Annotated in this window: 47 protein-coding genes and 4 pseudogenes (2 of these 51 cut by a window edge); 46 read left to right on the top strand and 5 right to left on the bottom strand. The window is 42.6% G+C overall.

What is annotated here, in order from left to right; all coding sequences use genetic code 11:
* From msrB to dgoD, 17 genes are all read left to right on the top strand, one after another.
* Positions 1-954, top strand: partial view of a peptide-methionine (R)-S-oxide reductase MsrB gene (gene msrB, locus BU202_RS05585; RefSeq protein WP_075104808.1) — the 3' portion only. The gene continues 165 nt to the left of window position 1, outside the view; the window shows 954 of its 1,119 coding nt (coding positions 166-1,119); its start codon lies off the left edge, out of view; its stop codon occupies positions 952-954.
* 405 nt (positions 955-1,359) lie between these two features.
* Positions 1,360-2,094, top strand: coding sequence for a response regulator transcription factor (locus BU202_RS05580; protein ID WP_075104807.1), 735 nt, complete (start codon positions 1,360-1,362; stop codon positions 2,092-2,094).
* Positions 2,091-3,785, top strand: a complete 1,695-nt coding sequence (locus BU202_RS05575; RefSeq protein WP_075104806.1) for a cache domain-containing sensor histidine kinase — start codon at positions 2,091-2,093, stop codon at positions 3,783-3,785. The genes BU202_RS05580 and BU202_RS05575 overlap by 4 nt, the downstream gene beginning before the upstream one ends.
* Before the next feature lie 116 nt (positions 3,786-3,901).
* The gene (locus tag BU202_RS05570; RefSeq protein WP_075104805.1) at positions 3,902-4,138 is read left to right on the top strand and encodes a CsbD family protein; all 237 of its coding nucleotides are present in this window, start codon (positions 3,902-3,904) and stop codon (positions 4,136-4,138) included.
* A 170-nt stretch (positions 4,139-4,308) separates the two neighbouring features.
* Positions 4,309-5,679 carry a H2O-forming NADH oxidase gene (gene nox / locus BU202_RS05565; RefSeq protein WP_075104804.1) on the top strand — a complete coding sequence of 457 codons (1,371 nt, stop codon included), beginning with the start codon at positions 4,309-4,311 and terminating at the stop codon, positions 5,677-5,679.
* A gap of 66 nt (positions 5,680-5,745) precedes the next feature.
* Positions 5,746-6,699, top strand: a complete 954-nt coding sequence (locus tag BU202_RS05560) for a hypothetical protein (protein ID WP_075104803.1) — start codon at positions 5,746-5,748, stop codon at positions 6,697-6,699.
* Positions 6,700-6,841: 142 nt separating this feature from the next.
* Positions 6,842-9,112, top strand: a complete 2,271-nt coding sequence (gene pcrA, locus BU202_RS05555) for a DNA helicase PcrA (RefSeq protein ID WP_075104802.1) — start codon at positions 6,842-6,844, stop codon at positions 9,110-9,112.
* 152 nt (positions 9,113-9,264) lie between these two features.
* Positions 9,265-12,510, top strand: coding sequence for an ATP-dependent nuclease subunit B (gene rexB, locus BU202_RS05550; RefSeq protein WP_075104801.1), 3,246 nt, complete (start codon positions 9,265-9,267; stop codon positions 12,508-12,510).
* Positions 12,500-16,102, top strand: coding sequence for a helicase-exonuclease AddAB subunit AddA (addA, locus tag BU202_RS05545; RefSeq protein WP_075104800.1), 3,603 nt, complete (start codon positions 12,500-12,502; stop codon positions 16,100-16,102). The genes rexB and addA overlap by 11 nt, the downstream gene beginning before the upstream one ends.
* Before the next feature lie 89 nt (positions 16,103-16,191).
* Positions 16,192-16,677, top strand: a complete 486-nt coding sequence (locus BU202_RS05540; RefSeq protein WP_075104799.1) for a YkgJ family cysteine cluster protein — start codon at positions 16,192-16,194, stop codon at positions 16,675-16,677.
* A 133-nt stretch (positions 16,678-16,810) separates the two neighbouring features.
* Positions 16,811-18,025, top strand: coding sequence for an amidohydrolase (locus BU202_RS05535; RefSeq protein WP_075104798.1), 1,215 nt, complete (start codon positions 16,811-16,813; stop codon positions 18,023-18,025).
* A gap of 327 nt (positions 18,026-18,352) precedes the next feature.
* The gene (locus BU202_RS05530) at positions 18,353-20,338 is read left to right on the top strand and encodes a PRD domain-containing protein (RefSeq protein WP_075104797.1); all 1,986 of its coding nucleotides are present in this window, start codon (positions 18,353-18,355) and stop codon (positions 20,336-20,338) included.
* A 9-nt stretch (positions 20,339-20,347) separates the two neighbouring features.
* Positions 20,348-20,965: a bifunctional 4-hydroxy-2-oxoglutarate aldolase/2-dehydro-3-deoxy-phosphogluconate aldolase gene (locus BU202_RS05525; RefSeq protein WP_075104796.1), complete on the top strand. Its 618-nt coding sequence runs from the start codon at positions 20,348-20,350 to the stop codon at positions 20,963-20,965.
* 9 nt (positions 20,966-20,974) lie between these two features.
* A complete protein-coding gene (locus BU202_RS05520; protein WP_075104892.1) occupies positions 20,975-21,439 on the top strand; it encodes a PTS sugar transporter subunit IIA in 465 nt (154 codons plus the stop codon).
* Position 21,440: 1 nt separating this feature from the next.
* Positions 21,441-21,719, top strand: coding sequence for a PTS sugar transporter subunit IIB (locus BU202_RS05515; protein ID WP_075104795.1), 279 nt, complete (start codon positions 21,441-21,443; stop codon positions 21,717-21,719).
* A 31-nt stretch (positions 21,720-21,750) separates the two neighbouring features.
* Positions 21,751-23,133, top strand: a complete 1,383-nt coding sequence (locus BU202_RS05510) for a PTS galactitol transporter subunit IIC (protein ID WP_075104794.1) — start codon at positions 21,751-21,753, stop codon at positions 23,131-23,133.
* Between the two features lie 16 nt (positions 23,134-23,149).
* Entirely contained in the window at positions 23,150-24,295 is a 1,146-nt protein-coding gene (dgoD, locus tag BU202_RS05505) for a galactonate dehydratase (protein ID WP_075104793.1), read from the top strand.
* A gap of 167 nt (positions 24,296-24,462) precedes the next feature.
* On the opposite strand, the pseudogene BU202_RS05500 reads toward dgoD, so the two are convergent.
* Positions 24,463-25,421 (bottom strand): annotated as a pseudogene (locus BU202_RS05500) (IS30 family transposase).
* 208 nt (positions 25,422-25,629) lie between these two features.
* On the opposite strand from BU202_RS05500, the gene BU202_RS05495 reads away from it, so the two are divergent.
* The 13 genes from BU202_RS05495 to BU202_RS05435 all read left to right on the top strand — a co-directional run bounded on the left by BU202_RS05495 (position 25,630) and on the right by BU202_RS05435 (position 35,807).
* Complete coding sequence (locus BU202_RS05495; RefSeq protein ID WP_075104792.1) at positions 25,630-27,669, top strand: BglG family transcription antiterminator; 2,040 nt, start codon at positions 25,630-25,632, stop codon at positions 27,667-27,669.
* A gap of 18 nt (positions 27,670-27,687) precedes the next feature.
* Positions 27,688-28,143 (top strand): PTS sugar transporter subunit IIA, encoded by a 456-nt coding sequence (locus BU202_RS05490; RefSeq protein WP_075104791.1) that lies wholly within the window; start codon positions 27,688-27,690, stop codon positions 28,141-28,143.
* Between the two features lie 14 nt (positions 28,144-28,157).
* Positions 28,158-28,457 (top strand): PTS sugar transporter subunit IIB, encoded by a 300-nt coding sequence (locus BU202_RS05485; RefSeq protein WP_075104790.1) that lies wholly within the window; start codon positions 28,158-28,160, stop codon positions 28,455-28,457.
* A 21-nt stretch (positions 28,458-28,478) separates the two neighbouring features.
* Positions 28,479-29,732 carry a PTS transporter subunit IIC gene (locus tag BU202_RS05480; protein ID WP_075104789.1) on the top strand — a complete coding sequence of 418 codons (1,254 nt, stop codon included), beginning with the start codon at positions 28,479-28,481 and terminating at the stop codon, positions 29,730-29,732.
* Positions 29,733-29,747: 15 nt separating this feature from the next.
* A complete protein-coding gene (gene rpe, locus BU202_RS05475) occupies positions 29,748-30,392 on the top strand; it encodes a ribulose-phosphate 3-epimerase (protein ID WP_075104788.1) in 645 nt (214 codons plus the stop codon).
* Between the two features lie 14 nt (positions 30,393-30,406).
* The gene (locus BU202_RS05470) at positions 30,407-31,159 is read left to right on the top strand and encodes an SDR family NAD(P)-dependent oxidoreductase (RefSeq protein ID WP_075104787.1); all 753 of its coding nucleotides are present in this window, start codon (positions 30,407-30,409) and stop codon (positions 31,157-31,159) included.
* 10 nt (positions 31,160-31,169) lie between these two features.
* Positions 31,170-31,724 (top strand): 6-phospho-3-hexuloisomerase, encoded by a 555-nt coding sequence (hxlB, locus tag BU202_RS05465; protein ID WP_075104786.1) that lies wholly within the window; start codon positions 31,170-31,172, stop codon positions 31,722-31,724.
* A 206-nt stretch (positions 31,725-31,930) separates the two neighbouring features.
* Positions 31,931-32,404, top strand: a complete 474-nt coding sequence (gene tnpA, locus BU202_RS05460; RefSeq protein WP_075104785.1) for an IS200/IS605 family transposase — start codon at positions 31,931-31,933, stop codon at positions 32,402-32,404.
* Between the two features lie 396 nt (positions 32,405-32,800).
* On the top strand, positions 32,801-33,811 hold the full coding sequence (locus BU202_RS05455) for a hypothetical protein (RefSeq protein ID WP_083605758.1): 1,011 nt from the start codon (positions 32,801-32,803) through the stop codon (positions 33,809-33,811).
* The gene (locus BU202_RS05450) at positions 33,808-33,999 is read left to right on the top strand and encodes a hypothetical protein (RefSeq protein ID WP_075104784.1); all 192 of its coding nucleotides are present in this window, start codon (positions 33,808-33,810) and stop codon (positions 33,997-33,999) included. The genes BU202_RS05455 and BU202_RS05450 overlap by 4 nt, the downstream gene beginning before the upstream one ends.
* A gap of 53 nt (positions 34,000-34,052) precedes the next feature.
* Positions 34,053-34,772: a pyrimidine 5'-nucleotidase PynA gene (pynA, locus tag BU202_RS05445; RefSeq protein ID WP_075104783.1), complete on the top strand. Its 720-nt coding sequence runs from the start codon at positions 34,053-34,055 to the stop codon at positions 34,770-34,772.
* Positions 34,762-35,148: a PaaI family thioesterase gene (locus BU202_RS05440; protein ID WP_075104782.1), complete on the top strand. Its 387-nt coding sequence runs from the start codon at positions 34,762-34,764 to the stop codon at positions 35,146-35,148. The genes pynA and BU202_RS05440 overlap by 11 nt, the downstream gene beginning before the upstream one ends.
* A gap of 83 nt (positions 35,149-35,231) precedes the next feature.
* Positions 35,232-35,807 (top strand): suppressor of fused domain protein, encoded by a 576-nt coding sequence (locus tag BU202_RS05435; RefSeq protein WP_075104781.1) that lies wholly within the window; start codon positions 35,232-35,234, stop codon positions 35,805-35,807.
* 54 nt (positions 35,808-35,861) lie between these two features.
* On the opposite strand, the pseudogene BU202_RS10775 reads toward BU202_RS05435, so the two are convergent.
* From BU202_RS10775 to BU202_RS05425, 3 genes and pseudogenes are all read right to left on the bottom strand, one after another.
* Positions 35,862-35,981, bottom strand: a pseudogene (locus BU202_RS10775) (hypothetical protein); the annotation flags it as partial.
* A pseudogene (locus BU202_RS10595) lies at positions 35,975-36,299 on the bottom strand (transposase); the annotation flags it as partial. The pseudogenes BU202_RS10775 and BU202_RS10595, both read right to left, overlap by 7 nt.
* Positions 36,300-36,315: 16 nt before the next feature.
* Entirely contained in the window at positions 36,316-37,206 is an 891-nt protein-coding gene (locus BU202_RS05425) for an AraC family transcriptional regulator (protein WP_075104780.1), read from the bottom strand.
* 159 nt (positions 37,207-37,365) lie between these two features.
* On the opposite strand from BU202_RS05425, the gene BU202_RS05420 reads away from it, so the two are divergent.
* From BU202_RS05420 to BU202_RS10375, 13 genes are all read left to right on the top strand, one after another.
* Positions 37,366-38,871 (top strand): family 1 glycosylhydrolase, encoded by a 1,506-nt coding sequence (locus BU202_RS05420; protein ID WP_075104779.1) that lies wholly within the window; start codon positions 37,366-37,368, stop codon positions 38,869-38,871.
* 161 nt (positions 38,872-39,032) lie between these two features.
* Entirely contained in the window at positions 39,033-40,010 is a 978-nt protein-coding gene (locus tag BU202_RS05415) for an aldo/keto reductase (protein WP_075104778.1), read from the top strand.
* Between the two features lie 81 nt (positions 40,011-40,091).
* Entirely contained in the window at positions 40,092-40,682 is a 591-nt protein-coding gene (locus BU202_RS05410; protein WP_075104890.1) for a histidine phosphatase family protein, read from the top strand.
* 1 nt (position 40,683) lies between these two features.
* Positions 40,684-41,523 (top strand): Cof-type HAD-IIB family hydrolase, encoded by an 840-nt coding sequence (locus tag BU202_RS05405; RefSeq protein ID WP_075104777.1) that lies wholly within the window; start codon positions 40,684-40,686, stop codon positions 41,521-41,523.
* Positions 41,524-41,577: 54 nt separating this feature from the next.
* Positions 41,578-43,047: a glycoside hydrolase family 1 protein gene (locus tag BU202_RS05400; RefSeq protein WP_075104776.1), complete on the top strand. Its 1,470-nt coding sequence runs from the start codon at positions 41,578-41,580 to the stop codon at positions 43,045-43,047.
* A gap of 16 nt (positions 43,048-43,063) precedes the next feature.
* A complete protein-coding gene (locus BU202_RS05395; RefSeq protein WP_075104775.1) occupies positions 43,064-44,500 on the top strand; it encodes a 6-phospho-beta-glucosidase in 1,437 nt (478 codons plus the stop codon).
* Positions 44,501-44,643: 143 nt separating this feature from the next.
* The gene (gene ldcB / locus BU202_RS05390; protein ID WP_075104774.1) at positions 44,644-45,381 is read left to right on the top strand and encodes an LD-carboxypeptidase LdcB/DacB; all 738 of its coding nucleotides are present in this window, start codon (positions 44,644-44,646) and stop codon (positions 45,379-45,381) included.
* Between the two features lie 79 nt (positions 45,382-45,460).
* On the top strand, positions 45,461-45,802 hold the full coding sequence (locus tag BU202_RS05385; protein WP_075104773.1) for a DUF6429 family protein: 342 nt from the start codon (positions 45,461-45,463) through the stop codon (positions 45,800-45,802).
* Positions 45,729-46,148, top strand: coding sequence for a hypothetical protein (locus BU202_RS05380; RefSeq protein WP_142354765.1), 420 nt, complete (start codon positions 45,729-45,731; stop codon positions 46,146-46,148). Before BU202_RS05385 ends, BU202_RS05380 begins: the two co-directional genes overlap by 74 nt.
* Positions 46,149-46,181: 33 nt before the next feature.
* On the top strand, positions 46,182-47,966 hold the full coding sequence (uvrC, locus tag BU202_RS05375; RefSeq protein WP_075104771.1) for an excinuclease ABC subunit UvrC: 1,785 nt from the start codon (positions 46,182-46,184) through the stop codon (positions 47,964-47,966).
* Between the two features lie 69 nt (positions 47,967-48,035).
* Complete coding sequence (locus tag BU202_RS05370; RefSeq protein ID WP_075104770.1) at positions 48,036-48,161, top strand: DUF4044 domain-containing protein; 126 nt, start codon at positions 48,036-48,038, stop codon at positions 48,159-48,161.
* A gap of 68 nt (positions 48,162-48,229) precedes the next feature.
* Positions 48,230-49,543 carry a GTPase ObgE gene (gene obgE / locus BU202_RS05365; RefSeq protein ID WP_075104769.1) on the top strand — a complete coding sequence of 438 codons (1,314 nt, stop codon included), beginning with the start codon at positions 48,230-48,232 and terminating at the stop codon, positions 49,541-49,543.
* Positions 49,544-50,087: 544 nt separating this feature from the next.
* Positions 50,088-50,249: a hypothetical protein gene (locus tag BU202_RS10375; protein WP_089503444.1), complete on the top strand. Its 162-nt coding sequence runs from the start codon at positions 50,088-50,090 to the stop codon at positions 50,247-50,249.
* A 357-nt stretch (positions 50,250-50,606) separates the two neighbouring features.
* Here the strand turns inward: BU202_RS10375 and BU202_RS05360 are convergent, their stop codons facing one another.
* Positions 50,607-52,139 carry an ATP-binding cassette domain-containing protein gene (locus BU202_RS05360; RefSeq protein ID WP_075104768.1) on the bottom strand — a complete coding sequence of 511 codons (1,533 nt, stop codon included), beginning with the start codon at positions 52,137-52,139 and terminating at the stop codon, positions 50,607-50,609.
* 1,021 nt (positions 52,140-53,160) lie between these two features.
* On the opposite strand from BU202_RS05360, the gene lepA reads away from it, so the two are divergent.
* From lepA to BU202_RS05345, 3 genes and pseudogenes are all read left to right on the top strand, one after another.
* Positions 53,161-54,984 (top strand): translation elongation factor 4, encoded by a 1,824-nt coding sequence (gene lepA, locus BU202_RS05355; protein ID WP_075104767.1) that lies wholly within the window; start codon positions 53,161-53,163, stop codon positions 54,982-54,984.
* 553 nt (positions 54,985-55,537) lie between these two features.
* A complete protein-coding gene (locus BU202_RS05350; protein ID WP_075104766.1) occupies positions 55,538-56,155 on the top strand; it encodes a hypothetical protein in 618 nt (205 codons plus the stop codon).
* 798 nt (positions 56,156-56,953) lie between these two features.
* A pseudogene (locus BU202_RS05345) lies at positions 56,954-57,671 on the top strand (IS110 family RNA-guided transposase) (it continues 490 nt past the right edge of the window).

The following is a 57,671-nucleotide window of genomic DNA, read 5'->3' as shown; positions in this document are numbered from 1 at the left end:
AAAGACCATATGAAAGAAGATCTTAGAGAAATTTATCTTGCTGGCGGTTGTTTCTGGGGTGTAGAAGAATACTTCTCACGCGTTCCAGGGGTAACAGACGCCGTATCTGGCTATGCTAATGGAAAAGGCAGTACCACCAAGTACGAGTTGATTAGCCAGACAGGACATGCTGAAACAGTCAAAGTGACCTATGATAAGAACCAAGTGTCTCTGCGTGAAGTTTTGTTGCATTACTTCCGTATCATCGACCCAACCAGTGTCAATAAACAAGGAAATGACCGTGGGACTCAGTATCGGACAGGGGTTTATTACACAGATAAAGAAGATTCAACTGTGATCGAAGAAGTCTTTGATGAGCAATCTAAGAAATTAGATAAGCCACTAGCTGTCGAAAAAGGTGCCTTGGAAAACTTTGTCGAAGCAGAAGAATACCACCAAGACTACCTCAAGAAAAATCCGAATGGTTACTGCCATATCAACGTCAACCAAGCCAGCTATCCTGTCATTGACGAAAATTTGTACCAGAAACCAAGCGATGAAGAGATTAAGAAGATGTTGACAGATGAAGAATATGCGGTCACTCAAAAAAATGATACAGAACGTGCCTTCTCCAATCGCTATTGGGATCAGTTTGAAGAAGGGATTTACGTAGATATTGTCACAGGGGAGCCACTCTTTTCTTCCAAAGATAAGTATGATTCAGGTTGCGGTTGGCCAAGTTTCTCCCGTCCTATTAGCCCAGATGTAGCGACTTATAAAGATGATACGAGCTTTAACATGGTGCGGACAGAGGTTAGAAGCCGAGTTGGTGATTCCCACTTGGGACATGTCTTTACAGATGGTCCGAAAGATAAGGGGGGACTTCGCTACTGTATCAATAGCCTCTCCATCAAGTTTATTCCAAAAGCAGAAATGGAAGAAAAAGGGTATGGCTACCTCTTAGATTATGTGTAATAGATTCACTTGAAACTGGAGCATCATCTTTCCTAACTCTAACGATTCTTGCGGTTTTAGCAATCGAATCACAATCAGTTTCATGTGATGATATGAAAGGTAAGGCGGGGAAACTCGCCTTATTTATAGTCAAATGAATTAACTTTCAGACAAGGAACGGAAGACGTGGACAGTGCTTGATACTCTTCGAAAATCAAAAGCAGACGTTGTTGCCTTGAGTTGATGAACTTCAGTTCTATCTGCATCGGCGTCGCCTAGTCTGCTGTTGATTTTCATTGACTATGGGTACGGCAAGTCGAAAGTGACGATGTATCAAAGTTTATTCAAAAGACTATATGATGAACAAGGAGCCATTTCCCCTAGAATTTGCTATACTAGAGATAGGAGAAAGGACAGGAGAAAACTATGTATAAAATGATGATTGTAGAAGATGAGTACCTTGTCCGGCAAGGGATTGCGTCCTTGATTGATTTTGAACACTTGGGCATGGAAGTTTTGGCAGAGGCTGAAAATGGTTTGGAGGCTTGGGAATTGTTCCAGAAGGAACAGGCAGATATTCTCTTGACCGACATTAACATGCCGCAGATGAATGGTATTCGTTTGGCGCAGTTGGTCAGAGAACACTATCCAGCGACCCATATCGTCTTTTTGACGGGTTATGATGACTTTGATTATGCCCTCTCAGCTGTCAAATTAGGAGCAGATGACTATCTCTTGAAGCCCTTTTCCAAGGCGGATGTGGAGGAGATGTTGGTCAAGGTCAAGAGTAAACTGGACAAAGAAGGAAAGCGCCAGCAGATTAGCGATTTGGTGCAGCAGAGCGAGGAATCAAGCCTGGCCCAGCTCATCCAAGAGCGGTTGGCAGATCAAGATTTGTCCCTCAAATCCTTGGCGCAGGACTTGGGCTTTAGCCCCTCGCATCTCAGCGTCATCTTGAAAAAAGAGTTGGGCATGCCCTTTCAAGACTACCTGATTCAAGAGCGGATGAAAAAGGCCAAGTTGCTGCTGTTGACAACGGATTTGAAGATTTATGAAATAGCAGAGCAGGTCGGTTTTGAAGATATGAACTATTTTTCACAACGCTTTAAGCAGGTCGTAGGAGTGACACCTCGCCAATTTAAAAAAGGAGAGCAGGGATGAAGCGCTATTCTCTTTTTGTCCAATTAGTCGTTTATGTTGCCCTCACCATGCTACTGCTTTTGGGCATTGTGGGGGCTAGCTACTACCATACCAGCTCAACGGTTATTCGAGAAACGACCGAACAAAGTACCCAAAATACGATTTCCCAAAGTGGACAGTTTGTCCAATCCTATTTGGAAAAACTAAAAGAAACGACCAAGAGTCTGGCGACCAATGAGCTGGTCAAGGGTTACGCAGAAGATTCCACTGCTGAACATGAGGAGAGTCTCAGAAAACTTTTAGACACGATTTTGTCCACAGACCGAGACTTGGTATCTGCTGTCCTTGTCACCAAATCAGGTCACTTGGTCGCAACGGACGAAGCAATCAGCATGAAAACCTCTAGTGACATGATGAAGGAGGCTTGGTACCAAGCTGCCATTCAGGAGCATGCCATGCCTGTCTTGACCCCAGCTCGCCAGAATCTATCTGAATCAAGTGACAAGTGGGTCGTGTCTATCACCCAAGAGGTGGTCGATAGCAAGGGGGACAATCTCGGCGTTATCCGTCTGGATATTGCCTACGATAGCTTGTCGCGTTACTTGGATAGCCTGCAATTGGGAAAAGATGGCTTTACCTTTATCATCAATAGCAAGCACGAATTTGTCTATCACCCCAAAAAGAGTGTCTATTCTTCCAGTCAGGAAATGAAGGCCCTAGAGCCGTATATTCTGACCCCAAATGGCTATGTGAATGACGATACCTCCTATGTATATCAGTACCAGATTCCGCAGAGCGACTGGCTGATTATAGGAGTGGCTTCTATGGAAAATCTCCACCAGTTGCAGAAGCAAATCTTCATGTCCTTCCTAGGAACAGGTCTAGTTGTTTTAGGGATTTGTCTCTTGGGCATTTGGTTTATCTTGCGCCATTGGATCAAACCCCTGCGGGATTTGCAGGAGACGATTTTGGCGATTGGAAATGGGAATGCGAGCCTTCGTGCCAGCGAGCAGGGAGCGCCTGAATTGGTCGATTTGGCCCATCAATTTAACCGCATGCTTGATCAAATTGACAAGTTGATGCGGACGGTCAAAGAAGAAGAGCAAAATGTCCGCAAATACGAGCTGCAAGCCCTCTCCAGTCAAATCAATCCGCACTTCCTCTATAATACCCTAGATACCATTGTCTGGATGGCGGAGTTTAACAACAGTGCAAAGGTGGTCGAAGTGACCAAGTCGCTCGCCAAGTATTTCCGCCTAGCACTCAATCAGGGCAATGAGCAGATTGTCCTCAAAGATGAGATTGATCATGTGCGCCAGTATCTCTTTATCCAAAAGCAGCGCTATGGCGATAAATTGGCCTATGAAATTGAGGAAGATGCCCGATTTGATAGTTTTCAACTACCCAAGCTGGTCTTACAACCCTTGGTCGAAAATGCCATTTACCATGGTATTAAGGAAATCAAGGGACAGGGCTTGGTGCGCGTGTCGGTAGCGGAACGAAAGGAGTTTCTTGTCGTATCCATCCATGATAATGGGTCTGGTTTTACAGCCCACGATACGACGGAAAATCTCTTGGTCAAATTGGGTGGTGTCGGTCTGAAAAACGTGGATCAGCGCTTGCGTTTGCAGTTTGGATCAGCCTATCACATGGATATTGACTCCAAACAGGGGTCTCATACTATTATTTCGCTTTTCTTTCCCAAAAGATAAACTTTTTAGACACTTTATATCAAAATGTATAAAAACAGCTGATTTTGAGCAGAATACTTGAGTAGCCTTTGATATTATGTTATTATAATAACCATAAAATAAAAGGAGGACATCATATGTCAGAAGAAAAATTGTCAGCAACATTGGATCAAGTCGCAGGTGGCTTGAAAGAAACAGCTGGAAAACTAGTTGGTGATAAAAAAATGGAAGCAGAAGGCTTGGTTGAAAAAACAGCTGGTAAGGCAAAAGAATTAGCAGACGACGCAGCAGATAAAGCAAAAGAACTTGCAGAGGATGCAAAAGGTGCCGTAGAAGGTGCTGTTGAAGGCCTTAAAAACGCTTTTGGTAAATAAGACATCAAAAAGATACCCCATATGGGGTATCTTTTTGCATCAATCATTCGTAGATTCAAACTATTAAAAAAATGTTGTGAAATTTTGAGCATAAATTTTGTAATCGGTAACAATTTCTAGTATAATATAAACTGTAAAAAAATATTTTTTTAGGAAAGTGAGATTTACTTATGTCTAAAATCGTTGTTGTTGGTGCAAACCACGCTGGTACAGCTTGTATCAAAACTATGTTAACAAACTATGGTGCTGATAACGAGATTGTTGTATTTGACCAAAACTCAAATATTTCTTTCCTTGGATGCGGAATGGCACTATGGATTGGTGAGCAAATCTCTGGCCCAGAAGGCTTGTTCTACTCTGACAAGGAACAATTGGAAAGCCTTGGTGCAAAAGTGTACATGAACTCACCAGTTGAGTCTGTAGACTATGATAAAAAAGAAGTCCATGTTCTTTTGGAAGATGGAAGCAAACATGTTGAATCATACGATAAATTGATTTTTGCGACTGGTTCACAACCAATCTTGCCACCAATCAAAGGTGCAGAAATCAAAGAAGGTTCACGTGAATTTGAAGCAACTCTTAAAAATCTTCAATTCGTTAAATTGTACCAAAACTCAGCAGATGTTATCGAAAAATTGAAAGATGAAGACATCAAACGTGTAGCAGTTGTTGGTGCGGGTTACATCGGGGTAGAACTTGCTGAAGCCTTTGAACGTAAAGGCAAAGAAGTTATCCTCATCGATGTTGTAGATACTTGCTTGGCAGGTTACTATGACCGCGATTTGACAGATATGATGAGCAAAAACCTTGAAGACCACGGTATCAAATTGGCATTTGGTCAAACAGTACAAGCGATCGAAGGTGACGGCAAAGTTGAACGTATCGTAACAGATAAAGAAACCTTTGACGTTGATATGGTCATCTTGGCAGTTGGTTTCCGTCCAAATACTGGTCTTGGCGATGGTAAGATTGAACTCTTCCGCAACGGTGCTTTCCTTGTGAACAAAAAACAAGAAACAAGCATGAAAGATGTGTATGCTATCGGTGACTGTGCGACTGTCTATGACAACTCAATCGGCGACACCAACTACATCGCCCTTGCAACAAACGCTGTTCGCTCAGGTATCGTAGCTGCTCACAACGTATGTGGAACAGAACTTGAATCAATCGGTGTGCAAGGTTCAAATGGTATTGCCATCTACGACCTTAAGATGGTTTCAACTGGTTTGACGCTTGAAAAAGCAAAACGCTTTGGCTATAACGCTGTTGTTACTGAATTTACAGATAACCAAAAACCAGAATTCATCGAACACGACAACTTCCCAGTAACCCTTAAAATCGTTTATGATAAGGACACACGTGTCGTTCTTGGAGCACAAATGGCTTCTAAAGAAGATATGTCAATGGGTATCCACATGTTCTCACTCGCAATCCAAGAAAAAGTTACAATCGAACGCTTAGCGCTTCTTGATATCTTCTTCTTACCACACTTCAACAAGCCATACAACTACATCACAATGGCAGCCTTAGGTGCAGAGTAAGAAACGTATCAATCTGGAGGCAGTTGCTTCCAGATTTTTTTTCTGTCTATGATTTAGGGAAAGAAGATGAAAGAGAATAGAAATAAAGGGGTTATTAGATTTATCATAGGAGGTCTGATTTTTCTCCTAATTGGTGGCTTAGTGGGTGGCTTTTATGCCCTTAATTCAGGCGCAGAAAACTTGTATGAACGGGGCAAACGCTTTGATCCGTATGAGAACAGTAGCTCGACTTCTATCAAAATTACGGGGATTCTGACCGAGCCGATTGCAGAAGTAGATACAGGGACCTTTATCTACTTGGTGGAGTATGAGGGAAGTGGTTATGTTGGCCTAGAAGCCTCAGCTGGTGATAAGAAATTGCAAGCCTTGCTCGACCGAGCAGACACTTTGCTAGAACAGCCAATGATTTTAGAGGTGAAAGTCTTTAGTACGAGCTCGCAAGAAGATGGTCAGATTGAAAATTACGAATCCTTGATGAGTGGAATCATTGATCGCAGTAGCGATATTGCGCCTGCCTTTGCTTATGGTTCCTATGTTTCATTATCAGAAGCCAATGCTCTTCGCTGGCTTATGTACGGCACATCCGCTTTTCTGATTGGGATTGGTTTCATACTCTTTGCGCGCGCCTACTCGATTCGTAAAACCAACAATCAGTCTTACGATAACTTGTATCAGGCCTATCCAGAATTACAGGGGAATTTGGACTTACTTCTGGTAGACGCGGCTTACAGAAATGACCGGTTGCAGATATTGGTCTACAAAGAGCATTTGGTGACCTATTACCGCGGGTTTAATGCTGTCGCCTTACCAGATGTGGAACGCTTGTATGGTCAAACGATTCGACATCGCTATAGTTTATTTACCGTTGCAAGAGATGAATACTTGATGGTCCACCGGACAGGAATCAAGCGTCCCCTCACCATGCAGTACAAATCAGCTAAGAAAGAAACAGATATGGAGCTGCAAGGACTATTAGACTACTTGGTTGAACAGTATCCTGAGATGCAGATTGGGTTTTAAGAAATAGAAAAAGGAGTGCCAATTCTAAAAGATTGGCGCTTTTTTTCATACTTTTTGATATAATAAAAGAATTGGAACTCTTGGGAAATCGGCAGTAGGTTCTTGCTTGATTTCAGATGAGAAGAAGGGATAGGGAGAGAAGATGAATCCTTTATTAAATGGAATGAATGAGAAGCAGGCAGAGGCGGTTCAGGCAACGGAAGGGCCTTTGTTGATTATGGCGGGGGCGGGGTCTGGTAAGACCCGCGTCTTGACCCATCGTATCGCTTATTTGATTGATGAAAAGCTGGTCAATCCATGGAATATTTTGGCCATTACTTTTACCAATAAAGCAGCTCGGGAGATGAAGGAGCGGGCCTTTGCGCTGAATCCAGCAACGCAGGATTGCTTGATTGCGACCTTCCACTCCATGTGTGTGCGCATTTTGCGCCGCGATGCCGACCATATTGGCTACAATCGTAATTTTACCATTGTAGACCCGGGTGAACAGCGGACATTGATGAAGCGGATTTTAAAAAACCTCAATCTGGATCCGAAAAAGTGGAGTGAACGCTCTATTCTAAGCACGATTTCCAACGCCAAAAATGACTTGATTGACGAAGTAGCCTATGAAAGTCAGGCAGGGGATCTGTATACCCAGATTGTGGCCAAATGCTACACCGCCTACCAGAAAGAATTGCGCATGAGTGAGGCGGTGGACTTTGATGATTTGATTATGCTGACCCTGCGCTTGTTTGACCAGAATCCAGATGTGCTGACCTATTACCAGCAGAAATTCCAATATATCCACGTTGACGAGTACCAAGATACCAACCATGCCCAGTATCAGCTGGTCAAGCTCCTCGCTTCACGTTTTAAAAATATCTGTGTCGTGGGGGATGCCGACCAGTCCATCTATGGCTGGCGCGGAGCGGACATGCAAAATATCCTTGATTTTGAAAAGGACTATCCAGAAAGCAAGGTCGTGCTTTTGGAAGAAAATTACCGCTCGACCAAGACCGTTTTACAGGCTGCCAACGATGTCATCCAAAACAACCGCAGACGCCGTCCGAAAAATCTCTGGACGCAAAATGATGAGGGTAATCAGATTGTCTACTACCGCGCACGTGATGAGCAGGATGAGGCGATTTATGTGGCGGGGCAGATTGACGACTTGGTGCGGGCAGGTAGTGCCTATCGCGATGTTGCGGTCTTGTATCGAACCAATGCCCAATCTCGGACGATTGAAGAAGCTCTTTTAAAGGCCAATATTCCCTATACCATGGTCGGAGGCACCAAGTTCTACAGCCGTAAGGAAATTCGTGATGTCATTGCCTATCTAAATGTCATTGCAAATCCAGCAGATAACCTCTCTTTTGAGCGGATTGTCAATGAACCCAAACGTGGGGTGGGACCTGGTACGGTGGAGAAAATCCGTGATTTTGCCCAGCTCCAGAACATGTCCTTGCTTGAGGCTAGTCAGAATATCATGCTGTCTGGTATCAAGGGCAAGGCTGCCCAAGCAGTCTTTGACTTGTCCAATTTGCTCTACCAGTTGCGGGATCAATTGGATGAACTATCGATTACAGACTTGGTAGAAGCGGTCTTAGCAAAGACAGGCTATATGGAGTTCTTGACGGTGCAGGCGACCTTGGAAGCCAATGCGCGGATAGAAAACTTACAGGAGTTTCTTTCTGTGACCAAGCATTTTGATGAGGAAAATGAGGTGGAAGGGGAATCAGGTTTGGAAACCTTGAGCCGTTTCCTCAACGATTTGGCCTTGATTGCAGATACGGACGACGGTGATCGAGAGAGTTCAGAAGTGACCTTGATGACCCTGCATGCAGCCAAGGGGCTTGAATTTCCAGTAGTGTTCCTAATCGGAATGGAAGAAAATGTCTTTCCCCTTAGTCGAGCAGCGGAAGATGAGGACGAATTAGAAGAAGAACGCCGCCTTGCTTATGTAGGGATTACCCGTGCGGAAAAGCAGCTCTATCTGACCAATGCCAACTCACGTCTCTTATTTGGGCGTAGCAGCTACAATCAGCCAAGTCGGTTTATCCGAGAAATATCGAGCGATTTATTGGAGTATCAAGGCTTGGCAAGACCTGCCAATACGGCCTTTAAGGCCTCTTATGCTACTGGGCAGACTGCTAAGTTCGGCCAAGGCATGAGTTTACAACAGGCCATTCAGTCCCGCAAGTCTCAGATTCAGCCTCGCAGTCTGGGAGACGATTTACCTTTTGGAAAATCCAGCAAGACTGGTCAAACGGACTGGGCGGTAGGAGACATTGCCGTTCACCGCAAATGGGGACGGGGAACAGTCCTTGAAGTGACAGGTAGCGGCAGCAGTCAAGAGTTGAAAATCAATTTTCCAGAGATGGGGCTCAAAAAAGTCTTAGCCAGCCTTGCTCCGATTGAGAAAGCAGAGTAAACGAAAAAACGCCTAGAAATCAGATTTCTAGGCGTTTTAGTCTAGGTCATATTTTTGAATGTAGAAGACTGATATGAAGCCAGTAAGTTTGGCTGACTTTTGGTATAATAGACATACAGATGCAAAGAGTAGGAGCTAGAGGAGAGTAGGCTATGAAATTATATTACGCAGATATTCGCTATCCTTTGACACGGTTTCTGGCAGAATTAGCAAGGGACTACACGCAGGCAGGAAAACGGGTCTTTTACATTGCGCCCAATTCCCTCTCTTTTGAAAAGGAGCGGGTGGTGCTGTCGAACTTAAAGGAGAAGGGCTCCTTTGATATGATGGTCACGCGTTTTGAGCAGTTGGCGCGCTATTTTACCCTCAATCAGGTGGAAACAAGAAAAACGCTAGATGATACAGGGATGGTCATGCTCTTTTTTAGGCTCTTGTCGCAGATGGAAGAGACAGAATTGCAGGTTTATGGCAAGGTCAAGCAGGACATTCCCTTTATCCAGCAGCTGGTGGACTTATATAAGGAAATGCAGCGCTCCAATTTGACAATCGCGGACTTGGTGGGGCTGGATTCTCCTGATAAAGAGGCAGATTTGGTGAAAATGTTGACAGCTTTTGAACAGGTGATGATAGCAGAAGGCTTTCAATCCTCGACAAAAATCGTCCAATTTCGTCAGGCAGTCGAATCAGGGCAGCTGGATCAGGAATTAGCAGATCTGGTTCTCGTCGTGGACGGTTTTACCCGTTTTTCAGCCGAGGAAGAAGCCCTGCTTGTAGCCTTACATGGGCGGGTGGCAGAACTCGTCATTGCAACTTATGCAAGCCAAAGAGCCTACCAAGCTACCTATATCGAGGGCAATGTCTATCAGGCAGGTGTTGAATTTCTCCGTCATTTAGCCCAGACCTTCGAGACCAAACCAAGCTATCTAGGTGGCCCAGAGCCATTAGATGCCTTGGGAAAAATTTCCCAGAACATCGAGGGACGGTATGATTTTTCTGGTCGTCAGGTGGCTTTAACAGATGAAGAGAAACAGTCTGTTCACCTGTGGGATGTCATCAACCAGAAAGAAGAGGTCCGTCAGGTAGCGCTCAGCATTCGAAAATTGCTCCATCAAGGTGTACGTTATAAGGACATCCTTGTGCTTCTGGGAGATGTGGACAGCTACCGTTTGCAGCTGGGGAATGCCTTTGACCAGTACGATATTCCCTATTATTTGGGACGAGCAGAGGAGATGAGCCACCATCCCTTGGTGCATTTTGTCGAATCCTTGGAGCGTTTGAAGCGCTATCGTTTCCGAACAGAGGACATGCTCAATCTATTGAAATCAGGGCTGTATCAGCAATGGTCTCAGGAAGAATTGGACGTGTTTGAGCAGTATCTCTTATTCGCAGATGTCAAGGGGCAGAGCCAGTTTGAGCGAGCTTTTACTGCTAAAAATGGCAACCGCTATGATATGGCAGCCCTCAATCAAATCCGTCAGCAGGTGATGGAGCCCTTGCAGGTATTCTTTAAGGCGCGGGCCCAATCAGGTAAGAGCTTATTAGCTAAATTCCGCACATTTTGCGAAGCGATTTCCCTGCCAGCCAATATGGAGGCCTTATCAGCATCCTTTGGTGAACTAGAGCAGGAAAAAGATGAGCAGGTCTGGAATCGTTTGGTTCATCTCTTGGAGAACATGCACCAGATTTTTGCGGATGAACAACTGACAGTGGCGGATTTTCTTGCGATTTTACGGGCGGGGATGCTGGCGAGTACCTATCGGACGGTGCCTGCGACGGTTGATGTGGTACAGGTCAAATCCTATGACTTGATTGAACCTCATACGGCCAAGTATGTCTTTGCGATTGGCTTGACCCAGACCAACTTTCCAAAACTAACCAAAAACACGAGTTTGGTGACCGATGCAGAACGAGCACGGATCAATGAAGCGACAGGGCAGTTCGCCCAGTTTGACGTAGTCAGTCGGGAACATGTCAAGAAAAATCATATGGCCATGATGTCCCTCATCAATGCGGCAAGTGAGCAGTTGGTTTTATCAGCTCCACAACTCGCCAACGAGGCAGAAGATGGCATGTCGCCCTATCTACAACTCCTGCAGCAGTTAGGCATTGAAAAAGAAGAAAAAGGGAAAAAATCAGGCTTTCGGCTGGACGATTTGGCGCACTACAAGAGCCTATTAGCCCGCGTGATTGAGGCCAATCGTTTGCCTTTTGACGCAGAGTGGACGAAGGAAGAAGAAACCTTCTGGTTGGTCGCCATTCGCTACTTACGCAAGAAATTGGAAAAAGAGCAGATTGTTATTCCAGAGATTACTGGGGAGGTAGAGACCAGTCCCTTGTCAGCAGATACGCTGGCAGTTCTCTACCCCGCAGACGAGCCGCTTGTCTTATCAGCTTCTAGCTTGACCGACTTTTATCGGAATGAATACTTGTACTTTATCAAGCATGTGCTGCGCTTGCGAGAAAAGGACAGTATCCGTCCTGATGCGCGTAGTCATGGGAATTTCTTGCACCGTATTTTTGAGCGGGTGACAAGTGACCATAGCGAGCGTTCCTTTGATGACAAACTGCAAGAGGCCATGGCAGAAACCCGCAAGGAGCCGTCCTTTGAAGCCCTTTACCAATTCAATGCCGAAAGCCAGTTTTCAGAAAAGGTTTTGCTGGACATTGCGCGTGCGACTTCTCTCGTCTTACGGGATGAACCGATTACGCAGGTGGTGGCAAACGAAGCAGTTTTTGGAAAAGATCAAGCGCCATTTTTGACCTTAGAAAATGGCAGAGCTGTTCAAGTTGTTGGGAAAATCGACCGCTTGGATCAGCTCACATCGGATCAGGCGTTTGGGGTGGTAGACTACAAGTCCAGTAGCAATCAGTTCCACATGGATAAATTTTACAATGGGCTCAGTCCGCAGTTGATAACCTATATTGCAGCTGTTCAGCAATTGCCAGCATTTAGCCAGTCAGAAAAGATTTTTGGGGCCATGTATTTGCACATGCTCGACCCGATTGTCAAATTGACCGATACCAAGTCGAGCGAAGACGTGCTTGCAAATGCCTATAAATCTCTGGTCTACAAGGGCTTGTTCTTGGAGGAAGAAAGCAAACAGCTCAACCAACTATATGTCAAGACCAAGGCATCACTCTTTGCCCAGCAGGACTTGGAGACCATGTTAGCCTACAATCAGACCTTGTATGAGAAAGCAGGAGAGAGGATTGTAGCAGGTCAGTTTGCGGTCAATCCCTACACCGAAGACGGACGATCCGTGGCGGGTGAGCAGCTAAAGGCCATCACAGGATTTGAAGCCGATCGCCATTTTCCATTGGCCCGTAGGCTGATGAAAGGTGGTAAGAAAGAGGAATGGCTAGAGAGAATGAGGAAAGGAGTAGCTGATGAGCTTTGAAGCATTTTTAAGCCCTGCTGAGATTGCAGCGTTACAAGATAAAGAAGCCCTGTCAGATAAGGCACAAAAGCGAACGCCAGAGCAGATTGAAGCCATCTACACCAACGGACAAAATGTGCTGGTGTCTGCTTCGGCTGGTTCAGGTAAGACCTTTGTCATGGTGGAGCGGATTTTGGATAAAATCAAGCGAGGCATTGGCATTGACCAGCTCTTTATCTCGACCTTTACGGTCAAGGCAGCTGGTGAGTTGAAGGAACGGATTGAAAAGAAAATCACTCAAGAAATTCATGACAGTCAAGAGGAAGCGATGAAACGCCATCTGTCTGAACAGTTGACCCATTTGCCCAATGCGGCTATTGGAACCATGGACGCCTTTACACAACAGTTGGTGACGACTTATGGCTACCTGCTAGGCATTGCCCCGAATTTCCGTATCTTACAGGATAAAAATGAGCAGGACTTGCTCAAGCAGGAAGTCTTTACCGATCTCTTTAGCGATTATATGGCAGGAAAAGACAGGACAGTCTTTCAGCAATTGGTGCGGAATTTCTCTGGCAATCGTAAGGACAATAAGGGGTTCCGGGAGGTTGTGTATCAGATTCACACCTTCAGCCAATCAACCAGTAGCCCGCAAGACTGGCTCAAGGAAACCTTTTTGAAGGGGCATGAGCAGTTTACCACGATTGACAGTCTTCCCGCCTCCACCTTTGAGGGGCTGCTAGACAGTATGGAGCGGGCGGCAAATGACCTCCAAGATGTGACGGATTTGCCGGACTATAAAAAAGAAACCAAGGCTGGTAAGCCAACGGCTGCCTATACCAAGCACTTGGCCATCATTAGCCAGCTTCGGGAATTGGTAGCGGAGCATGACAGAAGCAGGAAAATGGACGAGTTGCTAGAAGTGGTTGCGCAGTTGGTGGCTATTTTGCCTTCTGGGGGAGAAGTGACGGTTGCGGGGGAAAAATACCCTGTCTTTAAAGACCTACAGGCACGTTTGACCCATTTAAAACATCTGGAGACTATCCTTGCCTACCAACCGCAAATCTTGCCTTTGCTCGCTCTCTTGCGGGACTTTGTCCTTGACTTTTCTGACCAATACCTCCAGCGCAAGATGCAGGAAAATAGCTATGAATTTACGGACATCAGCCATTTTGCCATTCAAATTTTGGCGGATTATCCAGAAATTCGCAAGCTCTATCAAGCGACCTATCACGAGGTCATGGTCGATGAGTATCAAGACAACAACCATATTCAGGAGCGAATGCTAGACTTGTTATCAAATGGCCATAATCGCTTTATGGTGGGGGATATTAAGCAGTCTATCTACCGATTCCGTCAGGCAGACCCACAGATTTTCCAAGACAAATTTGAACTCTATCAAGCAGATTCAAGCGCAGGCAAATTGATTCTCCTCAAAGAAAATTTCCGTAGTCAGTGCGAGGTGCTGGACGCAACCAATGCGATTTTTACCCGCCTCATGGACAAGGAAGTTGGACAAATCAAGTATGACGAGACCCATTGTCTGGTCGCAGGAAGTGAACGCCAGAAGATTCAGCAACCTCACCATCAGATGGAGTTTTTGATCTACAACACTGATGTGGAGGAAGCAGACGAGCAGGACGAGGTGAGCGCAGGTGAGGTGGACTTGGTTGTTAAGGAAATCATCCGCCTGCACAATGAAGAGCAGGTTGCCTTTTCCGATATCACCCTGCTCGTGTCTTCGCGAACCCGCAATGAGCGCATTTTGACCAGCTTTGAGCAGCATGGCATTCCGCTTGTGTCAGACGGAGGCGAAGCCCATTATCTCAAGTCCTTGGAAGTCATGGTGATGCTCGACACCCTGCGGACCATCAACAACCCCCTCAATGATTATCCCTTGATTGCGCTCTTAAAATCGCCCATGTTTCGTTTGACCGAAGATGAGTTGACACGGATTGCTCTACAGGCGGACTCCGCCTATTTCTACCAGAAATTCCAGCAGGCCTTGAGCGGGCAAGGTGCCCATCCAGACTTGATTTCACCTGCCTTGAAGAAAAAATTGGCACACATCAAGACTTATCTGGACAATTGGAGGCTCTATGCCAAGACTCATTCCATCTATGACTTGATTTGGAAGATTTTCAACGAGAAATTTTACTATGACTATGTCGGGGCTCTGCCCAATGGTGAAAAGCGCCAAGCCAATCTCTACGCTCTTGGTTTGCGGGCTAATCAGTTTGAAAAGACGGGTTTTAAAGGCTTAGCACGCTTTATTAGCATGATTGACAAGTTGATTGCCAGCGACAATGATTTGGCGGATGTGGAAGTAGCTCTTCCGCAAAATGCCGTTCAGCTCATGACTATTCATAAGAGCAAGGGGCTGGAATTTAAGTATGTCTTTCTGCTCAATATGGACAAGGATTTCAGCCGTCAAGAAAGCAGAAGTCCGATTGTCCTTAGTCGGGAAAATGGGATTGGGGCCCAGTATCTAGCCGATATGAAAGACAGATTTGAGACCAGCTTGCCCCATGTGCGTGTCCAGATGAACACCCTGCCCTACCAGCTCAATCAGGAAGAATTGAAACGCTTGAGCCTATCAGAGCAGATGCGCCTGCTCTACGTTGCCATGACACGGGCCGAGCAAAAACTCTATCTGGTCGGAAAAGGAAGTCAGGAAACATTGGTCAACAAGTATGATGGGAAATCACGTTTTGGGGTCCTCGCCCAGTCCACACGGGAATCTATGACCAACTTTCAAGATTGGATTTTAGCGATTGAAGAAGCCTTTAAGGGACAGGACCTGCATTTCAAAAAGACCTTTGTGGCAGCAGAAGACCTGACGCCTGAAAAGATTGGACAATTGCAGGCACCGTCTCATCTACCAGCAGACAATGTGAGAGAGAACCGCCAGTCAGAGGACATTGTGGCTGCCTTGAAACAATTAGAAGCCGTTGAACAAGTCAATCACGAGTATCAGGCGGCGATTGACCTACCGAGCGTTCGGACACCGAGCCAGATTAAAAAACTCTATGAACCTGTTCTGTCGGATGACGGTCTTGAAATCATGGAGCGCTATATTCCCAAGCGGAAATTCACCCTGCCAGATTTTAGTCTTCAGCAGAAGGTGACAGGAGCGCAGATTGGCTCAGCCATGCATGAATTGATGCAGCGGCTGCCTCTCGTGTCTCCCATAACGGCAGATGTCGTGCAAGCGACACTTGCGCAGGTGGATGCAGAAGCGGCTGTCAAAGACAAGATTGAAGTGACCAAGGTCGTTGCTTTCTTTGAAACCCCGCTGGGGCAGGAAATTCTGGCAAACAGCGCCTTGGTGCGGAGAGAGCAACCATTTGCGGTCTTGCAAACGGATAGCCTTGCCAAGGAAGACTATGTCTTACGTGGAATTATTGACGGCTTTATCCATTATCCAGACCGTATCGTCCTCTTTGACTATAAGACGGACCATTATCAGCATCCGAGCCAGCTAGCCGAGCGCTATCGCGGCCAAATGCAACTCTACGCAGATGCCCTCAAGCAAGCCTACCAAGTAGAAATCGTTGAAAAACACTTGATTTTACTAGGTGGCGACACCATTGAAGTGGTTCATTTATCGTAAAAAAGCAAGCCTTGGTTCATTTGAATCAAGGCCTTTTCATGGTATAATAAACTATCAATGGAAGTGAGAGTGTCAGGAGTTAGGCAAAGATGGATATTGAACAGTACAAACAATTAGCCCAGCAAAAGCAGGGAGAGCACCGTAAATTTCTAGCGACCTTAAAGAAAAAAGCACCCAAGGATTTGGATAAGATAGTCCAGCAAGTGCATGCCGAGGTCTTTGAGGAGATTGACTGCACAGCTTGCGCGAACTGCTGTAAAACCCTCGGTCCCTTGTTTACCGAGGCGGATATTACCCGCATTGCCAAGCATTTTCGGATGAAATTGCCCGTCTTTGAGGACCTCTACCTCAAGGTTGATGAGGACGGTGACAAGGTGTTTCAGGCCATGCCCTGTCCATTTCTAGGCGAAGACAATCTCTGTAGTATTTACGATGTCAGACCCAAGGCCTGCCGAGAATTTCCCCACACGGACCGCAAGAAGATTTACCAAATCAACCACCTGACCATCAAAAATACCCTGACTTGCCCTGCAGCCTATCTCTTTGTAGAGAAGTTGAAGGAGCGGTTGGGATAGAGCATCAGAAACAGCCCAAGGGCTGTTTTTCTTTATGTTGATGGCGGATTCCCCTTTCTATTTGAGTTTGTGCTATACTAGTAGGGAGAGTATGTAATATCAGGATTAGAAGTTGTATCAAGGAGGGAAATCTATGTCGATTCAACAAGTGTTACAGTCTTTAGAGACCATTCAGGAATGGCAAGAAGAAACCTATAAGTATCTTCATTGTCATCCAGAGTTATCCATGCAGGAGACAGAAACGGCACGCTTTATTTTTGACACTCTAAAAGGCTATGGCTACGAGACGCAGCTTATTGGTGGTGGTGTCGTGGGTGTCTTGGAAAATGGAGAGGGGCCTGCCATTCTGTTTCGTGCGGACATGGATGGGCTTCCGATTAAAGAAGAGACTGGTCTGGACTATGCCTCCCAAGTTGTCATGACAGACTTAAATGGTGAGACTGTCCCAGTCATGCATGCCTGTGGTCACGATGTGCATATTGTAGCTGGGTTAGGAGCAGCATGGGCATTAGCAAAAAATCTAGATGCCTGGCAGGGAACCTATATTGCCCTCTTTCAGCCAGGAGAAGAAATCGCTGCTGGGGCAACAGCCATGATAGCAGATGGTCTGTTTGAGAAAATTCCACGCCCGACCTTAGCCCTTGCCCAACATGTCTTGACAGAACCTGTAGCCGGTCATGTTGGCACCCTATCTGGTCCTTTCTTGTCGAGTGCTGCCTCGCTTAAAATCACGATTTATGGTCGTGGAGCGCATGGCTCCATGCCGCATTTAAGTCTGGACCCCATTGTGATTGGCTCTTCCATTGTGATGAAACTACAGACCATTGTTTCGCGGGAAGTCGATCCATTCCAATTTGCGGTAGTCTCTGTCGGTAGTTTTCAGGCAGGGCTGAAAGCCAATATTATTCCAGATAGTGCAACCTTACTCGTCAATATTCGGACCTATGATGAAAAAGTAGAGCAGCAAGTGCTGGATAGTATCAAGCGCATGGTCTACGCCGAGTGTGAAGCTGGTGGCTGTATCAAAAGGCCAGAGATAGAAGTCTTTGACCGCTATCCTTTAACAGACAATGATCCAGAAATCACAGCCCAAGTGACGGAGGCTTTTCAGACCTATCTAGGGGAAGACAGAGTAGTGGCTTATCATCCCATGACAGCGTCAGAGGACTTTTCCTATATTCCACGTGCCTTAGAAATCCCCTATCTCTACTGGGGCTTCGGAGGATTTACTGAAGACCAAGAGACCTACGCCAACCACAATCCAAAATTCGCTCCCGCCATCCAACCCACTCTCCGAACAGGAACGGAAGCCGCTGTCGTTGCCATCTTACGCTATCTCGGAAAATAGTTGATCTTATTCCAAAGAAATTTCTTGCGATGATAGGAATGATTAAGCAGGGAAGGAAAATAAAAATAAAACAGTCGCATGGTGAGGATGTGGCCCCCGGTGAAATAAAATAAAAATACTATTATATGACTTGTTTTCTATATTGGATAGGAAACAAGTCTTTTAAATTGCCACTGTTCATCAATAAAATGATTTGAATAGAGTATGGAAACCGATTCACGGCTTCGTCACAATCGTCTAGAATGTGAAGGATAATCATTTGTGATGAACAGCTAAAATAAAGCGCTTTATTTTGTTAAAATAAAACTAAAGAAGGAGGAGGTTAATATGTTTAAAGCGATAGAAGCAAAGCTTATAAAATCGATAGTAAATCAAAATGGCTCAGCTATATTGCTTGCTAAGCAGTTGCATTTAAGTATGGAAGATATCACCAATGTTATAGAACAGATTAATACTCGATGTAAACTTCCTCTTATTTACCAACAGCAAGAAAAAATTGTCATCAATCAAGATATCTTAGAAAAACATTCACGGATTGTACAGGTATTGAGTCAGTTGGACGATAGAGTATTTGATAAGACGATTCGTAAAAAAATCATTCTTCTGATATTGTTAATGAAAAATCGTTATTTACCAGTTGAAGTATTTATCGACGCGAATCAAGTGAGTAAGAATACCGTTGTAGCCGATATTCGTGAATTGAAAGAAGAATATGCAGTAAAAAATATCAAGATTTCATATAGTCGCAGAACAGGTTATTTCATATCAGGTGATGAATTACATTTGCGTAGTATGTTAATTTCAGCGATTATGGATATTCTTGAACTAAACAATAGCACGCTAATTTTGTATCGAACAGGACTATTTGATTTTACGGCAATACAGTCTTTGCGAACAAAACTCGAGATTCTGGAAGGAAAAATAAATATTTCTTTTACAGATGATTGGATTCGCAAACTACCATACACTCTTTTTTCCGTTATTGAACGTATAAAACAATTTCAAGTTGAAGTCAGCGAATTTTATGATCTAAAAGGAACAAAAGAGTTTGTGACAGTTAAAAACTTATTTTGGGAATACGTTTTTTTGAAAGAGCGTGACTTACTCTACTTAACCTTTCTAGTCATGTCTTCGAATGTCATTATTGCTACCCAATATGATTCAGAATTAGAATGTCTACTAGATAGGTGCACAGACCAGTTTATTCAAGCGATTGAAAAAAATCTAGCCGTTCAATTCATCGATTCTGTAAAGGTAAAAGAGGACTTAATTGCCCATCTAAGACCTGCCACTTTTCGAGTAAAGTTGGGTCTCCATGTTATCAATGCTGTAACGGAAGTATTTACTGAGGAATATTGGTATTTTTATGAAGCAGTGGTGAACCATCTTCATTTTTTAAGTCCGCTTTTTAATCAGACACCGATATCGAAAGATGAAATTGTTTTGATTGCAATGATTGTGATGGGAAATTTAGCAACAACATCTGAGTCTAAATCCCTTTTTACAGCTGTTGTGATTTGTAAGAATGGAAGGGCCATTTCTCACTTACTTGCGGATGTCATTAGCGATTGGTTTCCAAATATTCATATAGCATATGTCATGTCTAAGCGTCAATTTGAAGATGTAAAACCAGAAGTAGATTTTGTCTTTACGACAATACCAGTTCAAACAAGAATTCCTACTTTCATGGTTCAGCCTTTCTTATCAGAAGATGAGAGACAGGTGTTAATCAAGAAGGTCTTAGACACTATTCAACAGGACCCAAATTTAAAAGCAAAAGAGGTTATTTCTTCTATCACTTCTTTCATACCGGAAGAAAGTAAGAATGATATTTTAGAAGCTTTAGAAGAATTTTTCGGTCAGTTAGGGCCCCCTACTTTTGAAAAAAATTCGATTTTAAGTTCAGTTTCGCAGGTCTCTATTGTTGAAGAAATAGAATGGCGACAAATCATTCATAGAAGTTATGAAGGCATTTATAGTCGAGGGAATGTGACTAAAAATTATATTACGAAGTGCCAACAATCCTTTTATCATTCCTATACCACACAAATTATTTCTAATGAGGTGTTGCTTCCGCACTCACTTCCAGAAAATGGTGTTTTAGAACCAGATGTGCAGATTATCTTATTAAAAAAAACAGTGATTGCTCCTAATCAGCAATCGTATCGGATGATTATTGCATTAGCACCAGGTTATGAGAATGAACATGTATCGTGGCTTGTAGAGTTGAATAAGAAATTAAGAATAAGTAAAAAGCGAGAGGAAATTTTTAATGCAAAGACTTCACAAGAACTTTTTGAAAAATTAAAATGAGGTAAAGATATGGTATCTGACTTTCCAAAATTAACAGTTATTTTAAGAGGTTATGATTTTAAGGACCTAGATACAATCATTAGTGCTATCCAGTATGAAAATTGTGCCGTTGAAGTTACATTGAACTCCCCAGATGTTTTTGATTCACTGAGGAAATTAATCTCTAAGTATGGAGATAAAATAATCATCGGCGCAGGGACTGTGCTGAATATAGAGGAGGCTCGCAGGGTTATTGACTGTGGAGTACGATTTCTTTTGTCTCCTGTCATGTTATCACCGGACGTGTTGGAATTATGTCGTGCCAATAACGTGATATCTGTTCCAGCAGCGATGACTCCAACAGAAGTGCACACATTGCTAGGTAATGGTGCAGACATTGTTAAGATTTTTCCTGCCGATGTTGTCGGAAAAGAGTTTTTTAAAGGCATACGTGGACCATTGGGGAACCTTCCATTGATGGCAGTTGGTGGTGTTTCTATTCACAATGTTGCATCATTTATGGAAGCAGGGGCCAGTTACATTGGTGTTGGATCAGCATTGTTTTCTCAAGAGGCGATTCGAAATAAAAACAAGGAATTATTAGTTGAAAATGTGAGAGAATTTTTGAAAAAAATGGAGGTGAGATGACAGATGGATTTGGAGTTAACAATTGATTCATCCCTCTTTTTTCCAGATCTCAACTGTAAAACGAAAGAGGAAGTTATTTCTTTCTTAGCAGAAGAGTTGGCTAAAAAAGGTTATGTGGGAGACGAATATAAAACTGCTTTACTGGAACGCGAAAGGATTTATCCGACAGGATTACCATCTAATAGTTTTAATATAGCCATTCCTCATGCAGATTACACTCTAGTAAATCAAACAACTATTGCTATTGGGATTCTACAAGAACCTGTGATATTTTATTCTATGGAAAATGTTGAGGAACCATTAGAGATTAGCATTGTTATAATGCTTGCAATAGACAAACCTCATGGGCAAATTGAAATGCTTCAACGCATTGTACGCATCATCCAAGATGATCATTTACGCCAAGCTTTAGTGGAAAGCTATGACGAGCAATCAGTCAATAAATTACTACAATACCTAAATGGAGGAAAATAAAATGAAACATATTCTAGTAGCCTGTGGAAATGGCATTGCGACCTCAACAGTCGTAGCGACAAAAATTAAAGAATTTGCTCTCAAAAAGGGAATCCAAGTGGATACAACTCAATGTAAACTGATGGAAGTTACAGGAAAAGCAAGTAACTTTGATTTATTAGTAACAACTGGACAATTTACAGGCGGAGAAGTAGCTATTCCTTCTGTTGGAGCAATTTCTTTACTAACGGGAATAGGAGAAGAAGCAACATTAGAAGAAATTATGAACTATATTAGCTAGTCAATTAGTTATCTCAGTAAGGAGAAGAAGGATGCAATTTTTTAATTTTCTATTAAATGCTGGACCGACAGTCATGTTGCCAGTTATCATTACGATTATCGGTTTAATTTTTGGATTGAAATTTACAAAGGCTTTTAAATCGGGCTTAACATTAGCCATTGGTTTTGCTGGTATTAAATTAGTTATTAATTTTATGTCAACAAATTTAGGACCTGCTGCACAAGCAATGGTCAAGCATCTTGGAGTGAAATTAGATGCGCTTGATGTTGGTTGGGGATCGATTGCGGCTGTGACTTGGTCATCACCAATTATCGCTATTTTGATTTTTGCTATTTTTGCAGTAAATATGTTAATGCTAGTCTTGAAAGCAACCAAGACACTAGATGTTGATATTTGGAACTACCATCATATGGCCATTGTTGGTGTTATGGTATACTTTGTGACACATAATATTTTTCTCGGTGTTGCTGCTTCTGTCACAATGGCGATTACGACTTTTAAAATTGCTGATTGGTCAGCTCCCCTTGTTGAACGATTTTTTGGTATCCCGGGTGTCACTTTACCAACGGTATCAGCTCTTTCTTCGCTTGTGATTGCTTGGCCTCTTAATTGGCTATTAGACTGTATTCCAGGTATCAATAAAATAAAATTTTCAGTTCGAGATGCACAGAAATATCTTGGTTTCTTTGGAGATCAAATGATTCTTGGTTTACTGATGGGATTTGTAATCGGTCTTTTAGCTCGCTATGACATCATTAAAAGTTTTGAACTTGGCGTGAATATGGCAGCCGTTCTTATTTTAATTCCTAAAATGACATCCTTGTTCATGGAGGGATTGATGCCGATTTCAGAAGCTGCTAAAGGCTTTACACAAAAATATTTTAAAGGTCGAGAGTTATTCATTGGTTTAGATGCTGCTGTTGTTGTGGGAAATCCAGATGTTATTACAACAGCCTTGATTTTAATTCCTCTTACAATTTTTATGTCAGTGGTATTACCTGGAAATCGTGTGTTGCCATTTGCTGATTTAGCAGTCATTCCATTCCGCGTAGCAATGGTCGTTGCATTAACGCGTGGAAATCTTTTCAAAAATTTGATTATCGGATTGGTAACAACAGCTTCTTTGCTGTACTTTGGAACCTTTACAGCTCCTATATTGACAGAAGTTGCTCAGACAGTTGGGATTGACTTAGCTATTGCAGGCGGAGCCATTATGATTTCATCATTTGCCTCAACCAGTATGGTGCAAAGTTTCTTAGTATTTATGGCTTTTACTGGCAATTTGATGATTACAATGCCTATCATGATTCTTGTAATTGCAGCTAGTTGGTATTACTTTGATATCATTCAACCGAGAGTAAAAAAAGTAACTGATGAAAAAGTAACGGTTACAGATAGTCCTAATCGAATGTGACGAAAGGAGGCTAAAAATGAAAATTACAGATATTGAAGTGTACAAAGTAAAACCACGGTGGATTTTTATTAGAATTCTGACGGATGAAGGTCTTGATGGTTGGGGTGAAATGATATCCGGAACAAAGACAGAAACGGTCGTTGCTGGAGCTTATGAAATGGGACGGCGCATTCTTGGACGTAATCCACTAGAAATAGAAAGATTGTGGCAAGAACTTCACCGCTCATTTTTCCGAGGAGGTCCGATTAATGGTACCATCGTTTCAGGGATTGAGATGGCCTTGTGGGATATTAAGGGGAAATACTTCAATGCTCCGATCTATGAGTTATTGGGAGGAGCTGCCAGGGACAATCTTCGTGTCTATTCTTGGATTGGGGGAGATCGTCCTGACGATGTGGTTGCAGAAGCACAAGATAGAGTTAATCGTGGTTTTAATGCGATTAAAATGAATGCGACGGAAGAATTGCATTATATTGACAATTTTAAGAAAATTGATCAGGTTTCACAGCGAGTGGCAGCTTTACGGGATGCGTTTGGATATGAATTAGATATTGCAGTAGATTTCCATGGTCGTGTACATAAACCGATGGCTAAAGTCCTTGCCAAAGAATTAGAACAATACCAATTAATGTTTATGGAAGAAGTTGTGCTTCCTGAAAACGAGGAAGCATTTGATCAGGTTTCTCAGGTATCTTCGACTCCTTTAGCAACGGGTGAACGGTTAGTGACGCGTTGGGATTTTAAAAATATATTTAAAAAAGGTGTGATTGATATTATTCAGCCAGATGTTGCTTTGGTAGGAGGGATTTTAGAAACTCGTAAACTAGCAGCAATAGCTGAGATGTATGACATGGCAGTAGCACCGCATGCACCGTATGGACCAATTGCATTGGCTGCTACCTTCCAAGTTGATGCCTGTACTCCGAATGTCTTTATCCAAGAACAAAGCCTAGGGATTCATTATAATAAAGGATTCGATTTATTAGATTTTGTTCGCAATAAAGAAATTTTCCAATACAAAGATGGTTTTATTGATATTCCAAAAGGTCCAGGATTAGGTCTTGAAATGAACCTTGAGCTTATCAAAGATATTGATAAGGAAGGACTCGTTTGGATGAATCCAAAATGGAAACATTATGATGGAACGATTGCAGAGTGGTAGTAACGTTTTAGATACCTTTTTATACCTACATGATAAAAGAAAAAGTTTAGAATAGTGGCGTCTAAACTCATTCTGGGCCTTTTCTTTTTCTAATCTCCTAAAAGTTAGGGCCACAAAAATTGTGGCTCTGTCTTGTTTTTATTAAAATGGCGAAATTCAAGTCCAAGTTAGCCAGCGTATAAAACCTCTCTGGGAGTTTTGTAATCTAATACTTTCTTAGGATAGTTATTAATCCAATTTTCAACGAATGTGACCTGTTTTTGGGTCGCATTTTTACTTCCCTTTGGTAACCAACGTCGAATCAAACGATTATGTTTTTCATTGGTCCCTCTCTCCCAGGAAGAATAAGGGTGGGCATAGTAAATGTGCTCAGGATCAAAAACATCAGATAAGCGACTAAATTCCGTTCCGTTGTCAGCTGTGATAGAGTGAATCTGATACGATACTCTTGCAGGATTGTTCTCAGGGCTTGATTGATGGAAGAAACGGACTTGTCAGGAATAAGGCGAATGATTTGATACCGACTTTTTCTGTCGGTTAGGGTCAGTCGACACTCGTTTTTAGCTCGTGTTTGAATAACTGTGTCAATCTCAACATCACCGATATTCTCCCGCTTGTTGATACTCTCCGGTCGTTCCTCAATCGACTTTCCAGCAGGTTTAAAGTTAGGACTAGCTTGTTTCTTATTGGCTTTCGCTTTTCTAGGATAGAGCAGGGCTTCTTTCCCAACTCCTAGATGTCCATGATGAATCCAGTAATAGATAGTAGACACGGGAACATTTACCTTTCCAGACTTGACCATCATCTCAGGCGAGTATTTCTGATTTAGGTAGTGACAGATTTTCTCCTTAGTCTGTTTATCTAGTTGAACAGTTTTCACAGAGCGTTTTCGGTTTTCTTCATAGATTATCTGAGCTCTGGCGGCTGAATAGACCTTTGTGAACCTACTGTGACGCACTTGTTGGAGAATTAGCCCCCGCTTGACCTCATTATGGATGGTTTGAGGAGCTTTATCTAGTCGCCTAGCCACTTCACGATTGGAACAGCCTTCATGTAACCAACGTTCAATATTTCTACGGTCTGATAGTGTTAAATGTTTTCCTTTTGGTGTATAATAGTCTTGCATCTCAGAGTCCTTCTAATTGTTCTTGTCGTGATTACAAGATACCTCTCTGAGGTGTTTTTTCATACCACAAACTGGCTAACTTCATTTTAGAACTTTCAGTGTTTTTGTTTTCATCACAATTTACTGCTTTCTAAAAACATTTTTTGGGATGAAATGATGTTTACTTTTCAATTTAAGTACGTTATCCTAGAGTCATAGGAGGAAAAGAATGATCGATCGTAAACAAGCAATTCTCCACCATCTTCTGACAAATAATCAATCTGATGAGATGATATTGAAGCAGGAGTTGGGGCTGACTAGTCGGCAATTATCGTATGCAATCACAGCTATTAATGATGACTTGGACAATTTAGGTTCTCCTCGAATTGTAAAGCAGGATGGGCGCTTTTATTGTTCACCACAAAGTAAACAGCTTTTAAAAGATTTTATACATATTTCAAATTTAGAAATGACGAGTAGTTCTCGTATAAAGTTGATTCTTTTAATGATTTTGAGCAAGGAAGATTATATCTCCTTAAATCACTTTGTTTATGTATTTGGTTACAGTAAAAATACTATCTTGACGGAACTAAAGAAGGGTAAAGAGGTGTTGACGAATTACCGACTTCGGTTGGACTATAACCGTAAAACAGGTTATGAGATTGAAGGAAGTGAGTGGGATAAGAGAGAGCTGTTGAAGCATTTAATCTTTGACTTGCAAACAACATTTGGCATACCACCTTTAAAAAATTTCCTATCTGATGAGAAAGTGCATTTTTCAAATGTGGAAGATGGTCTCCATCGGATTGAGAAATTTTTAGGAATGAAGTTTACGGATGAGGATTTTTACCAGTTGATCCCTTTTCTAGCTTTGATACTAAAAAGAATTGAAAGAAACTTTCTTATTCAAGAGTTTGATCAAAAGGATATTCAAGAGATTAAGGGAACGAAGGAATTTCAATCTTTATACTTCACAGAACCATTTTCAAGTGTGACTGAGGAAGAGTTGGTTTACATTTCCTTGCAACTTCTCAGTTCTGGGACGAGTATCCATGCCCCGTTACGGTCTGAGGACCTGCTTGAATTGTCCAATTCTTTATCAGAATTTCTAACAGAATTTGAGCAATCAGCCTTACTTGTATTTCGAAATCGTGCACAATTGCTGGAAAAGCTACTCAATCATTTCAAACCAGCTTATTATCGAATCAAGTATCATCTGACTTTTGAAAATGTCATGTACGAGCAAATTATAAGCAAATATCGGATTTTGCATGATTTTGTTAGAAATGCAATCACACCACTAGAGAGGTTTTTTGAGACGAGTCTGTCTGATAAAGAGATTGCTTATATCACCTTGTTTATCGGAGGGCATTTGCTAGCTAAAGGAGAAGAACGATTAGAGGAGAAAACAATAAAAGCAGTTGTTGTTTGTCCTAATGGAATCTCTTTCTCCAAATTGATGGAACAGGATTTGCGTACCCTTTTCCCAGAGTTTGTTTTTTATCCAAGTATTTCGGTCAGAGAGTATCAGGGATTCATTTTACCACATGATATTGTATTTTCATCTGTTCCTTTAGAAACAAGTAAGATACTTTATCTAGTCAATACTTTATCACTAGATGAAGAGAAGATTCAATTGAGAAGATCGGTCATTAGTCAGTTTTTTCAGATTGATAATCAGGTCTTTCATGTAGAAGATTTGTTAAAAATTATCAAAAAGTATACCTCAATTAGTGCAGAGGAACAGTTGAGACAAGATCTGAATCGCTATCTTTTAAAAAATAGTGTTCAGGTGAAACCAGAGTTCGATCAAGCGGCATTGTCTATTCAAGGTTTAGCGAATCTATTCTCCTTAGATTGTATCCAAATTATTGAGAAAGAAAAGTCTTGGGCAGAATTATTAAAAATCGTAGCAAGTCCCTTAATACAAAAGGGAGTGATTGATGAGAGTTACTTAGCGTCCTTGCTTTTTGAATACCGTGATCAACCGAAGTATATTATGCTTCGTCAAGCAATTTTACTACCGCACTTAGATCCGACTATTTACGCTCAGAAACTTGGGTGTAGCCTGTTGGTATTACGTAATCCTATTCTCTATAGGGAGTACGATTTGCATTTTATCTTGTTGATGACGACACCGGATAAGACCAGCCATTTGCCTCACCTATTAGAAGTGCGAAATTTAGCCAAAAATAAGTTATTGTTGGAAAAAATGAAAGAGGCTGAGAATAGTCAAGGCATTCTTACCCTACTTCAACAGAAAATGTAATTAGAAAAGGAAGGAATCATGCTTCAGGAATATATAAAAGAAGATTTGATTTTCATAGATCAATACTATGAAGACCGCCAGCAATTTTTCGAAGAGATTGCAGCAACATTAGTAAGTAAAGGTTATGTCACAGAAGGTTTTGGAGAATTTTTGCAAGACCGTGAAACAAACTATCCAACAGGATTAGAACTGGAAGATTATAATGTAGCTATTCCTCATGGTGATCCTCAATTTATCATTAAACCCTTTATTGCGGTAGCTCGTTTGAAAGAATCGGTATGCCTATACCGTATGGATGACCCTGAAGAAGCAATACCAGTCAAATTCTTCTTCTTTCTTGGTTTGGATAGTGGTGGCAATCATTTGCAGATTTTAAAGGAAATCATGCAACAGATACAAAATAAGGATATGATAGAGCAACTCTTGGTTGCTCCAACTGAAGAAGCATTTCTTCTTCCATTAAAAAAATTATAGAAAAGAGAATAACGATGAAAAAAATTACAATTTTAGTCGCTTGCGGTAGTGGTGTGGCGACATCAACCTTAGCAGCTGATGAAGTAAAAGGGGTATGTGAAGAATACGGGATTACCAATTATAGCCTTATTAAATCTTCTATGCAGGAGTTAACTTCGGCTGCGGAACAGGCAGATGTTGTTTTGACAACGAGTATTTACCGTGGTGAATTAGATAAGCCATATATGAGTGTTTCAGCCTTCGTTACTGGAATCAATGAAGAAAAAACTCGTCAAAAACTAGGTCAACTGTTGAAAGAAATGGCTAGTGAATAATAAAAAATTTAAGGAGTCGATATGGAAACGTTACAAAATATTATGCAGACGATTACGGGTATGGGGGCCTCTGCCATCCTACCACTGGTTATCTTTATTCTTGGGATATGCTTCCGAATGAAGGTTTCTGCAGCAGTTAAATCAGGGATTATGGTTGGTATCGGATTTATTGGTCTAGGCTTGGTTGTTACCTTGCTAAGCTCATCTTTACAACCTGCTATTGATTATTATTCTGAATTGGGTACGGGTTTTACGATTGTTGACTTGGGCTGGCCGGCTGTTGGTGCAGCTGCATGGGTTGCTCCTTTTGCGGGGCTTGTTATCCCTATCGGTATTCTCTTGAACCTTTTACTTGTTCGATTGAAGTGGACCAAGACCTTGAACGTGGATATATGGAACTATATGCATTTCCTTGTACCAGGGGCACTCGCTTATTTTATTTTTGATAATTTTTTGCTTGGATTGTTTGTTTCAGTAGCTCTATCCGTTCTTGCCTTATTTGTTGGCGACAAGATTGCTCCTATGTGGCAAGAATACTATGGTCTTGAAGATACAACTTGTACAACCCTTATTCATACAGGATGGACGCTTCCATTTGTCTGGGTTGTCAACAAGATTTTTAATGTGATTCCAGGATTAAAAGAGTGGGATATTAGTCTTGATAAGTTGCAAAAGCGTCTTGGCTTGATGGGAGACCCAGCGATTATTGGTGTTCTAGTAGGTTTGATTTTGGGCTTGCTGACTCGTCACAATCTGCAAAATATCGTTACTATGGCGATGGGCGTTGCAGCAGTCCAAGTTTTGCTTCCTAAAGTTGTAGGTGTCCTGATGGAAGGCTTGACGCCGATTGGTAAGGCAGCAAAGACCATCATGATGAAACAAATGGGGGAAGATGCTGAATTGAATATCGGAATGGACTGTGCTCTAGCACTTGGAGATCCAGCGACTGTAACTGTAACTGTGATTACTATTCCACTTACCATGCTCGCAGCTCTGATTTTACCAGGCGTTCGGACTTTCCCAATAGGTATTTTAACTTCTATTATTTATATGACAACGATGACAGTTATGGCTGCTAAGGGCAATGTAGTACGGTCTGTCTTGTCAACCCTTCTCTTTAGTATTGTTGTGATGTATTTGGGAGCCTATGTTGCACCAGGGGCAACTGAATTCTTGAAGGGAGCTGGAGTTGATTTGACAAGTCAGGGAACTGACTTTGTATTGACAGGTCCTTGGGAAATTTTGACTTACTGGTTGAGCACACTCTTCGCATAAGAAAGGACAGAAATTATGACTCAGATTTTACCTTCAATTTTCGGCGCAGATATTTTGAATTTGCAAAGAGAAATTAACTTTTTGGAAGGTGCAGGCACAGAGATTCTGCATGTAGATTTAATGGATGGAAACTTTGTTAACAATATTGCGTTTGGTCCAAACCAAATTAAAGCGATGAAAGAAGCATCTACAATGACATTTGATGTTCACATGATGCTAGATAATCCTGCAAAACATTTGGATGATATCATTGCAACAGGCGCAGAGATGATTTCGGTTCACTATGAGTCAACTCCCCATGTGCATTCCATAATTCAGCGTATTAAGAAAGCAGGTTGTAAGGCTGGTATTGTCATAAATCCTGGAACACCTGAAACAGTTTTGGAATATTTGTTAGATGATGTTGATTATATTCTAGTTATGACGATCAATCCTGGACAACCTGGTCAAAGTTTCATCCAGAAAAGCCTGGAAAAGATTGCTAACGTCAAAAAACTAATTGGTGAACGAACAATTCGAATTGAAGTTGACGGTGGTGTTAACGAAGAAATCGCTAAGACTTGTAAAGAAGCGGGAGCAGATTTGATTGTAGTAGGTGGTGCACTCTTTAACGACTCACCAGCTGAAAGTTATGCAGCATTGAAAGAAGCTATTAAATAGGAAGAGGAAATCGTATGAGTAATGTAGAAGGACAGGTTGTTGTTGTGACAGGTGGTGCTCACGGTATTGGTCGTGGAATTGCTGAAAAATTTGCTAAAGCAGGAGCTCATCCAGTCATTGTGGACTACAATCCTGAAACAGGCCAGAAGACTGCAGATGAAATTACTGAAAAATATGGGAAAGCCCTCTTTGTTCAGGCTGATGTTTCTGATGCTGAAGCTATGCAACATGTCCGAGAAGAAACATTTAAAGGATTTGGTCGCGTAGATATTCTCATTTTGAATGCTGGGATTGCAGTAGCCAATAAAGTCGAAAACATCAGTTTTGATGAATGGCAACGTCATCTTAATATCAATTTGACAGGTCTCTTTAATACGGTTAAGGTCTTCCACAATGATTTTTTGACCAATAAAGGGGCTATCGTTTATATTAGCTCAGGTTCTGCCTTGTCTGGTACGGGTGGCGGCGTTTCCTATCCAGCAAGTAAGGCGGGTGGTGAAGGACTCATGCGTGGTCTTGCCAAAGAACTTGGTCCACTAGGTGTTAATGTCAATATCGTAGCACCTCGATTAATTGATACAGGTGAAATGATGCGTGTCAATTACCCAACAGAAGAAGCTCTACAAGCTGTCTTGGAAAAAATTCCTGTTCGCCGTTATGGCACGATTGAAGATGTTGCTAACCTAGCTTACTTCTTAGCAGATCCAGCTAATTCATATATTCAAGGACAAACCATTCTTTTGGATGGTGGACGGACTATCGCTTAGGAGGAAGAACATGTCTTTACAAAAAAATGTAAAAAATATTCTCGCTGAACTAGATGGTAATGCTTCATTTATCAGTGAAGAACAAGCTAACAATTTTGTATCAGAAATTCTTGCCGCAAAACATATTTTTCTTGCAGGTGCAGGCCGTTCAGGTCTCGCTGTTAGAGCTTTTGGAAATCGCCTCCTTCACTTGGGTTTTAAGGTGAGTATTGTTGGTGAAATTTCCTCACCTCATTCGCAACAGGGAGATTTGGTGATTATCTGCTCAGGTTCTGGGGAAACAGGTAGTCTTGTTAGTCTAGCTCAAAAAGCTTCAAAATCTGGTGTCAAAATCGCCTTAGTCAGCATGCGTGATGAATCCACTATCGGGAAATTAGCTTCAGCCAATCTTACCTTAAAAGGTCAAGTTAAGGGAGAAAATGAAGAAAAAGAGTTCACACAGCCGATGGGTGCAGCTTTTGAACAATTAGCATTCTTGGCTTTTGATGGCATGGTTTTAGAGCTAATGGATCGAAAACATGAAACTTCAGATTCGATGTTTGCTCGACATGCAGATTTTGAATAGTCCAATGGGTTACTTGATATAAAAGACAAAGACCTTAGAATTTATTTTCTGAGGTCTTGTTACTTATTATGGCTTCCAGCCAGTTTTTCTCGAAGAGAAAAACAAGAAAACCACCAGCTATGCTGGTGGCAGATAAGGCTTTGAGCCTCCATTTCTTTTTCCTGATATAATCTAATTGTTCAGGTTAGATAAAGGAGGGAAAAGAAATGACTAAAACCAGTTATAGTTTATCACACACTAAATGGATGTGCAAATATCATATTGTTTTCACACCTAAGTACCGAAGAAAAGCTATATACTACAAAATTAGACAGGATTTAATCGAGATTTTCCGTCATCTATGCCAATATAAAGGAGTTGAAATTATTGAAGGACATATGATGGCAGATCATGTTCATATGTTAGTTCTTATTCCCCCAAAACTTGCGATTTCTGATTTTATGGGATACCTTAAAAGTAAAAGTGCCTTAATGATATTCGATAAACATGCGAATTTAAAATACAAATATGGAAATCGCAAGTTTTGGGCAAGAGGGTATTACGTCAGTACGGTAGGGTTAAACGAAAAGACTGTTGCGAAGTATATCTGCGAGCAGGAAAAAACAGACATTGCTCTTGATAAGTTGAGTGTTAAAGAGTATGAAGATCCATTTTCAGATGGAGGTTTTAGAACAAGATAAAAGCCCGTTGTTACGGGCATTAGTCAAGTAATAGAAGCTAACCTGAACGAAGTTCAGCGAGCGTCTTTAGACGCCGCTGGAGGGAAACGGCTTATAGCCGGTGTACAAGCCACCCGTTTTTACGGGTGGTTATGACTGTTGTTTACTAATAAATAAGTGAGGAGGAAATCATAAGCGAAAATCTAAATATATTAAGTCAAGAAAGAACGAGGCTGCTGGGAGAAATTCAAAAAAGAAAATTAGTAGATAGTTTATTACGGTTAACTATTGCAGTTAGTCGTTTTTATTTTATGAAAACTCATAGTAGGTTGTCTATAAATAAAATTTAAGTGGTATAATTAAGTAAAGTACAATTTATTCAGTAGTTTACACCACAAAAAACAGAGGTATTAGTGAATGGAAGAGGAAATCCTATATTTTGGGCCTGATGACGATGATTACGAGATTATTGATTTCGAAGATTATCAAACAAAACCTACAAAACTTGTTAATAAACTCCCTAATATTGCTAAACCGCTCTTAAGCAATGCAAATGCTAATTTTTCAAAAGTTGAAAAATTACTTTACACAGCACCTTCGTTCATAAATGCTGTAAAAGCAGCAATTCCTGAAGAGGCTTTACAAGCAGTATTAACTAATGACCAAAAACAGGCGATAGCAAAAGGAGCTTTAAAATTAATGACCAAGAAAGATGGTTCGTTAATGGCAACTTTATTGAATACAGAGTCAGGGAAAATTGCTGCGGCTGTACCATTGAAATCTGTAAAACTTGCACCTGAAATTACTCAAGCGTCTTCCAAATACGCTACTCAACTTCAAATGATACAGATAGCGGAGCAGATTGAAAATGTACAATTAGCGATTGAGGATGTTAGAAAAGGGCAAGAGTCAGACAGACTTGCAATAGCATATAGTTGTCAGCAAAAATTGTTACAAGCTAGGGAAATTGAGAATCCTCAACTAAGGACTTCCATGCTATTGCAAGTGATATCAGATGCTGAAGATAGTCGAAATCTTTTAATGCTTAGTCAAAAATCTAATGTTGCTTTTGTAAAAGAACAACCTGAGGATACATTTGGTAAGATTATTAAAGGATTTAAACCAGAGAAAATAGACGTTAAAATAAATGAGATTAGAGACGGTTTATCAGCAATTAATCTTGTATCATTATCAGCAGCAATGGCTTATACTGAATTGGGAGAAGAGAAAGCAGCTCAAAAGAGTCTTGAGTATTTTGGAGATTTTCTTAGCCAGACCTATTTAACTACACCTGGTTTGGTTGAGAGATTGGATATGCTTGATCCATCACCGACAAATTACTGGACTAAAGAACTTCCCAAAATTGAATCTTCAATTTTAGAATTACCAAATAATTTAAAAGAAATAGAAACTGAGGAGTTAGTATGATAAGCGGCAATACTTGTAAAAAATGTGGTAGAAACCTACCAACAAATTATAAATATAAGAAATGCGAATCATGTAGGAATAAAAGGATTGAAACTGCTAAAAAAGTTGTATTTGGTACAATTACAGTATTAGGAACTGTTGGTTCCATTGCTGTAACAATATTTTCAGGTGGAAAAAATAAAAAATAAATTACGCCCCCCTTTGTGAGCTTTGCACCCCCCTAGAAAGGAAAAATTCTATATTGTATTACAGATTTTTATTATTCGACCTAGACCACACCTTGTTGGATTTTGCGGCGGCGGAGGAGCTGGCTTTGACACAGTTTTTAGAAGCCATGGCGGTTGAGGATATGGAGGCGTTCAAAGCCTATTACAAGCCCATGAATCAGGCCATGTGGAAAGAGTTGGAGCAGGGGAATATCAGCAAGCCTGACCTCATCAATACGCGCTTTGCGCGTGCCTTTGCGCATTTTGGGCGCGAGGTGGACGGACGCGAGATGGCTTTGCTCTATCAAGATTTCATCAGCCAGCAGGGGCAGATCTTTGAGGGAGCGGTGGCCTTGTTGCAGGAGCTGCTAGATCAAGGCTATGAGCTCTATGGTGCGACAAATGGTGTGACCTACATTCAGGAAAATCGCTTGGCCCATTCATCCATTCAACCTTTTTTTAAGGACATCTTCATTTCGGAGCAGATGGGGACGAAAAAGCCAGAAGCCCTCTTTTATGAAAAAATAGCAGAGCAGATTTCAGGTTTTACGAAGGAGCAGGCTTTAATGATTGGGGACAGTTTGACAGCGGATGTCCAAGGTGGCAACAATGCAGGAATTGATACCGTCTGGTACAACCCAGATTCCTTGGAAAATCACACAAGTGCCCAGCCAACCTATCAGGTACAGAATTACCAAGAGCTGCTAGCCTTATTGGCAGAACATAAATCAGCAGGAGGAAAAAATGGAAGATAAATCCTTGCATGAAATTCGTGTCTTTGAAAATTTTGAAATGGTTTCATCGGAAAAAGGCCATGTGGTCGTGACGACCGAAGTGGTGGAAAAATCCTTGAACTATTACGGCTTTGCCCACGGTGGCTACCTCTTTACCCTTTGTGATCAGATTAGTGGTTTGGTTGCGATTTCGACAGGATTTGACGCCGTGACTCTTCAGTCCAGCATCAATTATCTTAAGTCGGGAAAACTGGGCGATAGGCTGGTCATTGACGGCCGCTGTGTCCATGATGGACGTACGACCAAGGTGGTCGATGTGACCGTAACCAACCAAAAACAGGAAGAAATCGTCAAAGCGACCTTCACCATGTTTGTGACAGGTGAGCACGGGAAATAAGTCTGAAATGCCCTCATCTAATATGAGTCACAAGGGAGAGAATTTGATGAATACATATTTTGGATCATAGGAAGATTTTATAAATGAAGTTTGATATTAAAGTAGTGGCAAATCATATTCTAAAAAGCGTTGGAGGAACACCTAAAGTTAATAGGTTTTATAATTCAAATAAGAGTCAGTTCATTGATATTTTTCAAAGTCAAGACAGTCCAATAAATACTATCAATACTTTATCAACAATAGGTTTGTCGACATATAGTATTGATAGAAAATTTTTTGATGGCTCAGAGTTGAGAGTAGAATTTATAGCGGCATCACCTAAAGAAAATACTCTATTTGCAAATGTATTGGCAAGTTGTTCCTTTAATATTATTTTTGGAACACATACTTGTTTTCCGGGTACTGTTTTTACTAATATATTAGAACAGTATTTTGATGGTATCAATATGAAGCATATTATGTTCGTGTCTCCGTTCTTGTGGGATATTGACGATCTTCTATTTGATGATAGAACTATTACATGGCTTATGGCGTTACCAATATCAGAAAAGGAGTTAGAATACTTGCGTAATAATGGGAGTGATCAGTTAGAACAATTGTTTGAAGAGCAACAAATTGATTTTTATGATTTGAATAGACCAGATGTTGTTTTTAGGTAAGGTAATACATTGACTAGTACTGGCACTTTGTCAACTGTAGTGGGTGACTTATAACTAAACACGAGAGGAGACGAACTTCGTTTTCTCTTTTTTGATGTTCAGGGCGAGGGAGATGCGTTTTTTAAAGTTGTCAAAGTTCCTGTAGCCAAAAGCATTTCGCTTGATGTCTTTAAATGATTCATTGCTCTGCTCATGTGTTGGACGATGTGGAAGCGATCGAGAACAATTTTAGCGTTTGGGAGTGAAACAGTCTGGGAATAGACTGTTTCGCCTGAGCCTAAAAATTGGAGAGCGAAGCAGTTTGATTAGAGGAATGTAGTTGCCAGACATGTCCATAGTGACAATTTTAACCTTTTCATGAGCTTCTTTCGAGTATTTGAAAAAGTAATTGCGAATAGTCGATTATCTTCTATTATCAAGAATGGTGATGATTTTCTTTGTATTGAAATCTTGGGCGATAAAGGCCAGTTTTCCCTTCTGAATTGAAATCTTAAGAAAGATTCGATACTTAGAGTCTCGGAGCGTTGGGATAGGGACCGACATAGTTTGGTTTCTTCTCAAGGCTCCTATAGGCTTTGGGTGTGAGATGATAGAGTTTTTTAAACTGACGGTTGAAGTTGGATAGGTTATGAAAACCGACTTCTGTAGCGATTTCCAAGATGGACTTGGTTGTGTTGGTCAATAGATCGCAGGCCTTGCTCAGGCGGACTTGAATGATAAAATCCGTACAAGATGAGCCAGTGTATTGTTTAAACATGGCCATGAAATGAGGCTTACTGTATCCGCTTAGTTCAGCCAATTGGGCAATGCTCAAGGGTTCCACATAGTGTTGGTTAATGAAATCAATGAGAAAACGCAGGGTTTCATTTTTCCGATACATATCGTTGGTATTCTTTTTGACTACGTACTGGTGGCAAAAGAGCAGGTAGACCAATTCATTGAGTTTGGCCTTGAGCATGAGTTCAAAGTAGGAATCTTCCTGCTTGATGAGCTCGATGATGGCAAAGAAGCAGGCCTTGATTTCTGAATAGCCAGGCATAGAGGGCTTAATACAGGGGACAAATTTGAACTGTCCATTTTGCAAGGGCTGGAGGTAGTGTAGACTGGCTTGGTCGACCATGGATTGGCCCAAGAAATCTAGATGAAAACGAAAGACGTCAAAGCGATGCGGTTCATCGACCTTTTCTAGCGGATGAATGGAGTGCATTCCGTTGGGGCGGATAAGGATGATATCACCAGCTTGACTATTGAAAAAATCAGAATCAATATGGAAGCGTCCGCTTCCTCGATGGATATAGTGGATTTCCATTTCTTGGTGCCAATGAAAGAGAATATCTGGTCGCTGGTTGATGACTTGTATTTCTTGAAAATAGCAGGGAAGTAGGGTGTTATCAGGCATAATCGTTCCTTTCAATTGTCTAGTATTAGTCTAGCAGGATTTAATAAAAAATCAAGTGAATGTCATAGGATAGTATCATTTTTTCAAATGATAATGTAAGAAATAGGTTTTGAATTATATTATTCTATGATTAATAAGAAAAAATGAGAGGACAAAAGAATGAAAAAAGAATTTCCAAAAGGATTTTTATGGGGTGGCGCAATCGCAGCCAATCAGGCTGAAGGTGCCTACAATGTAGACGGTCGTGGTCTAGTTCAGACCGATGTCACTACAGGTGGCTCTGTCGATACACCACGTTATACGACCTATATTGATAAAGATGGTAATCCAGGGAAAGTCGCGAGTATGGGTCACATGGGACATATCCCAGAAGGGGCTCGCTTTGCTGTTTTAGATGGCTATTACTACCCAAACCATGACGGAGTAGATTTCTATCATCGTTATAAAGAGGACATCAAACTCTTTGCAGAAATGGGTTATAGTGTCTTCCGTCTCTCGATTTCTTGGGCACGGATTTTCCCAAATGGGGATGATGCTGAGCCAAATCAAGCAGGTCTTGATTTCTATCGTTCTGTTTTTGAGGAATGCCACAAGTATGGCATTGAACCATTAGTGTCTATCTGGCACTTTGACACACCACTTTCTTTGGAAGAACGCTACGGCGGCTGGACAAACCGCAAGCTGATTGATTTTTACGTGCGTTATGCTGAGACACTCTTCAAAGAGTACAAAGGCCTCGTCAAATATTGGTTGACCTTTAACGAGATTAACGGGACACTTATGTTCATGGAATTTTCTGGAGATAATGCAACAGATAAGGAATACCAAGATGCTTATCAGCACCTTCATCACCAGTTTGTCGCTAGTGCACGTGCTGTCAAATTAGCACACGAAATTGATCCCGACTATAAAGTCGGAAATATGATTTGTGGAATTACCTACTATCCAGCGACCTGTGATCCTGCAGACATCTTGCTCAATGAGCATAAGTGGGAACAAAACATCTATTATTGCGGTGATGTTCAGGCTAAAGGGAAATACCCAACCTATGCACATCGTCTCTGGAAGGAACGCAATGTCACAGTCGAGATGACCGAGCAAGACTTGATTGACTTGCGTGAGGGGAAAGTAGACATGTATACCTTCTCTTACTACATGTCTAATAATGTGACGACCCATACTGGTCAAGACACAGTAGGCGGAAACTTCTCGCACGGAACAAGAAATCCTTACTTGACTTATTCTGACTGGGGCTGGGCTCATGACCCATCTGGACTTCAATACTATCTTGAAAAGATGTACGATCGCTATGAGATTCCAATGATGGTCGTTGAAAATGGTTTAGGAGCTTTCGATACCGTTGAAGAAGATGGCTCTATCCACGATGACTACCGTATTGACTACCACCGAGCTCATATCAATGCGATGGCAGAAGCGATTGCAAACGGTGTGGACTTGATTGCCTACACAACTTGGGGCTGTATTGACCTCGTCTCAGCTGGTACTGGTGAAATGCGTAAGCGCTACGGCTTTATCTATGTTGATAAGGACGATGAAGGAAACGGAACCTTTGAACGGACACCGAAAGATAGTTTCTATTGGTACAAGGAAGTATTGGCAACCAACGGTCAAAAAGCAATCGAAGAAGCCGAAGCTGGCCAGTAAAATGCTATAAAAAGGGAGTAGGACGAAAGTGCCTAACCTCGTTAAACATTCATAGATCTAACAGTTAGACAACCTGGTGGGTGTGAAACACGAAAGTCAATTTCTAGGAAATCACGACTTCTGTTTCACTCCCATTTTCATAGAAAGTAGGGTAAGATGGAATGGAATACAGTAAATTAGGGAATACAGGTTTAGAAGTATCAAAAATTTGTCTGGGTGGTATGAGCTTTGGTGACCCTAGCAAGTGGATTCACAGTTGGGTACTGGATCAAGCAGAGACCAAAACGATTCTCCGTAAGGCCTTGGATGTGGGAATCAATTTCTTTGATACTGCAAATGTTTATTCGCTAGGGACAAGTGAAGAGTACATGGGAAAGGTTCTTAAGCAGTCAGCACGGCGAGATGAAATCGTTCTTGCGACCAAGGTTCATGGACAGATGTTTGAGGGGCCAAATGGTGGCGGCTTGTCACGCAAACACATCATCAGTCAGGTGGACCAGAGTTTGCAACGCTTGGGAATGGATTACATCGATCTCTTGTATATTCACCGCTGGGATGATCAGACTCCGATTGAAGAGACCATGTCTGCCTTGAACGATTTGGTGCGACAAGGAAAGGTCTTGTATCTAGGGGCTTCTTCTATGCATGCCTGGCAATTCCAGAAAGCTCAGTATGTGGCTGATAAACATGGCTGGACACCGTTTTCAGTTATGCAAAATCACTATAATCTCCTCTATCGTGAGGAAGAGCGTGAAATGATTCCTCTTTGTCAGGATATGGGAGTAGGCTTAGTGCCCTACAGTCCCTTAGCGGCAGGACGGCTGGTTCGTGATTGGAATGCTCAAACAGAGCGCAGTCAATCTGATAAAGTTGCCCAGATGAAGTACGACCGCACGCAAACAGAAGATCAAAAAATTGCGGAGAGGGTAGCCGATTTGGCAGAGAAGAAAGGCTGTTCTCGTGCCCAAATTGCGCTAGCCTGGCTATGGAAGAAAGGTGTAGTAGCTCCAATTGTAGGTGTTACGAAAGCGCACTATTTGGATGATTATCTGGGTGCTTTTGATGTCAGCTTAAGCGATGAAGAGATGAGCTATCTCGAAGAATTGTACCTCCCACACCCGATTGTTGGGCACAGCTAAGAAATTCATTCCTCCCCGCAAAGACAGCTTTTCGAGGTGTTTGAACAGAAAGGACAGATAGTGGAAAAGTTTTTTTATCTTATGAGACATGGAGAAACCCTCTTTAACACACAAAACCGTGTGCAAGGCTGGTCGGATTCTCCCCTGACAGAAAAGGGCATTGCTCAAGCCCAAGCCGTTGCAGACTATTTTGCAGATAAGGGAATCGATTTTGAAGCGGTTTACAGCTCCACCCAAGAACGGGCAACGGATACAGCAAAAATTGTCGCTAAAACAGACAATGTCACGCAACTAAAGGGCATTAAAGAAATGAATTTTGGCCGTTTTGAAGCCCAACCTGAGATGTTATTGCCCCAACATCGACCAAATGCCACTTCCTTTGAAGATTTGCTCGTTCCATTTGGTGGAGAGGACATCATTGAAGTTGGCAAACGTGTCCGCCAGACACTGGTCGATACGATGGCGCATCATGAAGATCCTTGCTTATTTGTTAGCCATGGAGCAGCCATGTGGGGCTTGATTCAATTGTTGAACATTGAATTCCCGCCAAATGTATGGCTGAGCAACTGTGCCATTATGAAATGGACCTTGACTGATGAGAACTTGACCCTGATAGAAGTGACCCTTCCGGCTGAAGACTTCAAGGTGTATCCCTTTAAAGATGGAGAATAAGATGCAAAAAATCATTTTTCTAGATGTAGATGGGACGCTGGTAGACTATGAAAATAAGATTCCAGAGTCAGCGATTACAGCTATCCAACAGGCAAGAAAAAACGGGCATTTCGTCTATATGTGTACAGGGCGTAGCCGAGCAGAAATTCAACCTGAATTATGGGCGATTGGTCTGGATGGTCTAATTGGTGGGAACGGAGCATACCTCGAACATCAGGGGCAAGTATTGCTTCACCAGTCCCTTTCAGCAGCAGATAGCCATGCTATTGTCGACTGGCTGGAAGAAAGAGGCTTAGAGTTCTATCTGGAGAGCAATAATGGTCTGTTTGCAAGCAGGGGATTTGTAGAAAAAGCGAAACCCGTGCTTCAGACCTATATGCTACGCAAGGGACAAGTTGCAGAGGAAATCGAGCACTTGGAAGTGACAGAAGTGCTTCACGGCCTGGTTCTTGATGGAGAGTTGTATCGTGATGATGTCAATAAAATCAGCTTTATCTTAGATACCTATCAGGACCATTTGGATTCAAAACTTGCCTTTCCGCATCTCAAGGCTGGCACCTGGGGAGGACGCGGAGAAACAGCGCTCTTTGGTGATTTGGGAGTGACCAATATCACCAAGGACTATGCGATTGATATCCTCTTGAAGCATCTGAATCTGAGCCAAGAAGCGACTATTGCCTTTGGAGATGCCAAAGTTGATATTCCGATGTTGGAATATTGTGCCATTGGAGTGGCCATGGGAAATGGTGGACCAGAGATTTTAGCCATGGCAGACGTGGTAACAGATGATGTCAATCAAGACGGTTTGTACAAGGCCTTTGATAAATTAGGCTTATTATAATCATTTGTTTAAATCGATGACGAATCATGTTAGAAAATAGAAAGAGAAAGAAGAATGACCAAACAATTTCCAGAAGGATTTTTATGGGGTGGCGCAACAGCTGCTAACCAATTTGAGGGTGCTTGGGATGTGGATGGACGAGGGCCAGCTACCTCTGATACTTCAAGATCGGTATCGCCAGAAGAACGCAAGACTATGGCAGGATCTGAGTTTACCAGTCCTATGACCTTAGAAAAAGTCCAATTTGCCTTATCAGACACGGAAGGTCTCTATCCCAAGCGTTGGGGTTCAGATTTTTACCACCGCTATAAGGAAGACATAGCCTTAATGGCAGAAATGGGATTCAAAACATTTAGGCTGTCCATTGCTTGGAGTCGCATTTTTCCCAAAGGGGATGAGCAAGAGCCAAATGAAGCAGGTCTCGCTTTTTACGACCGAGTTTTTGATGAATTGGCAAAATACGGAATTGAGCCCCTCGTCACCCTTTCGCACTATGAATTTCCTCTTCATTTAGTGACCGAGTATGGTGGCTGGAAAAATCGGAAAGTCATCGATTTCTTCGTGCATTATGCCAAGACCGTCTTCAACCGCTACAAGGGGAAGGTACGTTACTGGCTCACCTTTAATGAAATCAATATTTTAGGCATGACGGGCTATTTGTCTGGAGGTCTCTTGTTTGAAGATGAGAAGTTGCACTTGGATGAAATGTACCAAGCGGTTCACCACCAATTTGTCGCATCGAGTTTAGCAACCAAAGCCGCTCATGAAATTGATCCTGATAACAAGGTTGGAATGATGTTGGCCCGAATGGAAGCCTACCCTGCGACCTGTCATCCTGATGATATCATGGAAGCCATCCACAAGGACCACGAAAATCTCTTTTATGCAGATGTGCAAGTGCGTGGCAAGTACCCAAGCTACATGAAGCGCTTCTTTAAAGAACATCAGATTGAACTCAAATTTGAACAAGGGGATGAAGAGGTTCTAAGACAATACCCTGTAGATTTCATGAGTTTTTCTTACTACATGACCTCGATTATTCGAAGTCCAAAATCCCAAAAAGACGGAGAAGCTACAGCTGGAAACTTGATTTTTGGGGAAGCCAATCCTTATTTGGAGTCGTCTGACTGGGGCTGGCAGATTGATCCAGTAGGACTACGAGTGACCCTAAATAAACTCTATGACCGCTACCAAGTACCACTAATGGTCGTTGAAAATGGACTGGGTGCCCTCGATGTGCTAGAAGAGGATAAAGCTATCCATGACGCCTATCGTATTGATTATTTAGAAAAGCATATCCAGCAGATGTATGAAGCAATTGAAGATGGTGTAGAACTTATTGGATATACTCCGTGGGGCTGTATTGATTTGGTATCTGCTTCCACATCTGAAATGTCCAAACGCTATGGCTTTGTCTATGTAGATGCAGATGACCAAGGAAATGGCAGCTTTGACCGTTACCGCAAGGATTCCTTCTTCTGGTATAAGGATGTGATTGCCTCAAACGGAGCAAGTATTTTATAAGGAAAGAGGAAGAAGAATGACCAAACAATTTCCAGAAGGATTTTTATGGGGTGGCGCAACAGCTGCCAATCAATGCGAAGGTGCGTATAACGTAGACGGCCGTGGCTTAGCCAACGTTGATGTCGTGCCGATTGGCGAGAATCGTTTTCCGATTATCACAGGTAAGAAAAAGATGTTTGATTTTGAAGAGGGGTATTTCTATCCCGCTAAGGAATCCATTGACATGTACCATCATTTCAAGGAAGATATTGCCTTGTTTGGTGAAATGGGCTTTAAGACCTATCGTCTGTCCATTGCCTGGACACGGATTTTTCCCAAAGGAGATGAGTTAGAACCAAATGAAGCAGGGTTAAAGTTCTATGAAGACCTGTTTAAAGAATGCCACAAGTATGGTATTGAGCCCTTGGTGACCATCACCCATTTTGACTGTCCGATGCACTTGATTGAAACCTATGGTGGCTGGCGCAATCGCAAGATGTTGGAATTTTATGAACGTGTCTGCCGCACCTTATTCACCCGTTACAAAGGCCTCGTCAAATACTGGCTGACCTTCAACGAAATCAATATGATCTTGCATGCACCGTTTATGGGGGCAGGTCTCTATTTTGAAGAAGGTGAAGATGAAGAACAGGTCAAATACCAAGCTGCCCACCATGAATTGGTTGCGTCAAGTATTGCTACCAAAATTGCCCATGAAATCGACCCAGAAAACAAGGTCGGTTGTATGCTGGCGGCAGGGCAATACTATCCAAATACCCCACATCCACGTGATGTCTGGGAAGGCTTGCAGTTAGACCGTGAAAATTACTTCTTCATCGACGTGCAAGCTCGCGGAGAATACCCAAACTATGCCAAGAAGATGTGGGAGAAAAAAGGCTTGACGATTGAGATGACTGAAGAAGACCTAGCTCTTCTTCGTGAGCATACGGTTGACTTTGTATCCTTCTCTTATTATTCAAGTCGTGTGGCTTCGGGTGACCCTGAGGTACAAGATAAGACTGCAGGAAATATCTTTGCTTCGATCAAAAATCCATATCTGGATAGTTCGGAATGGGGTTGGCAGATTGACCCACTAGGGCTTCGCATTACCCTAAATACCATCTGGGATCGCTATCAAAAGCCAATGTTTATCGTAGAAAATGGCTTGGGAGCAGTCGATGAGCCAGATGAAAATGGTTACGTAGCAGATGATTATCGGATTGAGTATCTAGCAGCTCACATCAAGGCCATGCGCGATGCTATCCATGAAGACGGTGTCGAGTTGCTTGGTTATACGACATGGGGCTGTATCGACCTAGTCTCTGCTGGAACAGGTGAGATGAAAAAACGCTACGGCTTCATCTACGTGGACCGTGATAATGAGGGAAATGGTAGCCTAAAACGCAGCAAGAAAAAATCCTTTGACTGGTACAGGGAAGTCATTGCAAGCAATGGTGAGAGCCTTGGCGATTAGTGCTGTTGCGTTAACAACATGAAGGAGCTGGCCGTGTGCTAGCCTCTTTTTGTATCTCTACTTTACGAAGAAGGGCATACGTGCTATAATGGCTATGATATCGTCAATAGCATAGAAATAGCATAACAGAGGAAGTGAGTAGTATGAAACATAAACAATTGCTTTGTTTGCTTTCCTTAAGTACCTTAGTATTGGTGGCCTGTGGGCAGGAAAAGGAGAAACCAGCAGACGAGACAAGCCCTGCACCTACCTCACAAGTCGCGAGTGAGAGCAGCGTATCATCTAGCGATGTGGCGCAGGAAACACTAGCGAATTCAGAAGAGAAAAAGGCTGCTTTCAACGGCTCTTATTACAGCGTTCAGGGCAAGTATGGCGAGGTTATCATTGTCAATAAAAAGCATCCCCTCTCAAGCGACTATGCGCCCGGTGAAATTCCAGAAGCCGTGTCTGCCTTTCGTGAGATTGTAGCCAAGATGTATTCTCTAGGCTACGATGTTTCAACGACCAACTACAGCGGTTTTCGTTCCTACGAAACGCAGGCCAATCTCTACCAATCCTACGTAGCAAACGACGGTAAGGAAAATGCCGATCGTTATTCTGCAAGAGCAGGCTACAGCGAGCACCAGACAGGCCTTGCTTACGATGTTTTAGACAGTAGTGGTGCGCTCCTAACAGAGCCTAAAGCGACCAAATGGCTGGCTGATCATGCCCATGAATATGGCTTTATTGTCCGTTATCTTCCTGAGAAAGAACATAGTACAGGCTATATGCCCGAATCTTGGCATATCCGCTATATCGGAAAAGAAGCGACAGACATCTACCAATCCGGTCAAACGCTGGAAGAATACTTCGGCGTGCCGGGTGGGGATTATGAAAATTAAAGAGTTGTATTTTGGAGGGAGGCCTGTCTACCCTCATTTAGTTGAAGGAAAGAGTAAACGTTTTCCAAGGAGAAAAAGTATGACACAGAAAATCCCAGCTTCACATGCAATAAAAGAATTAACCTTGCTTTTAGCTTATTTGACACATTTTTCAGAAAATGAACCCTTTGAAACTGCAAGGAGCTACCGTTCTTGGAAAGGATATGACTTCGATGTTTTAAATAGCTTAGATGAATTGGGCTGGATTGATCAAGGGAGTTTCCGCTCAAAATCTTTGTATTTAACAGACGAAGGACTGCAAAAGGCACAAGATTTGCTTGAGAAATACGGGATAGAAGATTGTCCCTTTGGTAGAAGATTTTTTAGCAAGCCATTTTCAAGAACAGAAGTTTCTGGAAAAGCAGTTTCAACTAACCGTTGAGAAAATGGCACAACATCTGCAGGAGGAGTCCTATGCGTTTGAATTTTATCTGGAACAAAGCTTGAAATTATTGATGAAATTTCCAAAAGAGTCACCTCTTATCCATGAGTTTTGTACGAACCATTGGGCATTCCCCTCAGCTAGAAAATTGTATATGAAGTCTTTAATTAAACGAGGGGATAGAGAGCAGGCCTTGATTTTACTGGAGGAGCTAGCTAAAAAAGATTCGGAGGTATTTACAGACTGTGCAATAGCATTAAAAGACCTCTACTTGCAGTTGGAAATGAAAGAAAAAGATGATGGACGAATTAAGCAGAGTGTGACTGCTTTCATAACAAAAAAGTAGGCTAGTCCTGCTTTTTTTGTTACAATAAGAATGATGAATGATTTGATAAGACACAAACTAGAATTACTTCCAGATAGCCCGGGTTGCTATCTGCATAAGAATCAATACGGCAAGATTATTTACGTTGGGAAGGCGAAAAATCTGCGCAACCGCGTTCGTTCCTATTTCCGTGGGAGCCATGATACCAAGACAACGGCGCTGGTGTCAGAAATCGCTGATTTTGAATTTATTGTGACCGAGTCCAATATTGAAGCCCTACTCTTAGAAATCAACCTGATTCAGGAAAATAAGCCGCGCTACAATATCATGCTCAAGGATGACAAGTCCTACCCCTTTATCAAGATTAGCAATGAACGGCATCCCCGCCTGATGATTACCCGTCAGGTTAGCAAGGACGGTGGGCAGTATTTTGGTCCTTATCCAGATGTCGGAGCTGCCAATCAAACCTTGAAGCTCCTCGAGCGCCTCTACCCATTTCGCAAATGCAAGTTGCCAGAAAACAAATACTGCCTGTATTACCACTTGGGACAGTGCTTAGCCCATGGGGATCAGATGCCCAGTCGTGCGGATTACGCCCAGATGGCAACCGAAGTCAGCCAGTTCTTGACAGGGCATGATGATAAGATTGTCCACCAACTACAGGAAAAAATGCAGGCTGCAGCCAGCAATCTGGAATTTGAAAAGGCAGCGGAGTACCGTGACCTCTTGCAATCCATTTCCACTTTGCGCACCAAACAACGGGTCATGGCCAAGGATTTACAGGATCGAGATGTGTTTGGCTACTATGTCGAAAAAGGTTGGATGTGTGTGCAGGTATTTTTCGTCCGTCAGGGAAAACTGATTGAGCGCAATGTCAATCTCTTTCCGTATTACAATGAGGCAGAAGAGGATTTCCTGACCTATCTAGGGCAGTTTTACCGTAACCAGCAACATCTGATTCCCAAAGAAGTGCTGATTCCGCAGGACATTGATGAAGAAGCAGTCAAAAGTTTGGTCGATGCCAAGGTGGTGAAACCTCAGCGGGGTGAGAAAAAGCAGCTAGTGCAGTTGGCCACCAAGAATGCGCGTGTGAGTTTGCAGCAGAAATTTAACCTATTAGAGAAAAATCTGGAAAAAACACAGGGAGCGGTTGAAAATATCGGCCGTTTGCTCGGGATTCCAACTCCAGTGCGAATTGAAGCCTTTGATAACTCCAACATCATGGGGACCAGTCCTGTCTCAGCCATGGTCGTCTTTGAAAATGGCGTTCCAAATAAAAAAGAGTACCGCAAGTACAAAATCAAGACAGTAGAAGGTCCAGACGACTATGCATCCATGCGAGAGGTCTTGTATCGTCGCTATAGCCGCGTCCAGAAAGAAGGTTTGACGCCACCAGATTTGATTGTCATTGACGGTGGTCAAGGTCAGGTCAATGTGGCCAAAGAAGTCATTGAACAAGAGCTGGGCATGAGTATTCCCATTGCGGGTCTGCAAAAAAATGACAAGCACCAGACCCACGATTTGCTCTTCGGCAATCCCTTACAGGTGATTCCACTTTCCCGCAATTCCCAGGAGTTTTTCCTCTTGCAGCGGATTCAGGATGAGGTGCACCGTTTTGCCATTACCTTCCACCGACAAGTGCGGTCGAAAAATTCCTTCTCCTCCAAATTGGATGGTATTGAAGGTCTTGGTCCTAAGCGCAAACAGGCACTACTCAAGCATTTCAAATCCTTAACGAATATCCAAGAAGCAAGTTCTCGCGAGATTGCAGAAGCAGGTGTGCCTTATAAAGTGGCGCAGGCTGTAAAAGAAAAGCTAAATGAACGAGATCAGCGTTGAAAAATTCACCTATTCATGATAAAATGAGTGGAAAAGAAGAAAGAACAGTTATTAGACAAAGGAGAAATCATGGCGTTTGGAGAAGAACAGCACAAGAAAAATACATTTGAGAAAATAACCCTCATCGTTGTAGTTGTGATGGTTTTGGCAACCCTAGCTGGATTGATTTTGCCAGCGATTAGTGCCATTATGTAATCAGCGGGGCTGGGAGGATTCCTCTAGCCCCTCTTTTGTGAAATGAATAGGAAGAAATAGGTAAGAAGATGAGTATGTTTTTAGATACAGCCAAGATTAAGGTCAAGGCTGGTAAGGGTGGAGATGGCATGGTGGCCTTTCGCCGGGAGAAATACGTGCCTAATGGCGGTCCATGGGGCGGAGATGGTGGTCGTGGTGGCAACGTCGTTTTTGTCGTGGATGAGGGTCTACGCACCTTGATGGATTTCCGCTATAATCGCCAATTTAAGGCCGACTCTGGTGAAAAAGGCATGACCAAGGGCATGCACGGCCGTGGGGCAGAGGATTTGTTAGTCCGCGTACCTCAAGGAACGACTGTCCGCGATGCAGAGACAGGTAAGGTCATTACGGACTTGGTTGAGCACGGACAGGAATTTATCGTAGCTCGTGGTGGTCGTGGTGGTCGTGGCAATATCCGCTTTGCGACACCGAAAAATCCAGCACCAGAAATCTCTGAAAATGGTGAGCCGGGTGAAGAACGCCACCTAGAGTTGGAATTAAAAGTTTTGGCAGATGTAGGCTTGGTCGGTTTTCCATCCGTTGGGAAATCAACCTTGCTCAGCGTGATTACAGCAGCTAAGCCTAAAATCGGTGCCTATCACTTTACCACCATTGTGCCCAATCTCGGAATGGTTCGGACCAAGTCAGGTGAATCCTTTGCGGTGGCAGACTTGCCAGGATTGATTGAGGGAGCTAGCCAAGGTGTGGGATTGGGAACGCAGTTCCTCCGCCACATTGAGCGAACTCGGGTCATCCTCCATGTCTTGGATATGTCAGCAAGTGAAGGGCGGGATCCTTATGAGGATTATCTGGCCATTAACCATGAGCTTGAGACCTACAACCTTCGCCTGATGGAACGCCCGCAGATTATTGTGGCGAATAAGATGGACATGCCAGAAGCGGAAGAAAATCTTAAAGAATTTAAGAAAAAATTAGCGGCAACCTATGATGAATTCGATGAGTTACCACAGATTTTCCCGATTTCTGGTCTTGCGCACCAAGGATTGGAAAATCTCTTGGAAGCTACGGCTGAATTGCTTGACAAGACCCCAGAATTCCTCTTGTATGATGAAACAGACTTTGAGGTAGAAGAAGCCTACTATGGTTTCAATCCAGACGAGCCAGAATTTGACATCAGTCGTGCAGATGATGCAAGCTGGATTTTATCTGGTGAGAAACTAGAAAAACTCTTTACCATGACCAACTTTGATCGGGACGAATCCGTCATGAAATTTGCTCGTCAATTACGGGGAATGGGAGTGGACGAAGCCCTCCGTGCCCGTGGTGCTAAAGATGGTGATATCGTCCGCATCGGCACATTCGAATTTGAGTTTGTGGATTAATTTGACACTGCTCATTGATAGCAAAGCTATCTAATGAGCAGACGGCAGTCGCTATGGCGAACTGCCTAGTCACCTTACTAGTTCAGAAAGTCATTATTATCGAATGACTTTCTGAACGTCGTGACAGATAGGGGACTCTAATCCTCTTCTTCACGTTGTGACAAGTAGTGGCTATGGAATGAGTAAATGGTTTCAAAGGTTTGGGAATCTTTGGAGGGTGGAAATCGGACTAACGTCGTTAGTGACCTTTCTACATCATTATCGAACGCCTTTCCTCATGTCGTAACTCATGTAAACAGCCACTATGGTGGTCTACCTACCAACCTTACTAACTTCGTCAAACCAGTAATATCGACTGGTTGAACTGCGTGGCGTGACAGATAGGGTAGTCTAATCCTCTTCTTCACGTTGTGACAAGTAGTGGCTATGGAATGAGTAAATGGTTTCAAAGGTTTGGGAATCTTTGGAGGTTGGAAAGCCGTAACAAATGTGAGCAATGAGCAACGTAATCGCTTGTGTTATCTGAAAAATTGGAGGTGTTGTTATGGGAGATAAACCGATATCCTATAAGGATAAGGATGGGAATTTTGTTTCAGCAGCAGATATCTGGAATGCTGAAAAATTAGAAGAACTCTTTAATAAGCTCAATCCAAATCGCAAATTCCGCTTAGAGCGTGAAAAATTGCAGCAACAAAACAAAGAATAAAAGGCTGGACAAAATGTCCAGCCTTTAGAATTGAAAAAAAGTTCTTTTGTGCTACTTTTCTTAGGTGGTGCGGACGGTAGCGACTTCCTGCGGAGTAAAATAATCCAGTGGATTATTTTAGCCCGAGCCCAGAAACAAAGGAGCGAGGATAATCGATTTCTGCGAAATCACGATTTTTGCCCCTCTCCCTCCTTTTATCATAGCGAAAAGTAGCTGATGAGGCTCGCTCCGCTCGTGAAAGTTGGAAATCGAATATTGAGTCATCAAGGCTTTTGAATTTGTTTAAATAGATTTTGAGATTGTCTACGTTCTGAAAGACTGGACATTTTATCCAGCCTTTTTCTCGGGTCTCCTGATTTACAAATCTTCTTTTCGGATTTCCCTTAATCCAGTTTCATCTAGGTGGTAAATGGTATCGCAAACGGTTTTGAGAAAGGTTCTGTCGTGGGAGACCGTGACAATTGCCCCTGGAAAATCTGCAAAGAGTTGCCGTACTTGGGGTTGTGAGGTCGGTGAAAAATTCCGCGTAGGCTCATCCAACAGCAGAACAGGACAGGCATCCAAGACCATTTTTAGGAGAAGAAGTTTCCCCTGTTGCCCACCAGAGAGGTAGGAAATGGGGTGGCGTGCCTCTTCACGGCTAAATTGCAGACTAGCTAGGTGAGTGAGGACACCTTCCTCCTCTTTTTTATCGGAAGAGGAGGTGAGAAATTGAAGAGGTGAGGCCGCTTGATTGAGGAGTTCCTGATACTGCTGGGGCATGTAGCCAATAGGGTAGCCTGCTTCTAGCAACAAGGTATAGATATGCTTGAGGAGACTGGATTTTCCAATGCCGTTTTTCCCGACAATCCCCACCTTTTCTTGGGCAGAACAGCGAAAGTTGATGTTTGCAACCAAGGTTTTCGTGCCGACCTGCAAGGAAAAATCCGTCAGTTCAATAATGGCTTTATGGGCGGGAAGAGGTTCGATGTCTTTGAAAAACAGGCGAATACAATCTTCCTGAGTCGGTATTTCAGTGAGAGTTTCAGCTTCTTTTTCATAGCGTTTTTCTTGGGCAAGGACAGCTCTCATCTTTTTGGCAACCAGTCTGCCTGCAGATGCATCATGGGTGTTGCGGACTGCATGTTCAACACTTTGGTGAATGCGGTGATGGCGCTCTAGTTTCTTTTGATGTGCCAAGCGTTCGTTTCTTGCCTGCTGGAGTTGGCGGTCAAACTGGTCTTTTCGCTCTTGAGCGTAAGTAGCGTAGCCCAAGGCTTGCACGCTTGTCCGTGCTACTTGGCGTTTTTTGATGCGTTCCAAATGGACGATTTTAGTAGCAGTCTGGCTTAAAAAAGTCTCATCGTGGGAGACAAAGACCACGGTTTTTGGAGTGTTTTGGATAAAATGTTCCAGCCATTTTAGTGTGGGCAAGTCCAGATCATTGGACGGTTCATCAAGAAAGAGCATATCTGTTTCCTTAGCCAATTCTTTGATGAGCTGGATTTTTAACGTTTCCCCACCAGATAGGGAAGAGAGTAGTTGAGCATGCGCAAAGCGTTCGCTGTCAAACTGCAATTCTTTGGCATAACGGTAAAGAGCCGCATAATCAAGGTCAATCTCGCTTGGACCAAAGAAATAATCATTGAGAGATAGAGACTCGAATTCCTGTGGCAACTGCTGCGGGATATAGCTGTAATGCGTAAAGTCCCGATGAATCTGTCCACTAAACTGAATATAAGAGCTGACCAAGTCTTCGTTCATCATCCATTTGAGGAGACTGGATTTTCCATTGCCTTCTTCGCCGATGAGTGCAACCTTGTCTCCCTTATTGACCACCAGAGACAGGTCAGAAACTAAATCAGTCAAATCTTTCTCGTGGGTCATGGTTAAGTGTGTAATTTGTAACATAAAGCCTCCATAAAAAATAGCCCTACTTTGCCAGTAGGGTTGTTTTATCAAGAACTTTTAGTGTAGTCGTACTCTATAAAAATCAAAATCTGACTAGGCAACGAAATCGTAGCTAGAACTGAAGTTCAGCAAGGTGAGTTAACGACGTCAGACTTTGATTTTTGACGAGTATCAACATGCTATTATTTTTCGTCTGATGGATCAAAATAATAGCCAAAAAGCCCACACAAAAAGGAGATACAAACAACTTGTAGCCTACTGGTAAAGTATTGTGACACGCAAAAGAATGCAGTAAAACTGCTCCTTTACGCTTTCCAACTTTAACAAATGGACTTAGTTGTTCATTCTCCTCTTACCTCCGAGTATTGTTAGCTTTACTGTATCATAGAAATAGGGGACTGTCAACCTATTTTTTCAAATGCTTGATTCCAAAGAGGGAATCTTCTTGAGTTTCTGTGGCCTGTTTAATCATTCGGCGATAGCCCATTAGCGTAGAAATCAAGGCGCTCGGACAGATCCAGAGGCTAGATGTCTGATAACTATAGATGTAGCTAAAATCTTCTGGAGAAATCGCTAGGTGAGTGAGTTTTTCAACTATCAGCGCATAGTAGCCGAAGATGAGGAGATAGATTGCAAGTAAACAGAAGAAAAGGTGCCAGGTCGACCATCTCCAGCGAGTCTAGAAGAAGTAGCCCAGTAGCACCACCCAAAATGTGATGACCCCCCTCTCAACTAGTAGAAAATTTCTTGGGTGATAGGAAAATAGTTGCGCCAGCGGGAACTATTGAAATAGGTCATCAACTGATAGTTGAACAGAAAAAACTCTCCTGAAAGAAATTGTTTCCGCATGACTAGCCCTCCTTGTATTTTCTAGCTTTTGAATACCCCTTTTGACAGGAAAAATCAAGCCATTTTACTAGCCTAAGCCGTCTGGGATATTCTCTGAAAACCCGCTAGTCCTAGGTGGTCAAGTGCGCCGATTTTTGGTATAATGAATAGAATACACCCTAAAGGATGAGATATGAACTTAGAAGATTTAAAGAAACGTCAGGAGAAGATTCGCAACTTCTCCATTATCGCCCATATTGACCATGGAAAGTCAACCTTGGCAGACCGTATTTTAGAAAAGACAGAGACCGTCTCCAGCCGTGAAATGCAGGCTCAATTGCTGGACAGTATGGACTTGGAGCGTGAACGTGGAATTACCATTAAACTCAATGCCATCGAGTTGAATTATACTGCAAAAGACGGAGAAACCTACATTTTTCACTTGATTGACACCCCGGGACACGTCGATTTCACCTATGAAGTATCGCGGTCCCTCGCTGCCTGTGAAGGGGCGATTTTGGTGGTCGATGCGGCGCAGGGAATCGAAGCGCAGACTCTAGCCAATGTCTATCTGGCCTTGGATAATGATTTGGAAATCCTGCCGATTATCAATAAGATTGACCTGCCTGCGGCAGATCCAGAGCGCGTTCGTCAGGAAATTGAAGATGTGATTGGTCTTGATGCGAGTGAAGCAGTCCCAACTTCTGCCAAGGCTGGGATTGGGATTGAAGAAATTTTAGAGCAAATCGTGGAAAAAGTCCCTGCACCAGCAGGAGATGTGACAGCGCCTCTCAAGGCCTTGATTTTTGACTCCGTTTATGATGCCTACCGTGGGGTTATCCTGCAAGTGCGGGTCATGGACGGCGTGGTCAAGCCTGGTGACACCATTCAGATGATGAGTAACGGCAAGACTTTTGATGTGACAGAAGTCGGGATTTTCACTCCGAAAGCCGTTGGGCGTGATTACTTAGCGACAGGTGACGTTGGCTATATTGCAGCCTCAATCAAGACTGTTGCAGACACCCGTGTCGGTGATACTGTGACTTTAGCAACCAATCCAGCAGATGCACCGCTTGAAGGCTATAAGCAGATGAATCCAATGGTCTTTGCAGGGATTTATCCGATTGACTCCAACAAGTACAATGACCTCCGTGAGGCGCTTGAAAAGTTGCAACTCAACGATGCCAGCTTGCAATTCGAGCCAGAAACCTCCCAGGCCCTCGGATTTGGTTTCCGCTGTGGATTTTTAGGTCTCTTGCACATGGATGTTATTCAGGAGCGGATTGAGCGGGAGTTTAATATCGACTTGATTATGACCGCACCGTCTGTAGTCTACCATGTCAATATGACAGACGGGGAGACCATTGAAGTATCCAATCCGTCCGAATTTCCAGACCCAACCAAGATTGATAACATCGAAGAGCCCTATGTCAAAGCCCAAATCATGGTACCGCAGGAATATGTCGGAGCTGTTATGGAATTGGCACAGCGCAAGCGTGGCGATTTTGTGACCATGGATTATATTGATGACAATCGGGTCAACGTGATTTATCAGATTCCGCTAGCAGAGATTGTCTTTGACTTCTTTGACAAATTGAAATCATCAACTCGAGGCTATGCAAGTTTTGACTATGAAATTTCCGAATACCGCCCATCGAAATTGGTGAAAATGGATATTCTCTTGAATGGCGACAAGGTCGATGCTCTTAGCTTTATCGTCCACAAAGAATTTGCCTATGAACGTGGAAAATTGATTGTCGATAAGCTCAAGAAGATTATCCCACGTCAGCAATTTGAAGTCCCAATTCAAGCCGCTATCGGACAAAAAATCGTAGCCCGTAGCGACATCAAAGCCCTCCGTAAAAACGTCTTGGCCAAATGTTACGGAGGAGACGTCTCACGAAAACGCAAACTCCTCGAAAAACAAAAAGCCGGTAAAAAACGCATGAAAGCCATCGGAAGCGTCGAAGTCCCACAAGAAGCCTTCCTAAGCGTATTGAGCATGGATGATGAATAATAAAACACCCCAGTGGGGTGTTTTATCCCGAGCTTGGAAATAAGAGAGCGAGGTAAGTCCGGTGGACTGTTCTATCCCCAAGCGTTAGCGCAGGGTTTCGACAGGTGTGCTATTTTATCCCCGAGCCTTAAAATACGAAAGCGAAGGGTCCCCCAGTGGACTGTTTTATCCCGAGCTTGGAAATAAGAGAGCGAGGTAAGTCCGGGGGGACTGTTCTATCCCCAAGCGTTAGCGCAGGGTTTCGATAGGTGTGCTATTTTATCCCCGAGCCTTAAAATACGAAAGCGAAGGGTCCCCCAGTGTGCTATTTTATCCCCTGAGCCTAGAAATATGAAAGCGAAGGGCCCCAAGTGGGGTGTTTTATCCCGAGCTTGGAAATAAGAGAGCGAGGTAAGTCCGGTGGACTGTTCTATCCCCAAGCGTTAGCGCAGGGTTTCGATAGGTGTGCTATTTTATCCCCGAGCGTAAACCTAGTAGCAGACAGTGTTATCTTGTATTTAGAAAAATACAAAATGATTCTGTTAAAGTAGTCCGAATTGAAAAGGAGAATAGGATGAAAAAGAAATTAATGGTAGTAGCGTTTAGTTTATTAGCAACAGTTGCTATAACTGCCTGCGGAAAAACGAACTCAACTTCAATCAAAGATAGTGAGCCAAGTCAAACAGCTTCGGCAGCCAGTTCGGAGTCTACTAGCAGCTCGATAGCTGCTAAAACAGAGAAAAAGACGGACGGCACGCAACGGATTGGTTCGGATGAGTATGGCTACATTGATATTCCGAAAAATTGGATTCCTTTTAAGGACTTAAATGGCGGTGATGACATCCAATATACCGATGGGACAGGCTACAATATTGTCACTTTGAATGCTCTCACAAAAGAAAAAGCCAATATTGGAGAGGGTGAAGAATGGACAGCAGAGACAATCGCCAATCGTCTATACTATAACTGGGACAAAAATCCCAATGTGGACAAGATTTGGGGTGCTAAGACAACCGTTTCAGATCATGATACCTTTCAAATCAATATCATCATGAAATCAGGTCAATATCTGATTAACTGGGTCTTCAAGGACGAAGACCAAGTGCACTTGATTGCCTTTGAAGGAGAAAAAGAAGTGCTGGCAGAGGTCATCGACGATATTGAAAACAGTTGGAGCAAAAAGAAAGACTAAACATGAGGCGGGGACAAAAAGATTTTGATTTTTGAAATTCTTTCTCATCCATTCTTCAAGTTGATAAATGAGACATAAAAAGCGAACAAGACAGAATTCTGAGGCTCAGAAAACTAGTTTTGTTCGCTTTTTATATTTGAGGTTAGAGTTTTATCCCATCTATTTTAGTTATATATAGTCAAATGAATGAACTTTCAGATCAGGAACAGAGATGCGGACAGTACTTGATTTTCATTGACTATGAGTACGGTAAGTCGAAAGTGACGATGTATCAAAGTTAATTCAAAAGACTATAAAAAGGCTTAGAGCCTTTCTCGTAACGTAGACAAACCCAAGATCTATTTAAACAAGTTCAAAAGCCCTGCTACCTCAACATTTGATTTGCCGATTTTCGCGAGCGGAGCGAGCCTCATCAGATACTTTTCGCTGTGGTAAAAGTAGCGTCATTACCGGTAATGACGCTACTCGGAAATTTTGAGACCTTGGGCTCAAAATTTAGGTATGGAATTCCATAGGAAGTCGCTACCGTCCGCACCACCTAAGAAAAGTAGCACAAACATACTAAGATTAGTAGTGAGAAAATCTCCGACGGGAGAGAGTACTCACTACTTTTTCTTTATGTTAAAGTAGAGGTGTCTTGTTAAGTCGTAAGTTCTTTAGGCGCTTGACGTCGTATCACAAACTGGCAAGACACCTGTTTTAGATGGAATTTTTTCAAAGTATGTGGGACGCTTGACGTCGAGTATTGAAAATGAAATCACTAAAATAAGGAATCAAACAAGACAAAGAGGTACTATCATGCGTGCAGTATTTGGAATAGATGTTAGTAAAGTAGGTTCAGAAGTGGCGATTCTAGTCAACGGTGAGCAGGTTCACGGCTATACCATGCCTAATGATGCCATCGGATTTTCTCGTCTGCTAGGTGATTTGAAAACTGTCCAACATCCTGAAATTGTCTTTGAAGCAACAGGCGTCTATTCTCGTCGTCTTCAAACCTTCCTCGAGGAAAATAGCTATGCTTATACACGGCTCAATCCTCTGGAAGCCAAGAAGCAACTGGACAGCCTGCGAGTGCGTAAAACAGACAAAATTGACGCTGAAAAATTAGCCCAATCTCAGTTTGTGCTAAACAGAAAACCAACCTATGTTCAGGAAGAAGTCTACCAACAACTAAGAGATTTAAGCCGTTTCTATCAAAACCTAACAGAAGATATTGTACGTGCTAAGAATCGTCTCCACAAGGTCTTACAAGTGACATTTCCTGAGTTGGAAAATATCTTATCCACACCAACTGGCGAGCAATACTGGAACTTGGTTACGGCTTTTCCGTGCAAGGATTTTGTCTTAAATCAAACGAACAGTGAGTTAATGAACAGTATCCGTCAGTCGACTTCAAAACGTATCTCTGACAAGCGTGTCGCTTCTTTGGCTGAAAAACTCACAGAACTAGCTGAACAGTCTTATGGTGCTATCAAGAAAACTTCTCCCATGGTGGAAGAAGTCCGTTACTATGCGC

Source organism: Streptococcus cuniculi (assembly GCF_001921845.1).
In the GTDB taxonomy this organism is placed as follows: Bacteria; Bacillota; Bacilli; order Lactobacillales; family Streptococcaceae; genus Streptococcus; species Streptococcus cuniculi.
The sequence above is the reverse complement of the archived record's forward strand: the minus strand, read 5'-3'. Positions and strand labels throughout refer to the sequence as shown.

Excerpts from the sequence above, each read along its gene's own strand:
- BU202_RS05580 (WP_075104807.1), top strand. The coding sequence starts at position 1,360 with ATGTATAAAATGATGATTGTAGAAGATGAGTACCTTGTCCGGCAAGGG.
- BU202_RS05575 (WP_075104806.1), top strand. The coding sequence starts at position 2,091 with ATGAAGCGCTATTCTCTTTTTGTCCAATTAGTCGTTTATGTTGCCCTC.
- BU202_RS05570 (WP_075104805.1), top strand. The coding sequence starts at position 3,902 with ATGTCAGAAGAAAAATTGTCAGCAACATTGGATCAAGTCGCAGGTGGC.
- nox (WP_075104804.1), top strand. The coding sequence starts at position 4,309 with ATGTCTAAAATCGTTGTTGTTGGTGCAAACCACGCTGGTACAGCTTGT.
- BU202_RS05560 (WP_075104803.1), top strand. The coding sequence starts at position 5,746 with ATGAAAGAGAATAGAAATAAAGGGGTTATTAGATTTATCATAGGAGGT.
- pcrA (WP_075104802.1), top strand. The coding sequence starts at position 6,842 with ATGAATCCTTTATTAAATGGAATGAATGAGAAGCAGGCAGAGGCGGTT.
- rexB (WP_075104801.1), top strand. The coding sequence starts at position 9,265 with ATGAAATTATATTACGCAGATATTCGCTATCCTTTGACACGGTTTCTG.
- addA (WP_075104800.1), top strand. The coding sequence starts at position 12,500 with ATGAGCTTTGAAGCATTTTTAAGCCCTGCTGAGATTGCAGCGTTACAA.
- BU202_RS05540 (WP_075104799.1), top strand. The coding sequence starts at position 16,192 with ATGGATATTGAACAGTACAAACAATTAGCCCAGCAAAAGCAGGGAGAG.
- BU202_RS05535 (WP_075104798.1), top strand. The coding sequence starts at position 16,811 with ATGTCGATTCAACAAGTGTTACAGTCTTTAGAGACCATTCAGGAATGG.
- BU202_RS05530 (WP_075104797.1), top strand. The coding sequence starts at position 18,353 with ATGTTTAAAGCGATAGAAGCAAAGCTTATAAAATCGATAGTAAATCAA.
- BU202_RS05525 (WP_075104796.1), top strand. The coding sequence starts at position 20,348 with ATGGTATCTGACTTTCCAAAATTAACAGTTATTTTAAGAGGTTATGAT.
- BU202_RS05515 (WP_075104795.1), top strand. The coding sequence starts at position 21,441 with ATGAAACATATTCTAGTAGCCTGTGGAAATGGCATTGCGACCTCAACA.
- BU202_RS05510 (WP_075104794.1), top strand. The coding sequence starts at position 21,751 with ATGCAATTTTTTAATTTTCTATTAAATGCTGGACCGACAGTCATGTTG.
- dgoD (WP_075104793.1), top strand. The coding sequence starts at position 23,150 with ATGAAAATTACAGATATTGAAGTGTACAAAGTAAAACCACGGTGGATT.
- BU202_RS05495 (WP_075104792.1), top strand. The coding sequence starts at position 25,630 with ATGATCGATCGTAAACAAGCAATTCTCCACCATCTTCTGACAAATAAT.
- BU202_RS05490 (WP_075104791.1), top strand. The coding sequence starts at position 27,688 with ATGCTTCAGGAATATATAAAAGAAGATTTGATTTTCATAGATCAATAC.
- BU202_RS05485 (WP_075104790.1), top strand. The coding sequence starts at position 28,158 with ATGAAAAAAATTACAATTTTAGTCGCTTGCGGTAGTGGTGTGGCGACA.
- BU202_RS05480 (WP_075104789.1), top strand. The coding sequence starts at position 28,479 with ATGGAAACGTTACAAAATATTATGCAGACGATTACGGGTATGGGGGCC.
- rpe (WP_075104788.1), top strand. The coding sequence starts at position 29,748 with ATGACTCAGATTTTACCTTCAATTTTCGGCGCAGATATTTTGAATTTG.
- BU202_RS05470 (WP_075104787.1), top strand. The coding sequence starts at position 30,407 with ATGAGTAATGTAGAAGGACAGGTTGTTGTTGTGACAGGTGGTGCTCAC.
- hxlB (WP_075104786.1), top strand. The coding sequence starts at position 31,170 with ATGTCTTTACAAAAAAATGTAAAAAATATTCTCGCTGAACTAGATGGT.
- tnpA (WP_075104785.1), top strand. The coding sequence starts at position 31,931 with ATGACTAAAACCAGTTATAGTTTATCACACACTAAATGGATGTGCAAA.
- BU202_RS05455 (WP_083605758.1), top strand. The coding sequence starts at position 32,801 with ATGGAAGAGGAAATCCTATATTTTGGGCCTGATGACGATGATTACGAG.
- BU202_RS05450 (WP_075104784.1), top strand. The coding sequence starts at position 33,808 with ATGATAAGCGGCAATACTTGTAAAAAATGTGGTAGAAACCTACCAACA.
- BU202_RS05440 (WP_075104782.1), top strand. The coding sequence starts at position 34,762 with ATGGAAGATAAATCCTTGCATGAAATTCGTGTCTTTGAAAATTTTGAA.
- BU202_RS05435 (WP_075104781.1), top strand. The coding sequence starts at position 35,232 with ATGAAGTTTGATATTAAAGTAGTGGCAAATCATATTCTAAAAAGCGTT.
- BU202_RS05425 (WP_075104780.1), bottom strand. The coding sequence starts at position 37,206 with ATGCCTGATAACACCCTACTTCCCTGCTATTTTCAAGAAATACAAGTC.
- BU202_RS05420 (WP_075104779.1), top strand. The coding sequence starts at position 37,366 with ATGAAAAAAGAATTTCCAAAAGGATTTTTATGGGGTGGCGCAATCGCA.
- BU202_RS05415 (WP_075104778.1), top strand. The coding sequence starts at position 39,033 with ATGGAATACAGTAAATTAGGGAATACAGGTTTAGAAGTATCAAAAATT.
- BU202_RS05410 (WP_075104890.1), top strand. The coding sequence starts at position 40,092 with ATGAGACATGGAGAAACCCTCTTTAACACACAAAACCGTGTGCAAGGC.
- BU202_RS05405 (WP_075104777.1), top strand. The coding sequence starts at position 40,684 with ATGCAAAAAATCATTTTTCTAGATGTAGATGGGACGCTGGTAGACTAT.
- BU202_RS05400 (WP_075104776.1), top strand. The coding sequence starts at position 41,578 with ATGACCAAACAATTTCCAGAAGGATTTTTATGGGGTGGCGCAACAGCT.
- BU202_RS05395 (WP_075104775.1), top strand. The coding sequence starts at position 43,064 with ATGACCAAACAATTTCCAGAAGGATTTTTATGGGGTGGCGCAACAGCT.
- ldcB (WP_075104774.1), top strand. The coding sequence starts at position 44,644 with ATGAAACATAAACAATTGCTTTGTTTGCTTTCCTTAAGTACCTTAGTA.
- BU202_RS05385 (WP_075104773.1), top strand. The coding sequence starts at position 45,461 with ATGACACAGAAAATCCCAGCTTCACATGCAATAAAAGAATTAACCTTG.
- uvrC (WP_075104771.1), top strand. The coding sequence starts at position 46,182 with ATGAATGATTTGATAAGACACAAACTAGAATTACTTCCAGATAGCCCG.
- BU202_RS05370 (WP_075104770.1), top strand. The coding sequence starts at position 48,036 with ATGGCGTTTGGAGAAGAACAGCACAAGAAAAATACATTTGAGAAAATA.
- obgE (WP_075104769.1), top strand. The coding sequence starts at position 48,230 with ATGAGTATGTTTTTAGATACAGCCAAGATTAAGGTCAAGGCTGGTAAG.
- BU202_RS10375 (WP_089503444.1), top strand. The coding sequence starts at position 50,088 with ATGGGAGATAAACCGATATCCTATAAGGATAAGGATGGGAATTTTGTT.
- BU202_RS05360 (WP_075104768.1), bottom strand. The coding sequence starts at position 52,139 with ATGTTACAAATTACACACTTAACCATGACCCACGAGAAAGATTTGACT.
- lepA (WP_075104767.1), top strand. The coding sequence starts at position 53,161 with ATGAACTTAGAAGATTTAAAGAAACGTCAGGAGAAGATTCGCAACTTC.
- BU202_RS05350 (WP_075104766.1), top strand. The coding sequence starts at position 55,538 with ATGAAAAAGAAATTAATGGTAGTAGCGTTTAGTTTATTAGCAACAGTT.